Origin of the sequence: Serratia marcescens subsp. marcescens ATCC 13880 (assembly GCF_017299535.1) — a bacterium.
GTDB classification, from domain to species: Bacteria; Pseudomonadota; Gammaproteobacteria; order Enterobacterales; family Enterobacteriaceae; genus Serratia; species Serratia marcescens.
In genome coordinates, this window is sequence record NZ_CP071238.1 from 172404 (window position 1) to 228541 (window position 56138).

Annotated in this window: 52 protein-coding genes and 4 tRNA genes (1 of these 56 only partly in view); 35 read left to right on the plus strand and 21 right to left on the minus strand. The window is 61.2% G+C overall.

Going from position 1 to position 56138, the window contains the following annotated elements; all coding sequences use genetic code 11:
• Positions 1 to 4 precede the first annotated feature (4 nt).
• The 4 genes from J0F90_RS00765 (at position 5) to J0F90_RS00780 (ending at position 499) form a co-directional block, all read left to right on the plus strand.
• A tRNA-Arg gene (locus tag J0F90_RS00765) sits at positions 5 to 81 on the plus strand.
• A gap of 63 nt (positions 82 to 144) precedes the next feature.
• Positions 145 to 220, plus strand: a tRNA-His gene (locus J0F90_RS00770).
• Between the two features lie 41 nt (positions 221 to 261).
• Positions 262 to 348: transfer RNA gene (locus J0F90_RS00775), tRNA-Leu, on the plus strand.
• A 74-nt stretch (positions 349 to 422) separates the two neighbouring features.
• A tRNA-Pro gene (locus J0F90_RS00780) sits at positions 423 to 499 on the plus strand.
• Between the two features lie 720 nt (positions 500 to 1219).
• On the opposite strand, the gene hemY is transcribed toward J0F90_RS00780, so the two are convergent.
• From hemY to hemC, 4 genes are read right to left on the minus strand one after another with little or no spacing between them, the layout of a single operon-like run.
• Positions 1220 to 2416, minus strand: a complete 1197-nt coding sequence (hemY, locus tag J0F90_RS00785) for a protoheme IX biogenesis protein HemY (RefSeq protein ID WP_033639014.1) — start codon at positions 2414 to 2416, stop codon at positions 1220 to 1222.
• 3 nt (positions 2417 to 2419) lie between these two features.
• A complete protein-coding gene (hemX, locus tag J0F90_RS00790) occupies positions 2420 to 3544 on the minus strand; it encodes a uroporphyrinogen-III C-methyltransferase (protein ID WP_015376260.1) in 1125 nt (374 codons plus the stop codon).
• A 22-nt stretch (positions 3545 to 3566) separates the two neighbouring features.
• Positions 3567 to 4307, minus strand: coding sequence for a uroporphyrinogen-III synthase (gene hemD, locus J0F90_RS00795; protein WP_033639013.1), 741 nt, complete (start codon positions 4305 to 4307; stop codon positions 3567 to 3569).
• Positions 4304 to 5245 (minus strand): hydroxymethylbilane synthase, encoded by a 942-nt coding sequence (gene hemC, locus J0F90_RS00800; protein ID WP_004934233.1) that lies wholly within the window; start codon positions 5243 to 5245, stop codon positions 4304 to 4306. The genes hemD and hemC overlap by 4 nt, the downstream gene beginning before the upstream one ends.
• A 316-nt stretch (positions 5246 to 5561) precedes the next feature.
• Here hemC and J0F90_RS00805 point away from each other — a divergent pair, with 316 nt between their 5' ends.
• Positions 5562 to 8114: a class I adenylate cyclase gene (locus J0F90_RS00805; RefSeq protein ID WP_004934235.1), complete on the plus strand. Its 2553-nt coding sequence runs from the start codon at positions 5562 to 5564 to the stop codon at positions 8112 to 8114.
• 36 nt (positions 8115 to 8150) lie between these two features.
• On the opposite strand, the gene cyaY is transcribed toward J0F90_RS00805, so the two are convergent.
• Complete coding sequence (gene cyaY, locus J0F90_RS00810) at positions 8151 to 8471, minus strand: iron donor protein CyaY (RefSeq protein WP_004934237.1); 321 nt, start codon at positions 8469 to 8471, stop codon at positions 8151 to 8153.
• A gap of 78 nt (positions 8472 to 8549) precedes the next feature.
• On the opposite strand from cyaY, the gene lptM reads away from it, so the two are divergent.
• The 6 genes from lptM to uvrD all read left to right on the plus strand — a co-directional run bounded on the left by lptM (position 8550) and on the right by uvrD (position 14227).
• On the plus strand, positions 8550 to 8756 hold the full coding sequence (gene lptM / locus J0F90_RS00815; RefSeq protein WP_004934241.1) for an LPS translocon maturation chaperone LptM: 207 nt from the start codon (positions 8550 to 8552) through the stop codon (positions 8754 to 8756).
• 71 nt (positions 8757 to 8827) lie between these two features.
• Positions 8828 to 9652 (plus strand): diaminopimelate epimerase, encoded by an 825-nt coding sequence (gene dapF / locus J0F90_RS00820; protein ID WP_004934244.1) that lies wholly within the window; start codon positions 8828 to 8830, stop codon positions 9650 to 9652.
• On the plus strand, positions 9649 to 10362 hold the full coding sequence (locus tag J0F90_RS00825) for a DUF484 domain-containing protein (RefSeq protein ID WP_004934247.1): 714 nt from the start codon (positions 9649 to 9651) through the stop codon (positions 10360 to 10362). Before dapF ends, J0F90_RS00825 begins: the two co-directional genes overlap by 4 nt.
• Positions 10359 to 11270: a tyrosine recombinase XerC gene (xerC, locus tag J0F90_RS00830; RefSeq protein WP_016929495.1), complete on the plus strand. Its 912-nt coding sequence runs from the start codon at positions 10359 to 10361 to the stop codon at positions 11268 to 11270. Before J0F90_RS00825 ends, xerC begins: the two co-directional genes overlap by 4 nt.
• On the plus strand, positions 11270 to 11986 hold the full coding sequence (yigB, locus tag J0F90_RS00835; RefSeq protein ID WP_016929494.1) for a 5-amino-6-(5-phospho-D-ribitylamino)uracil phosphatase YigB: 717 nt from the start codon (positions 11270 to 11272) through the stop codon (positions 11984 to 11986). The genes xerC and yigB overlap by 1 nt, the downstream gene beginning before the upstream one ends.
• 78 nt (positions 11987 to 12064) lie before the next feature.
• Positions 12065 to 14227, plus strand: coding sequence for a DNA helicase II (gene uvrD, locus J0F90_RS00840; protein ID WP_025304874.1), 2163 nt, complete (start codon positions 12065 to 12067; stop codon positions 14225 to 14227).
• Positions 14228 to 14274: 47 nt separating this feature from the next.
• On the opposite strand, the gene J0F90_RS00845 is transcribed toward uvrD, so the two are convergent.
• Entirely contained in the window at positions 14275 to 14748 is a 474-nt protein-coding gene (locus tag J0F90_RS00845) for a WbuC family cupin fold metalloprotein (protein ID WP_016929492.1), read from the minus strand.
• A gap of 444 nt (positions 14749 to 15192) precedes the next feature.
• Between J0F90_RS00845 and corA the strand changes: the two genes are divergently transcribed.
• Positions 15193 to 16143 (plus strand): magnesium/cobalt transporter CorA, encoded by a 951-nt coding sequence (corA, locus tag J0F90_RS00850; RefSeq protein ID WP_004934262.1) that lies wholly within the window; start codon positions 15193 to 15195, stop codon positions 16141 to 16143.
• A 16-nt stretch (positions 16144 to 16159) separates the two neighbouring features.
• On the opposite strand, the gene rarD is transcribed toward corA, so the two are convergent.
• Positions 16160 to 17047 (minus strand): EamA family transporter RarD, encoded by an 888-nt coding sequence (gene rarD / locus J0F90_RS00855; RefSeq protein WP_033639012.1) that lies wholly within the window; start codon positions 17045 to 17047, stop codon positions 16160 to 16162.
• A 66-nt stretch (positions 17048 to 17113) separates the two neighbouring features.
• Complete coding sequence (locus J0F90_RS00860) at positions 17114 to 17584, minus strand: thioesterase family protein (RefSeq protein WP_016929489.1); 471 nt, start codon at positions 17582 to 17584, stop codon at positions 17114 to 17116.
• A 203-nt stretch (positions 17585 to 17787) separates the two neighbouring features.
• On the opposite strand from J0F90_RS00860, the gene pldA reads away from it, so the two are divergent.
• The 3 genes from pldA to rhtC are packed head-to-tail and all read left to right on the plus strand — an operon-like array spanning position 17788 to position 21175.
• Positions 17788 to 18666, plus strand: a complete 879-nt coding sequence (gene pldA / locus J0F90_RS00865) for a phospholipase A (RefSeq protein ID WP_016929488.1) — start codon at positions 17788 to 17790, stop codon at positions 18664 to 18666.
• Positions 18667 to 18709: 43 nt separating this feature from the next.
• Positions 18710 to 20542, plus strand: coding sequence for an ATP-dependent DNA helicase RecQ (recQ, locus tag J0F90_RS00870; protein WP_028127631.1), 1833 nt, complete (start codon positions 18710 to 18712; stop codon positions 20540 to 20542).
• 12 nt (positions 20543 to 20554) lie between these two features.
• Complete coding sequence (gene rhtC / locus J0F90_RS00875; RefSeq protein ID WP_016929486.1) at positions 20555 to 21175, plus strand: threonine export protein RhtC; 621 nt, start codon at positions 20555 to 20557, stop codon at positions 21173 to 21175.
• Positions 21176 to 21222: 47 nt separating this feature from the next.
• On the opposite strand, the gene rhtB is transcribed toward rhtC, so the two are convergent.
• On the minus strand, positions 21223 to 21843 hold the full coding sequence (rhtB, locus tag J0F90_RS00880; RefSeq protein WP_004934282.1) for a homoserine/homoserine lactone efflux protein: 621 nt from the start codon (positions 21841 to 21843) through the stop codon (positions 21223 to 21225).
• Between the two features lie 148 nt (positions 21844 to 21991).
• Here rhtB and pldB point away from each other — a divergent pair, with 148 nt between their 5' ends.
• Both pldB and yigL read left to right on the plus strand, forming a co-directional pair.
• Positions 21992 to 23035, plus strand: a complete 1044-nt coding sequence (gene pldB / locus J0F90_RS00885) for a lysophospholipase L2 (RefSeq protein ID WP_033639011.1) — start codon at positions 21992 to 21994, stop codon at positions 23033 to 23035.
• A 4-nt stretch (positions 23036 to 23039) separates the two neighbouring features.
• Positions 23040 to 23837, plus strand: coding sequence for a sugar/pyridoxal phosphate phosphatase YigL (yigL, locus tag J0F90_RS00890; RefSeq protein WP_004934290.1), 798 nt, complete (start codon positions 23040 to 23042; stop codon positions 23835 to 23837).
• Positions 23838 to 23880: 43 nt separating this feature from the next.
• Here the strand turns inward: yigL and glpQ are convergent, their stop codons facing one another.
• Both glpQ and glpT read right to left on the minus strand, forming a co-directional pair.
• Positions 23881 to 24960, minus strand: coding sequence for a glycerophosphodiester phosphodiesterase (glpQ, locus tag J0F90_RS00895; protein ID WP_015376272.1), 1080 nt, complete (start codon positions 24958 to 24960; stop codon positions 23881 to 23883).
• Positions 24961 to 25042: 82 nt separating this feature from the next.
• On the minus strand, positions 25043 to 26398 hold the full coding sequence (glpT, locus tag J0F90_RS00900; protein WP_004934295.1) for a glycerol-3-phosphate transporter: 1356 nt from the start codon (positions 26396 to 26398) through the stop codon (positions 25043 to 25045).
• Positions 26399 to 26762: 364 nt separating this feature from the next.
• Here glpT and glpA point away from each other — a divergent pair, with 364 nt between their 5' ends.
• Genes glpA through glpC form a run of 3 tightly spaced genes read left to right on the plus strand, consistent with a single transcriptional unit; the run spans position 26763 to position 30866 of the window.
• Positions 26763 to 28412, plus strand: coding sequence for an anaerobic glycerol-3-phosphate dehydrogenase subunit A (gene glpA / locus J0F90_RS00905; protein ID WP_033639010.1), 1650 nt, complete (start codon positions 26763 to 26765; stop codon positions 28410 to 28412).
• Positions 28402 to 29670, plus strand: a complete 1269-nt coding sequence (glpB, locus tag J0F90_RS00910) for a glycerol-3-phosphate dehydrogenase subunit GlpB (protein WP_033639009.1) — start codon at positions 28402 to 28404, stop codon at positions 29668 to 29670. Before glpA ends, glpB begins: the two co-directional genes overlap by 11 nt.
• Positions 29667 to 30866 carry an anaerobic glycerol-3-phosphate dehydrogenase subunit GlpC gene (gene glpC / locus J0F90_RS00915; RefSeq protein ID WP_016929482.1) on the plus strand — a complete coding sequence of 400 codons (1200 nt, stop codon included), beginning with the start codon at positions 29667 to 29669 and terminating at the stop codon, positions 30864 to 30866. Before glpB ends, glpC begins: the two co-directional genes overlap by 4 nt.
• 33 nt (positions 30867 to 30899) lie before the next feature.
• Here the strand turns inward: glpC and J0F90_RS00920 are convergent, their stop codons facing one another.
• From J0F90_RS00920 to J0F90_RS00930, 3 genes are all read right to left on the minus strand, one after another.
• Complete coding sequence (locus tag J0F90_RS00920) at positions 30900 to 31463, minus strand: DcrB family lipoprotein (protein ID WP_016929481.1); 564 nt, start codon at positions 31461 to 31463, stop codon at positions 30900 to 30902.
• A gap of 80 nt (positions 31464 to 31543) precedes the next feature.
• Complete coding sequence (locus tag J0F90_RS00925) at positions 31544 to 31978, minus strand: GNAT family N-acetyltransferase (protein WP_004934307.1); 435 nt, start codon at positions 31976 to 31978, stop codon at positions 31544 to 31546.
• A gap of 41 nt (positions 31979 to 32019) precedes the next feature.
• Positions 32020 to 32679, minus strand: coding sequence for a 7-cyano-7-deazaguanine/7-aminomethyl-7-deazaguanine transporter (locus J0F90_RS00930; protein ID WP_033639008.1), 660 nt, complete (start codon positions 32677 to 32679; stop codon positions 32020 to 32022).
• Between the two features lie 220 nt (positions 32680 to 32899).
• Between J0F90_RS00930 and tusA the strand changes: the two genes are divergently transcribed.
• The gene (gene tusA / locus J0F90_RS00935; protein ID WP_025304890.1) at positions 32900 to 33145 is read left to right on the plus strand and encodes a sulfurtransferase TusA; all 246 of its coding nucleotides are present in this window, start codon (positions 32900 to 32902) and stop codon (positions 33143 to 33145) included.
• 80 nt (positions 33146 to 33225) lie between these two features.
• On the opposite strand, the gene J0F90_RS00940 is transcribed toward tusA, so the two are convergent.
• The gene (locus J0F90_RS00940; protein ID WP_033639006.1) at positions 33226 to 35544 is read right to left on the minus strand and encodes a zinc/cadmium/mercury/lead-transporting ATPase; all 2319 of its coding nucleotides are present in this window, start codon (positions 35542 to 35544) and stop codon (positions 33226 to 33228) included.
• A gap of 682 nt (positions 35545 to 36226) precedes the next feature.
• Here J0F90_RS00940 and J0F90_RS00945 point away from each other — a divergent pair.
• Both J0F90_RS00945 and J0F90_RS00950 read left to right on the plus strand, forming a co-directional pair.
• Positions 36227 to 37690: a serralysin family metalloprotease gene (locus tag J0F90_RS00945; protein WP_016929476.1), complete on the plus strand. Its 1464-nt coding sequence runs from the start codon at positions 36227 to 36229 to the stop codon at positions 37688 to 37690.
• Between the two features lie 55 nt (positions 37691 to 37745).
• Entirely contained in the window at positions 37746 to 38123 is a 378-nt protein-coding gene (locus tag J0F90_RS00950) for an AprI/Inh family metalloprotease inhibitor (protein ID WP_033639004.1), read from the plus strand.
• 40 nt (positions 38124 to 38163) lie between these two features.
• Here J0F90_RS00950 and J0F90_RS00955 read toward each other — a convergent pair whose 3' ends face one another.
• Positions 38164 to 38790, minus strand: coding sequence for a lysoplasmalogenase (locus J0F90_RS00955; RefSeq protein WP_016929474.1), 627 nt, complete (start codon positions 38788 to 38790; stop codon positions 38164 to 38166).
• A 160-nt stretch (positions 38791 to 38950) separates the two neighbouring features.
• On the opposite strand from J0F90_RS00955, the gene J0F90_RS00960 reads away from it, so the two are divergent.
• Positions 38951 to 39307: a DUF2500 domain-containing protein gene (locus J0F90_RS00960; RefSeq protein WP_028127633.1), complete on the plus strand. Its 357-nt coding sequence runs from the start codon at positions 38951 to 38953 to the stop codon at positions 39305 to 39307.
• Positions 39308 to 39310: 3 nt separating this feature from the next.
• Here the strand turns inward: J0F90_RS00960 and J0F90_RS00965 are convergent, their stop codons facing one another.
• On the minus strand, positions 39311 to 39583 hold the full coding sequence (locus J0F90_RS00965) for a DUF1145 family protein (RefSeq protein ID WP_004934327.1): 273 nt from the start codon (positions 39581 to 39583) through the stop codon (positions 39311 to 39313).
• On the minus strand, positions 39573 to 40193 hold the full coding sequence (gene rsmD, locus J0F90_RS00970; RefSeq protein ID WP_016929471.1) for a 16S rRNA (guanine(966)-N(2))-methyltransferase: 621 nt from the start codon (positions 40191 to 40193) through the stop codon (positions 39573 to 39575). The genes J0F90_RS00965 and rsmD overlap by 11 nt, the downstream gene beginning before the upstream one ends.
• 242 nt (positions 40194 to 40435) lie before the next feature.
• On the opposite strand from rsmD, the gene ftsY reads away from it, so the two are divergent.
• From ftsY to rpoH, 4 genes are all read left to right on the plus strand, one after another.
• Positions 40436 to 42046: a signal recognition particle-docking protein FtsY gene (ftsY, locus tag J0F90_RS00975; RefSeq protein ID WP_033639003.1), complete on the plus strand. Its 1611-nt coding sequence runs from the start codon at positions 40436 to 40438 to the stop codon at positions 42044 to 42046.
• 5 nt (positions 42047 to 42051) lie between these two features.
• The gene (gene ftsE, locus J0F90_RS00980) at positions 42052 to 42723 is read left to right on the plus strand and encodes a cell division ATP-binding protein FtsE (RefSeq protein ID WP_004934337.1); all 672 of its coding nucleotides are present in this window, start codon (positions 42052 to 42054) and stop codon (positions 42721 to 42723) included.
• Positions 42713 to 43666: a permease-like cell division protein FtsX gene (ftsX, locus tag J0F90_RS00985; protein ID WP_033636680.1), complete on the plus strand. Its 954-nt coding sequence runs from the start codon at positions 42713 to 42715 to the stop codon at positions 43664 to 43666. Before ftsE ends, ftsX begins: the two co-directional genes overlap by 11 nt.
• Before the next feature lie 316 nt (positions 43667 to 43982).
• Positions 43983 to 44840 (plus strand): RNA polymerase sigma factor RpoH, encoded by an 858-nt coding sequence (gene rpoH / locus J0F90_RS00990; RefSeq protein ID WP_004934345.1) that lies wholly within the window; start codon positions 43983 to 43985, stop codon positions 44838 to 44840.
• A gap of 64 nt (positions 44841 to 44904) precedes the next feature.
• Here rpoH and J0F90_RS00995 read toward each other — a convergent pair whose 3' ends face one another.
• Genes J0F90_RS00995 through panM form a run of 3 tightly spaced genes read right to left on the minus strand, consistent with a single transcriptional unit; the run spans position 44905 to position 48573 of the window.
• A complete protein-coding gene (locus J0F90_RS00995; RefSeq protein ID WP_103086424.1) occupies positions 44905 to 46923 on the minus strand; it encodes a hypothetical protein in 2019 nt (672 codons plus the stop codon).
• Positions 46924 to 46966: 43 nt separating this feature from the next.
• Positions 46967 to 48184, minus strand: a complete 1218-nt coding sequence (locus tag J0F90_RS01000) for a DUF3142 domain-containing protein (protein ID WP_033639001.1) — start codon at positions 48182 to 48184, stop codon at positions 46967 to 46969.
• Positions 48181 to 48573: an aspartate 1-decarboxylase autocleavage activator PanM gene (gene panM, locus J0F90_RS01005; protein WP_016929466.1), complete on the minus strand. Its 393-nt coding sequence runs from the start codon at positions 48571 to 48573 to the stop codon at positions 48181 to 48183. Before panM ends, J0F90_RS01000 begins: the two co-directional genes overlap by 4 nt.
• 405 nt (positions 48574 to 48978) lie before the next feature.
• Between panM and J0F90_RS01010 the strand changes: the two genes are divergently transcribed.
• The 7 genes from J0F90_RS01010 to ugpB form a co-directional block, all read left to right on the plus strand.
• Positions 48979 to 50094, plus strand: a complete 1116-nt coding sequence (locus tag J0F90_RS01010; protein ID WP_033639000.1) for a branched-chain amino acid ABC transporter substrate-binding protein — start codon at positions 48979 to 48981, stop codon at positions 50092 to 50094.
• 117 nt (positions 50095 to 50211) lie between these two features.
• A complete protein-coding gene (gene livH, locus J0F90_RS01015; RefSeq protein ID WP_015376290.1) occupies positions 50212 to 51138 on the plus strand; it encodes a high-affinity branched-chain amino acid ABC transporter permease LivH in 927 nt (308 codons plus the stop codon).
• On the plus strand, positions 51135 to 52418 hold the full coding sequence (locus J0F90_RS01020) for a high-affinity branched-chain amino acid ABC transporter permease LivM (RefSeq protein ID WP_016929464.1): 1284 nt from the start codon (positions 51135 to 51137) through the stop codon (positions 52416 to 52418). The genes livH and J0F90_RS01020 overlap by 4 nt, the downstream gene beginning before the upstream one ends.
• Positions 52415 to 53185, plus strand: coding sequence for a high-affinity branched-chain amino acid ABC transporter ATP-binding protein LivG (gene livG / locus J0F90_RS01025; RefSeq protein ID WP_025304904.1), 771 nt, complete (start codon positions 52415 to 52417; stop codon positions 53183 to 53185). The genes J0F90_RS01020 and livG overlap by 4 nt, the downstream gene beginning before the upstream one ends.
• Before the next feature lies 1 nt (position 53186).
• Complete coding sequence (gene livF / locus J0F90_RS01030; protein ID WP_004934391.1) at positions 53187 to 53888, plus strand: high-affinity branched-chain amino acid ABC transporter ATP-binding protein LivF; 702 nt, start codon at positions 53187 to 53189, stop codon at positions 53886 to 53888.
• Positions 53889 to 53932: 44 nt separating this feature from the next.
• Positions 53933 to 55120 (plus strand): aminotransferase-like domain-containing protein, encoded by a 1188-nt coding sequence (locus J0F90_RS01035; protein ID WP_033638994.1) that lies wholly within the window; start codon positions 53933 to 53935, stop codon positions 55118 to 55120.
• Between the two features lie 187 nt (positions 55121 to 55307).
• On the plus strand, positions 55308 to 56138 hold the 5' portion of the coding sequence (ugpB, locus tag J0F90_RS01040) for a sn-glycerol-3-phosphate ABC transporter substrate-binding protein UgpB (protein ID WP_004934396.1). Its footprint extends 489 nt past the window's final position; only the first 831 of its 1320 coding nucleotides appear in the window; the start codon lies at positions 55308 to 55310; its stop codon lies off the right edge, out of view.

Consider the following 56138-nt stretch of genomic DNA (forward strand, 5'->3'; position numbering starts at 1 on the left):
CTACGCGCCCGTAGCTCAGCTGGATAGAGCGCTGCCCTCCGGAGGCAGAGGTCTCAGGTTCGAATCCTGTCGGGCGCGCCATTAAGTTTGTGCGCAGGAGCTGCGGTGGTAATATTACCGCGTGAGTAAGAAGAAGTAGTAATGGTGGCTATAGCTCAGTTGGTAGAGCCCTGGATTGTGATTCCAGTTGTCGTGGGTTCGAGTCCCATTAGCCACCCCACTTCCTGATGAAGTGAAGATTTAGCAGTATTTTGTGACAGTGCGAAGGTGGCGGAATTGGTAGACGCGCTAGCTTCAGGTGTTAGTGTTCTTACGGACGTGAGGGTTCAAGTCCCTCTCTTCGCACCACGCAAAATATCTGATAAATATAAGATTTATATGGACAGCGGTCTGATAAATCGGGTAGTATGAGCAACATAAATCGGCGAGTAGCGCAGCTTGGTAGCGCAACTGGTTTGGGACCAGTGGGTCGGAGGTTCGAATCCTCTCTCGCCGACCACATTCGAAAAACCTGCTTTTAAAGCAGGTTTTTTTTCGTCTGTCGTTTATGAGGATGAGCACCTCCGCAGGAGGAGCCTCGCGAAGCGAGACGAGAAGGCAGGCCCGCGCAGCAATGTGCGGGCTTTTTGCATCCATGAGGGCTGGCATCTTGTGCCTGCCTGTGAGCGTGTTGGTTTTCAGCGACATGACCATCCAGCGCTGTCGTCAGGTTGAGACAAATAATTTATTGATTTTAAAAGATAAAACCGGATTTGGCTTAAGCCGTCGTTTTGAAGCGACATTCTTATAACGGCCGCTGGCATGGAATGCCAGGGAGAGGTATCAGGCAGGAAGGGTGGGGAGGAAGTATAAATTATTTATATTTCAATGCATTGAATTAAATCTCCTATTGGAGATGGGCTCAATCTAAAAGTTGGCACGTCAAATGCAATATCTATAGCGTAGATGCTCATTCCACCTCTTATGTTCGCCTTAGGCTTCATAAACCCTGGGAATGACGCAGAGCCGATTTAGGGTGCCTATCGCCCACGAGAACGATGACTAACCCGTCATCACGCTCAGGGCAAAACGTTGAGTGAGGCACCGCCCCTGTTGTCCTAGACCTGATTGCTTCTTTATACACTTGCCATACGGCAAGTGTTTTTTTTTGCGCTACAGAAAACCCTGGGCAAAAAAAAGCGCGGCATCGGAGCCGCGCTTTTCTCACTTGGGCAGGGCGTTATTCGCCGCCGTTCTGTTTCAGCGTCAACATCAGTCCCTCACGTCGCATCTGCGCCGCTTCATCCGAACGATGCAGTTTTTCCAGCGTATCGGCTAACCAGGCGTAGTCGTAAGCATCCGGGCGCTGTTTCAACGCTTCGCGGAAGGCGTCGGCCGCTTGCTGCCACTCGCCGTGCTTCATCAGCAGTTGCCCCAGCGTGCTGTTTAACAGCGGCGTCGCGCCGTGTTGTTTCATCTGCTGACGCAGCGCTTTCTCAAGCTGCTCGGGGTTGCCGGACTTCAGCCGCGGCAGCAATAGCACCAGGCGCTCGTCGTATTGGCGCTTCAGGCTGTCGAGCACAATCTCCTGCGCCAGTTCGTGGTCGTTGCATTCGATCAGGTGTTCCACCATCGCGATTTGCAGCGGCACCTCGTGACGCGTCTTGCGGCTCTGATCTTTCCACCAGCGCTTCAGGCCTTCACTGCCTTCGTCCGCCATCGCCTGATTCATCAGCCCGATATAAGCCTGTTGCTGCAATGCCTGCAACTGCTCTTCACTGTGGAGTTCGATTTTACGCATCGACGGCAGCACTTCCAGCAGCGACGCGTAGGCGCCGGTGCGCAGATAGGCTTGTTCCGCCAGGCGCAACACTTCCGGATGGCGCGGCGCCTGGTTCAGCAGGCGATCGACGCCGTGGCGCGCGGCGTGGTTCTCGCCCTGCGCCAGCTGGATGCGAACCCGGGTGATATCCACCGGCAGCTGATCGGTGTCGGCGGCTTCAGCGGCGCGCTCCAGATACTGATTGGTACGGAAGTCATCGCCGCGTTGCTGCGCAGCCTCAGCGGCCAGCAGATAGTTCACCACCGGCTGTTCGGCGTGATCGGCGTTGCGCGTCATCAGCTTTTCAACCTGCTTGTAGTCGCCTTCCGCCAGTTTGATCAGCGCGGCTTTGGTTTGCTGACGCGCGCGGGTGCGCTTGCGGCCGATAAACCAACCGCGCGTGCGGGCGCCGGTACGGAAGATGCGGCGCAGGATCCATTCGATCGCCAGCAGCACCACGAACAGCAGCACCAACATGATCACCAGGCCGGTGACGCTGGTTTCGACATTGTAGTTATCGGTCTGGATCAGCACATAGCCCTGATGCCCGGCCAACATCGGCCCGAGCACTACGCTGGCGATCACCACCAGGAACAGAAATAGCACGCGTAACATGGCTTAACCCTCCTGGTGAGCGGCAGGGGACTGGGTCATCAGGTTGCGCACCCGGGTCTGCATCACTTTTTCGAGCAGCGGTTGGCTTTTCAGCTGATCCGGCACGTCCATCGAGATCGACTGTTGGCTCAGGTTGTCCAGCTCTTCCAGGAAGGCCTTGGTCGCCGGATCGGTGGTGTCGAAATAGGCGCGCACCCAGGTGGAGACGGTTTCCAGCGATTGCTTGTAGGTCTCGTTCTGATGGCGCGGGATGGCCTGTGCGGCCACCAGCAGGCGCGAACGGATATTTTCGCGCAGGTAGATGTCCTGGTTCGGCGCCAGCAGCGGTTCGGCGCTGGTGTCGCGGCGGCGGATGGTGATGAAGTCGGCCATGAAATTGCGCCAGCTTTTGGCCAGGTTCTGCCGCCATTCGCCGATCGAGCCGGAGAGCTCGCTGCTGTTTTGATCCATCGGCGCTTCGTCGGTGTCGTTGTCCGCCAGGCGCAGGTTATCCACCTGATTGGACAGCTGATTGACCTTGAGGATGATGCCGTCGTAATCGACCTGGGTCAGCGTGGAAAGCGTGCTGATGTCTTCGGTAATGGCGCGGCGCACATCGAGCAGGCTCGGATCGTTCATATCCGCCAGGCTGGCGTCGGCGCTTTTCAGCAGCGCGGCGGCGCTGGTCACGTCCTGATCGCTCCACAGCTTGCGGCCGGCCATTTTCACCAGAAAATCGGCCTGCGCCAGCAGCCAGGTTTTGGCGTCGCTGCCGGAGATGGTCGCCACTTTTTCCTGCAACTCGCTCAGTTGGCGCGCCAGGTTCGCCTGCTCGCGATCGGCGGCGTCCAGGGTTTTACCCTGCTGCTGCAGCAGGCCTTCCAGCGCATTTCTTTCCTGCTGTTGGCTCTGCTTCACGCCTTCAAGCTGCTGCTGCAGCGCCTGATTGGCGGCGATCAGCTGTTGCGCCTGCTTGTGCGTGTGGTAATAACCGCCCGCGCCGAGGGCGATGACCAGCACGATAGCGATCGCGCCGAGCACCGGGCCGGTATTCTTGCCTTTGCGGCTGGCAGCGGCTGGCTGCTGGGAGCTCTCAACCGCGGTGGTTGGCTCTTCAACCGGGGCGGATGGGGTATTTTGTTCCGTCATAGTGGCACATCCCATAGTCAGATTATTGTAGCGCGCGGATCAGCGCGTCATTATCGGCGTTGTCAGCTACCCGAATCGTACGCCAGCCCAAATCCCGGGCGAGGGTAGCCAGGCGTTCGCTCACTACTACCAGGCGGCAACGCAGCAGCCATGAAGAACGATAGTAATCAGGAACTAAAGTATAGAGCTGTTGTAACATTTCACCGCTGGTCACCACCAGCGTATCCACACCGGCGCGCTGCCAGTGGGCGCTTTGCTCGCTGCCGTCATAGTGCACCGGGCTGCGTTGATAGCATTCATAATAGCTGACGTCGGCGCCGCGCTCGCTCAGCGTCGACCCTAACAGTTCGCGGCCGCCGTTGCCGCGCAAAATCAACGCGCGTTTACCCGCCAGCTTTTGCAGCGCCGGCAGCAGCAGCAGCGTTTCGCTGATCTCGCGTTCGCGCGGGTATTCCACCGGCAAACTGCTGATGCGGTGCAACGCCAGCCCGGTGGTGCGGCCGATGGCGTAATAAGTCAGGTGCGCGGGCCAGCTCAGCCCGGCGCGGCCAATGACCGAATCGGCATAGTTCACCGAATGCTGCGACAGCACGAACACCAGATCGCCGGCGTTCAACTGTTGCAACGCCTGCGGCAGCTGCGGCAGATCGCCGCCGGGGGCGAAGTCGATCAGCGGCGCATGATAGGCAACCCGGCCGAGTGCGCGCAGCCGGCTCACTAACTGCTCTCCCGAGGGCGATGGGCGGGTTACCAGGATCGTCATGCCGGCGGATTTCCCTGATAAACTTCGCGCAGGATCTCGCGCGCGCCGCGCGCCAGCAGCTCTTCCGCCAGCTCAACGCCCATCCGTTCGGCTTCGGCGGCCGGGCCGCGGCGTTCGCCGCGCACCATCTGGCTGCCGTCCGGCGCGCCGACCAGGGCGCGCAGCCACAGGCTGTCGCCATCCAGTTCGGCATAGCTGCCGATCGGCACCTGGCAGCCGCCTTCCAGGCGGGTGTTCATCGCCCGCTCGGCGCGCACGCGGGTTTCGGTGGCCGCATGGTTCAGCGGCGCCAGCAGCGCGCGGGTGACGCTGTCGTCGAGACGGCATTCAATGCCGACCGCACCCTGGCCGACCGCCGGCAGGCACTCTTCGGCGCTCAGCGGGCTGCGGATGCGTTGCTCCAGCCCCAGGCGCTTCAGGCCGGCCACCGCCAGAATAATTGCGTCGTAGTCGCCGTTGTCCAGCTTGGCCAGGCGAGTGCCGACGTTGCCGCGCAGGTCGCGCACGATCAGATCCGGGCGGCGTTCGCGCAGCTGGCACTGGCGGCGCAGGCTGGAGGTGCCGACCACGCTGCCCTGCGGCAGCTGATCGAGCGAGGCGAAACGATTGGAAACAAAAGCGTCGCGCGGATCTTCGCGTTCGCAAATGGTGGTCAAACCGAGCCCGGCAGGGAAATCGACCGGCACGTCTTTCATCGAGTGCACGGCGATGTCGGCGCGGCCTTCCAGCAGCGCCAGCTCGAGTTCTTTAACAAACAGGCCCTTACCGCCGACTTTCGCCAGCGGCGTATCCAGAATAACGTCGCCGCGCGTCACCATCGGCACCAACTCGACCTGCAGGCCGGGATGGCAGGCCATCAGACGTTGCTGCACATAATGTGCTTGCCAAAGTGCAAGCGGGCTTTGTCGGGTGGCAATTCGAATAATTTTGTCTAACATGCTTGTTACCGTTTTTATATTTCGCCATCCATCCTACCACTGAGAGCCAATACTGTCAGTGCAAGAAGCCGGAGGCGGAAAAAGGACAACGGAATCAAAGGGACGTGTGATGTGCTTTGGGGCAGTTAACACTGCGGGTAAATCGTTTAGGGAAGCGCTACAATAATTGTGAAGCGTTACCTCCTTTACGGTCAATCAGCAAGGTGTTAAATTGATCACGTTTCCAGCAATAAGTCGCCAAATATTCTTCTTACACTAACGGCGCTTATGGAATACGGGTTTTTTTCTAAACACCGGGATAATCAGGCGAGACGTCTTGTACCTCTACATCGAGACATTGAAGCAGAGACTGGATGCGATCAATCAGCTACGCGTCGATCGCGCCCTGGCGGCTATGAAGCCCGCGTTTCAACGGGTATACAGTCTGCTGCCCACCTTACTGCACCACCACCACCCGCTGATGCCGGGTTACCTGAACGGTAACGTTCCCCACGGCATTTGCCTCTACACGCCTGATGAAACTCAACAAGAATACCTGAACGATTTAGAAGACAAATGGGGCAGCCCGTTTGACAAACCGGCCAGCGGCGAGCTGCCGATCACCGGCGTCTACTCGATGGGCAGCACCTCGTCTATCGGCCAAAGCTGCAGCTCGGATCTCGACATCTGGGTCTGCCACCAGTCCTGGCTGGACAACGAAGAACGCACCCGCCTGCAGCAAAAATGCAGCCTGCTTGAGAAGTGGGCCGCCTCGATGGGGGTGGAAGTCAGCTTCTTCCTGATCGATGAAAACCGTTTCCGCCATAATGAAAGCGGCAGCCTGGGCGGCGAAGATTGCGGCTCGACGCAGCACATCCTGTTGCTCGACGAATTCTATCGCACCGCGGTGCGCCTGGCCGGCAAACGCATCCTGTGGAACATGGTGCCGGGCGAAGAAGAAGCGCACTACGATGAATACGTGCTGTCGCTGTACGCGCAGGGCGCGCTGACGCCGAACGAGTGGCTGGATCTCGGCGGCCTGAGTTCGCTGTCGGCGGAAGAGTACTTTGGCGCCAGCCTGTGGCAGCTGTACAAGAGCATCGATTCGCCTTACAAGGCGGTGCTGAAGACCCTGCTGCTGGAAGCCTATTCCTGGGAATACCCCAATACCCAACTGCTGGCGACGGACATCAAACACCGGCTGCATCAGGGCGAGATCGTCAGCTTCGGGCTCGACGCCTATTGCATGATGCTTGAGCGCGTGACCCGCTACCTGACCGACATCAACGACACCACCCGCCTCGATCTGGCCCGCCGCTGTTTTTACCTGAAAGTATGTGAAAAGCTGTCGCTGGCCAAGGCCTGCGTCGGTTGGCGGCGCGAGATCCTCAGCCAGCTGGTCAGCGAGTGGGGCTGGAGCGAAGAGCGTCTGGCGATGCTGGACAACCGCGCCAACTGGAAAATCGAGCGGGTGCGCGAAGCGCATAACGAACTGCTCGACGCGATGATGCAGAGCTACCGCAACCTGATCCGTTTCGCTCGCCGCAACAACCTCAGCGTCAGCGCCAGCCCGCAGGATATCGGCGTGCTGACCCGCAAACTGTATGCGGCGTTCGAAGCGCTGCCCGGCAAGGTGACGCTGGTGAACCCGCAGATTTCACCGGACCTGTCGGAAAACGATTTAACCTTTATTCACGTGCCGGTTGGCCGCGCCAACCGCACCGGCTGGTACCTGTACAATCAGGCACCGGCCATGGATTCGATCGTCAGCCATCAGCCGCTGGAATATAACCGCTACCTGAACAAGCTGGTGGCCTGGGCCTATTTCAACGGCCTGCTGACGCCGCAGACCCGCCTGCACATCAAGAGCGGCAACCTGTGCGATACCGCCAAGCTGCAGGAGCTGGTGGCCGACGTTTCCCATCACTTCCCGCTGCGCCTGCCGGCGCCGACGCCGAAAGCGCTGTACAGCCCGTGCGAGATTCGCCATCTGGCGATTATCGTCAATCTGGAAAACGATCCGACCGCCGCCTTCCGCAATCAGGTGGTGCACTTCGATTTCCGCAAGCTGGACGTGTTCAGCTTCGGCCAGCAGCAGCAGTGTCTGGTGGGCAGCATCGATCTGCTGTACCGCAACTCCTGGAACGAGGTGCGCACCCTGCATTTCAGCGGTGAGCAGTCGGTGCTGGAAGCGCTGAAAACCATTCTCGGCAAAATGCATCAGGACGCCGCGCCGCCGGAATCGGTGGAAGTGTTCTGCTACAGCCAGCACCTGCGCGGCCTGATCCGCACCCGTATCCAGCAGCTGGTGTCGGAGTGCATCGAGCTGCGCCTGTCCAGTACCCGTTTGGAACCCGGCCGCTTCAAGGCGGTGCGCGTCGCCGGGCAGACCTGGGGGCTGTTCTTCGAGCGCTTGAGCGTATCGGTGCAAAAGCTGGAGAATGCGGTGGAGTTTTACGGCGCCATCTCCAACAACAAGCTGCACGGCCTGTCTATCAAGGTGGAAACCGATCAGGTGCATCTGCCGCCGGTGGTGGATGGCTTCGCCAGCGAGGGGATCATCCAGTTCTTCTTCGAAGACACCTCAGACGACAAGGGCTTCAACATCTATATTCTGGATGAGTCGAATCGGGTCGAGGTGTATCACCACTGCGAGGGCAGTAAAGAGGAGCTGGTGCGCGACGTCAGCCGCTTCTACTCCTCGTCGCACGATCGCTTCACCTACGGCTCCAGCTTCATCAACTTCAACCTGCCGCAGTTCTATCAGATCGTGCAGCTCGACGGGCGCACGCAGGTGATCCCGTTCCGCAGCAACGTGCTGTCCAGCCTGTGCGTGACGGTGGCCGACGGCGCCGCTCAGCCGCTGAAGCAGCAGTTCCAGCTGCATTGACGCCGCAAGGGCTCGGTTGCCGAGCCCTGCTTAGCTTCAGGAAAAATGCAGTTCCTCGCCGGCCTGCGCGCTGGCCGCTTCGCTGAGCAGCTGATAAAACGGCTGCCCGCTGCGATCGCATAGCCAAACGCCGTCGCGGTAGTTGAAGTGGTAACCGCCGGCCTTGGTGGCGAGCCACACCTGGTGCAGCGGCTCTTGGCGGTTGATGACGATTTTGGTGCCGTTTTCGAAGCTCAGCGTCATCACGCCGCCATTGGTTTCGTAATCGATGTCCGCATCGCCGTCAAAATCGTCCAGTGTCTCTTCAATATTCAGCATCAGCTGGTCGGCCAACTGGTGAAACTCGCTGTCGTTCATATTCAATTCCTATTGCTTTTCATGATCCACCTGCGATTATAGAGACCTTGGACGCATGAATTACAGGCATTAATGCAAATGAAAAAACAACTACGCTATGCGCTGATGGCAGTTCTGGTTACCGGCCTCGCCGGCTGTGGTCTGAAAGGCCCGCTTTACTTCCCGCCTGCCGATCCCGCCAGCCAGAAACCGGCCAAGCCGCCGGTGCAAACGGGCGATCAGGTGCAAAAGAACCAGCAGGAGCAGTCTGGCTCTCAGCAAAAACCGTCGATGGTTGACCAGTAACACCCTGTTTGCGGTGGCGAGCGCCGCCGTAAAATCAAGACGGATAGCGCGTCCAGATAGCGGAGTATGATATGCAGTTCTCCAAAATGCACGGTCTGGGCAACGACTTTATGGTGGTCGATGCCGTTACACAGAATGTCTATTTTTCACCTGAGCTGATCCGCCGGCTGGCCGATCGGCACCTGGGCGTCGGCTTTGACCAGATGCTGGTGGTAGAACCGCCTTACGATCCCGAACTGGATTTTCACTACCGAATTTTTAACGCCGACGGCAGCGAAGTGGCGCAGTGCGGCAACGGCGCGCGTTGCTTCGCGCGTTTCGTGCGGCTGAAAGGGCTGACCAACAAACGTGACATCCGCGTCAGCACCCAAACCGGGCGCATGGTGCTCAGCGTCACCGACGACGATCTGGTGTGCGTCAACATGGGTGAGCCGAATTTCGACCCGCAGGCGGTGCCGTTCCGCGCCGCCAAGGCTGAAAAGACCTACATCATGCGCGCGGCGGAACATACCGTGTTGTGCGGCGTGGTGTCGATGGGCAACCCGCATTGTGTTTTGCAGGTGGACGACGTAAAAACCGCCAAGGTGGAGCTGCTCGGGCCGGTGCTGGAAGGGCATGAACGCTTCCCGGAACGGGCCAACATCGGCTTTATGCAGGTGGTCAGCCGCGATCACATCAAGCTGCGCGTTTATGAGCGCGGCGCCGGTGAAACGCAGGCCTGCGGCAGCGGCGCCTGTGCGGCGGTGGCGGTGGGGATCCAACAGGAATTGCTATCAGAAGAAGTGCATGTAGAACTGCCGGGCGGCAGCCTGCATATTCGCTGGAAAGGGCCGGGCAACCCGCTGTTTATGACCGGTCCGGCAACCCATGTCTATGACGGATTTATTCATCTATGAAAAGCGTAGAAGAACAGAGCGTCGCCGGCCTGGCGCTGGATGACGACACCGTGATGCAGTACCTGCTGCAGAACCCGGATTTCTTTATTCGCAACGCGCGCCAGGTTGAGCAGATGCGCGTGCCGCACCCGGTGCGCGGCACCGTTTCGCTGGTGGAATGGCATCTGGCCCGCCAGCGCAATCACATCGAACGGCTGGAAGAAGAGATCACGCTGCTGATGGAGCAGGCCAGCGCCAACGAAGGGCTGTTCGCCCGGTTGCTGCACCTGCAGGCCGATCTGGCCACCGCGGACAGCTTGCAGGACATGCTCAACCGGCTGCAGCGCTGGGCGCGCGGCTTCGGTTTGGCCGGCGCCACGGTGCGCCTGTTCGCTGAGCGCTGGAATATCGGTGCGCCTTCCGATTTCACCCATCTGGCGCTGACGCGTTCGGCGTTCGAGCCGTTCCGCATCCAGCGGCTGGGCAGCGAACAACACTACCTCGGCGGCCTGAACGGCCCCGAACTGCTGCTGCTGTTGCCGCAGGCCAAACAGATCGGCCAGATTGGTTCGGTGGCGCTGTCGATGCTGGGCGACGACGGCGAGCTGGGCATGGTGATCTTCAGCAGCCGCGATACGCAACACTATCAGCAGGGCATGGGCACGGTGATGCTCAATCAACTGGCGCGCATGCTGCCGGAACTGCTGGAACGCTGGATCGAACGCGCATGACGCCGATTGCGCCCAGCCTGCAGCAGCCGGTGGACGCTTTTCTGCGTTATCTCAAGGTAGAACGGCAACTTAGCCCGCTGACGCAGCTCAGCTATTCACGCCAGCTGGCGGCGCTGATGCGCCTGGCGCAGGAGATCGGCGTCACCGACTGGGCGGCGCTGGACGCCGCCCGGGTGCGCATGCTGGCGGCGCGCAGCAAACGCGCCGGCCTGCAGTCCGCCAGCCTGGCGCTGCGGCTCTCTTCGTTGCGCAGTTTCCTCGACTGGCTGGTCAGCCAGGGCGTGCTGCACGCCAACCCGGCTAAAGGCATCCGCACGCCGCGCAGCGGTCGCCATCTGCCGAAAAATATCGACGTCGATGAAATGAACCAGCTGCTGGAGATCGATCTCAACGATCCGCTGGCGGTGCGGGATCGCGCCATGCTGGAGGTGATGTACGGCGCCGGCCTGCGTCTCTCCGAGCTGGTGGGGCTGGATTGCCGCCATGTCGATATGGCGGCCGGCGAGGTGTGGGTGATGGGGAAAGGCAGCAAAGAGCGTAAACTGCCGATCGGGCGCACCGCCGTCACCTGGCTGGAACACTGGCTGGCGATGCGCGATCTGTTCGGGCCGGAAGATGACGCGATGTTCCTGTCCAATCAGGGGCGGCGCATCTCGACGCGCAACGTGCAAAAGCGCTTCGCCGAATGGGGCGTGAAGCAGGGCGTCAACAGCCATATTCACCCGCACAAACTGCGTCACTCCTTCGCCACCCACATGCTGGAGTCGAGCGGCGATCTGCGTGCGGTGCAGGAGCTGCTCGGCCATGCCAACCTGACCACCACGCAAATTTATACCCACCTCGACTTTCAACATCTGGCGAACGTGTACGATGCTGCGCATCCGCGCGCCAAACGGGGGAAATCCTGATGCATTTTTATCGCCCGCTGCGCCCGCTGGCGGCGCTGACTTTCGATCTGGACGACACGCTGTATGACAACCGTCCGGTGATCCGGCAAACCGAACAGCAGTCGGTGGCCTTCCTGCAGAGCTACCATCCCGGCCTGAACAGCTTCCAGTCGGCGGATTTCCACCGCCTGCGCCAGGAGCTGCGCGAGCAGGATCCGGAGATCTACCACGACGTCACCCAGTGGCGCTGGCGCGCCATTCATCTGGCGCTGAGCCGGCAGGGGCTGCGCGACGCCGAAGCGGCGATCGGGGCCGATGCGGCGATGCAAAACTTCGCGCTGTGGCGCAGCCGCATCGAGGTGCCGGAAGCGACCCACGCCACGTTGAAGGCGCTGGCCGCGCGCTACCCGCTGGTGGCGATCACCAACGGCAACGCCGATCCGGCGCAGTGCGGCCTGGACGGTTACTTCCAGTTCGTGTTGCGTTCCGGGCCGGACGGGCGCGCCAAGCCATACCAAGACATGTATCACCTGGCCGTCGAACGGCTGGGCGTGGCGCCCGAGCAGATCCTGCACGTGGGCGACGATCTGACTACCGACGTCGCCGGCGCGCTGCGCGCGGGGCTGCAGGCGTGTTGGATCAACGATCGGCAACGCTGCCTGATGCAGGCTGCCGACAGCCGCCTGCTGCCGCATATTGAGATTTCGCAGTTGGCATCGCTGACAGCATTGTTATAATCCCTGCCAGAACTCTGTATAAATTTCCAGTGAAAAACCCGTCACCGGCGGGTTTTCCCTTAACCATTAGTGGTGCCTATGGACGTCTCCGATCTGCTCGACAGCCTGAATGAAAAACAACGTGAAGCCGTGGCGGCGCCGCGCAGCAACCTGTTGGTTCTGGCCGGAGCGGGCAGCGGCAAGACGCGGGTGCTGGTGCATCGCATCGCCTGGCTGCTGTCGGTGGAGAACTGCTCGCCGTATTCGATCATGGCGGTGACCTTCACCAACAAGGCGGCGGCGGAAATGCGTCACCGTATCGAACATCTGATCGGCACCAGCCAGGGCGGCATGTGGATCGGCACCTTCCATGGCCTGGCGCATCGTCTGTTGCGCGCCCACCACCTGGAGGCCAACCTGCCGCAGGATTTCCAGATCCTCGACAGCGACGACCAACTGCGGCTGCTCAAGCGCATCATCAAGGCGCTGAACGTCGACGAGAAGCAGTGGCCGCCGCGTCAGGCGATGTGGTACATCAACGGCAAGAAAGATGAGGGCCTGCGCCCGCAGCACGTCGAAACCTACAACAACCCGGTGGAGGCCACCTGGCTGCGCATCTACCAGGCCTATCAGGAAGCCTGCGATCGCGCGGGGCTGGTGGATTTCGCCGAGCTGCTGCTGCGCGCGCACGAGCTGTGGCTGAACAAGCCGCATATCCTCAACCACTACCGCGAGCGTTTCACCAACGTGCTGGTGGACGAATTCCAGGATACCAACAGCATCCAGTACGCCTGGATCCGTCTGCTGGCGGGCGGCAACAGCAACGTGATGATCGTCGGCGACGATGACCAGTCGATCTACGGCTGGCGCGGCGCGCAGGTGGAAAACATCCAGCGCTTCCTGAAGGATTTCCCCGGCGCGGAAACCATCCGCCTGGAGCAGAACTACCGTTCCACCAGCAACATCCTGAAAGCGGCCAACACCCTGATCGCCAACAACGACGGGCGCATGGGCAAAAACCTGTGGACCGAAGGCGGCGAAGGCGAGCCGATTTCCCTCTACTGCGCCTTCAACGAACTCGACGAAGCGCGCTTCGTGGTCAACCGCATCAAGACCTGGCAAGACAACGGCGGCGCGCTGAACGACTGCGCCATCTTGTACCGCAGCAACGCCCAGTCGCGCGTGCTGGAAGAGGCGCTGCTGCAGACGGCGATGCCGTACCGCATCTACGGCGGCCAACGCTTCTTCGAACGTCAGGAAATCAAGGATGCGCTGGCTTACCTGCGCCTGATCTCCAACCGCAACGACGACGCGGCCTTCGAGCGCGTGGTCAACACCCCGACGCGCGGCATCGGCGATCGCACCCTCGACGTGGTGCGCCAGGCGGCGCGCGATCGCCAACTGACGTTGTGGCAGGCGACGCGCGAACTGATGCAGGACAAGGTTCTGGCCGGCCGCGCCGCGTCGGCGCTGCAGCGCTTCATCGAGCTGGTGGAGTCGCTGGCTCATGAAACCGCCGATATGCCGCTGCACGTGCAGACCGACCGGGTGATCCGCGATTCCGGGTTGTTCATCATGTATGAGCAGGAAAAGGGCGAAAAGGGGCAGGCGCGTATCGAAAACCTTGAGGAACTGGTGACGGCGACGCGTCAGTTCAGCTATCAGGAAGAAGATCAGGATCTGATGCCGCTGCAGGCGTTCCTGTCGCATGCGGCGCTGGAAGCGGGCGAAGGCCAGGCCGACGCCTATCAGGATGCGGTGCAGCTGATGACCCTGCACTCGGCCAAAGGGTTGGAGTTCCCGCTGGTGTTTATCGTCGGCATGGAAGAAGGCATGTTCCCGAGCCAGATGTCGCTGGATGAGGGCGGCCGTCTGGAGGAGGAGCGCCGTCTGGCCTATGTGGGCGTAACGCGCGCCATGCAGAAGCTGACGCTGACCTACGCCGAAACGCGCCGTCTGTACGGCAAAGAGGTTTACCATCGGCCGTCGCGCTTTATCGGTGAACTGCCGGAGGAGTGCGTGGAAGAAGTGCGCCTGCGCGCCAGCGTATCGCGCCCGGTCAATCACCGCCGCATGGGTACGCCGATCAGCGAGAACGACACCGGATACAAGCTGGGTCAGCGCGTGCGCCATCCCAAGTTTGGCGAAGGCACCATCGTCAATCTGGAAGGCAGCGGCGAGCACAGCCGGCTGCAGATCGCCTTCCCGGGCGAAGGCATCAAGTGGCTGGTGGCGGCCTACGCTCGGCTGGAAACGGTATAAAGAGAGGGGCGATTTGCAGGAGTTTCAGCCCCTGCAATCGTTCATCATCAGTGAGGGTAGCGATCGCCGACCTGCGCGGTGGCATACCAGCGCATCACCGCTTCGGTGCCTTCGCCGCCTTCCTGCGGCGCCCACGGCATGCAGTCTTCTTCGGTCAGCGCCTGATACGGACCCCGCTTCACTTCGAACACCACGCCGCCGGCATCGACCGACAGCACCGCATGCCAGGTAAATGCCGGCATCTCCAGCACTTTGGTTTCTTCGCCGAGCAGGGTGCGCTGCGTCACGACGCCGTCATCGTTGAACTGCAGCACGACAAAACGGCCGCGCAGCGGCGTCAGCAGCTCCCAGGTTTGCGGGTGGCGGTGCGGGCGGATATAGGTGCCGGGTTCCATGGCGATCGCCAGGCGTTGCACCGGGTCGCTCAGTTCTTCGTGTAAGGTGCGGTGCGCGCGCAGGCGGGGCACGCTGGCGGCCTGTTCGCTCATCGCGGTCAGTTCATGGGCGGTAATCTGTTTCATCGTTTAAATCCGCATGCTTGTCGTACCATTAGGGTGATGTCATCTTAGCAACATTCTTGGTGGCGGTAAGCGATCGCCGCGACTTTTTCAGTACGGTTTAAGCGCCATTTCTGCCATTGATCATCGTGATGATTTGTTGCGCAATTATCCCGCCTAACGTGTTGACAGGCTTTTTCTTCTCGGCGTAACATGCGCGCACTATTATCATTGAGGACAGACGCCTTGGACACACCCAGTAGATACTGGCTCACTGACCTGCGCCGCAGGTATAACTTCTAAGGCTCTCCGTTTTTGCTGATAGCCTTCGTGGTTGTCGGCGACCCCGCAAAGCGTCGCTATGAGTCAGATCTCTTCATGGTCTGAAACAATCGGTGATACGCATCCCCTCTGTTTCTGTGCTTCAACGCGTTGTCCGCACCCGTTACCTTCACGGAGTTTTGGCACATGCTGAGCGCTTTTAAATTAGATAACCGCCGCTTGTCCCGTCTGGAACTGGACGACTCGGATGATCTCACGTCATCGCTGTGGGTTGATCTGGTCGAGCCGGAAGAGGGCGAGCGTGAGCGCGTGCAGAATGAGCTGGGACAAAGCCTGGCGACGCGTCCCGAACTGGACGACATCGAAGCCTCCGCCCGTTTCTTCGAAGACGAAGACGGTCTGCATATCCACTCCTTCTTCTACTTCGAAGATGCGGAAGATCACGCCGGCAACTCCACGGTGGCCTTCACCATCCGCGACGGCCGCCTGTATACCCTGCGTGAGCGTGAACTGCCGGCGTTTCGCCTGTACCGCATGCGCGCCCGCAACCAGACCATGCTCGAAGGCAACGCCTACGAACTGCTGCTGGATTTGTTCGAAACCAAGATTGAACAGCTGGCGGACGAGATAGAGAACATCTACAGCGATCTGGAACAGCTCAGCCGGGTGATCATGGAAGGGCATCAGGGCGACGAATACGACGCCGCGCTGTCGACGCTGGCGGAGCTGGAAGATATCGGCTGGAAGGTGCGTTTGTGTCTGATGGATACCCAGCGCGCGCTCAACTTCTTGGTGCGCAAGGCGCGTTTGCCGACCGGCCAACTGGAGCAGGCGCGTGAAGTGCTGCGCGACATCGAATCCCTGCTGCCGCACAACGAATCGCTGTTCCAGAAGGTGAACTTCCTGATGCAGGCGGCGATGGGCTTCATCAATATCGAACAGAACCGCATCATCAAGATCTTCTCGGTGGTGTCGGTGGTGTTCCTGCCGCCTACGCTGGTGGCCTCCAGCTACGGCATGAACTTTGAATTCATGCCGGAACTGAAATGGTCGTTCGGCTACCCGGGCGCCATCACCTTGATGATCCTGGCGGGCCTGGCCCCTTACCTGTACTTCAAGCGCAAGAACTGGCTGTAACCCGGCGGCGCCGGGCTCAACGCAGCTTGCGCTGGGTATAGAGCGCGTCGAGGGTGAACAGGATCAGCGCCGCCCAGATAAAGCCGAAGGTCACCAGTTTGTCCTGGCCGATGGTCTCGCCGTAGAAGGTGACCGCCAGCAGGAACATCAGCGTCGGGCCGAGATACTGGAAGAAACCGAGCGTCGACAGGCGCAGCCGGGTAGCCGCCGCGGTGAAGCACAGCAGCGGCACGGTGGTGACGATGCCGGCGGCGACCAGTAGCAGATTCAGCGACCACGGGTTGGCGCTCAGGTGGCTGGTGGGGCTGTCGGCGAACAGGAACAGGTAGCCCGCCGCCACTGGCAGCAGCCACAGCGTTTCAATCAGCATGCCGGTCTGCGCGTCGATGGCGATTTTTTTGCGCAGCAGGCCGTAGAAGGCGAAGCTGAACGCCAATCCCAGACCGATGATCGGCAACGAACCGAACTGCCAGAGCTGCACCAGCACCCCGGTGAACGCCAGCGCCACCGCCACCCACTGCATGCGGCGGAAACGTTCGCCGAGAAACAGCATCCCCAGCAGCACGTTAACCAGCGGGTTGATGAAGTAGCCCAGGCTGGCTTCCAGCATATGGTGATTGTTCACCGCCCAGATGAACAGCAGCCAGTTGCCGCCGATCAACAGCGCGGTGACCGCCAGCAACAGCAGCCGTTTGCGGTTTTGGCAGGCGGCGCGCACTTTCGGCCAGTTGCGGCCCAGCGTGATCAGCGCCAGCATGAAGAAAAACGACCAGATGATCCGGTGGGTGAGGATCTCGTCCGCGGGCACTTGCTGGATCAGTTTGAAATAGGCCGGGGCGATGCCCCACATAAAATAGGCGGCCAGGGCGAAGAAAATGCCCTGACGCGTTTGCTTTGCGTCCATGACGTCACTCTGGTGGGGAACGTAAGATGCGGTGAGTGTACTGAAGTCGCTCACCGCACACAATCATCAGCCGACCAGATAGGTGGCGGTGGCGGTCGCGATATGCAGGCCGTCGTGGTTATGCAGTTCTACGCGCGCGACGGCGACCTTGTTGCCGCTGCGCAGCACGCTGGCGGAGGCGACGAAGTGTTCGCCGCGGCCGGGGCGCAGATAGTCGACGCGCAGATCGATGGTGCCCATGCGCGACAGTTTGGCGGCGATCTCTTCTTCGATCAGCGGTTCCAGGCGCGTCAGCACGCCGCCGGCGCAAGCCAGCCCGGCGGCGACGTCCAGCACCGCGGCGATCACGCCGCCGTGCAGAATTTCCTGTGCGGCGTTGCCCACCAGCTTGCGCTGGTTGGTGAAGCTCAGTTCGACGTAGTCATCGTCGAAGCGGCGCAGCTCCAGGCCAAGCTCGCGGTTGAACGGCATGTGGTAGACAAAAATTTCGCCGATCTTGCGGCGGGCGGCTTCCAGGGTCAGTGGTGTGGTCGACATAGCGGGTTTCCGTTTTTCTTTTGCGTTTTAAGGGAGCTAACTGGTCAGTCCAGGTTAATGGAATGTTGATTTTATGCTTAACCTTTGTTGCTTTCCAGACTATTCCAATAAAACCGGACTGCGCTGCGGTAAAGCCTCCTTTGTGTGTAAAATGGCCTGATTTTTTCCGGGCTTGCCCTTTTTCGTTGGAGTGAGGAGAGGTTATGCGCATTTTGTCAGGGATCGTTTCCGCCACGCTGCTGATGCCGGCGCTGGCATTGGCTGAGGAAGCCAAAGAGCAGCAGATTCACGATAGGCCGGCGGTGCGCGGCAGCATTATCGCCAACCTGCTGCAGGAGCACGATAATCCGTTCACGCTGTATCCTTACGATCCCAATTACCTGTTGTACACCGACACCAGCGATATCAACAAAGAAGCCATCAAGACGTACAACTGGGCCGACAAGGCGCGCAAGGACGAGGTGAAATACCAGCTTAGCCTGGCGTTTCCGCTGTGGCGGGGCATTGCCGGCGACAATTCGGTGCTCGGCGCGTCTTATACTCAGCGCTCCTGGTGGCAATTGTCCAACCGCGGCGAGTCTTCGCCGTTCCGCGAGACCAACTACGAGCCGCAACTGTTCGTGGGGTGGGCGACCGATTACCGCTTTGCCGGTTGGACGCTGCGCGATGTTGAAATCGGCGTTAACCATCAGTCTAACGGCCGCTCGGACCCGACGTCGCGCAGCTGGAATCGCGGTTATGCGCGGCTGATGGCGCAAAACGGCAATTGGCAGGTGGATCTCAAGCCCTGGTTCCGTTTCTCGGAGAGCTCGAGCAACGACGACAACCCGGACATCACCAAATACATGGGATACTACCGGTTGAAGGTCGGTTACGCCTGGGGCGACAGCGTGTTCAGCGTCGACAGCCACTACAACTGGAACAGCGGCTACGGCGGCGCGGAACTGGGCTGGAGCTACCCGATCACCCGCAACGTGCGATTCTATACCCAGGTGTTCAGCGGCTACGGCGAATCGCTGATCGACTACAACTTCCGGCAGACACGGGTGGGCGTTGGTGTCATGCTGAACGATATTATGTAATCATACCCGGTGGGTGTGTACCGATGAAAAAATGGGGAAGTGTGTGTCAACCGCAGCAGTGATTAACAGAGAGTTGCTGGCCGAGCAGGTATTGCGCGATACCTTTGGCTACCAGCAATTCCGTCCGGGCCAACAAACGATTATCAATGCCGCGATCGGCGGGCAGGATTGCCTGGTGGTGATGCCGACCGGCGGCGGCAAGTCGTTGTGCTATCAAATCCCGGCGCTGGTGATGGACGGCCTGACCCTGGTGGTTTCCCCGCTTATCTCGCTGATGAAGGACCAGGTCGACCAACTGTTGGCCTACGGCGTTTCCGCCGCCTGCTACAACTCGACGCAAACCCGCGAGGAGCAGTTGGACGTCATGGCCGGCTGCCGCAACGGCACCATCAAGATGCTGTACATCGCGCCGGAACGGCTGATGATGGAAAGCTTCCTCAACCTGCTCGATCACTGCCCGCCGGCGATGCTGGCGGTGGATGAGGCGCACTGCATCTCGCAGTGGGGCCATGACTTCCGGCCGGAATATCGCGCGCTGGGCCAGCTGAAACAGCGCTTCCCGGCGATGCCGGTGATCGCGTTGACCGCCACCGCCGACGAAGCCACGCGCGGCGATATCGTGCGCCTGCTGTCGCTGCAGGATCCGCTGGTGCAGGTCAGCAGCTTCGACCGGCCGAACATCCGCTACACGCTGGTGGAAAAATTCAAACCGCTCGATCAGCTGTGGCGCTTCGTGCAGGATCAGCGCGGCAAGAGCGGCATTATCTATTGCAACAGCCGCGCCAAGGTGGAAGACACCGCCGCGCGCCTGCAAAGCCGCGGGCTGAGCGTCGGCGCCTACCACGCCGGGCTGGACAACGAGCGCCGCGCCCAGGTGCAGGAAGCGTTCCAGCGTGACGATCTGCAGGTGGTGGTGGCCACCGTCGCCTTCGGCATGGGCATCAACAAACCCAACGTGCGCTTCGTGGTGCATTTCGACATCCCGCGCAATATCGAATCCTATTATCAGGAGACCGGCCGCGCCGGGCGCGACGGCCTGCCGGCCGAAGCCATCCTGCTGTACGATCCGGCCGACATGGCCTGGCTGCGCCGCTGTCTGGAGGAAAAACCCGCCGGGCAACAGCTGGACATCGAGCGCCACAAGCTGAACGCCATGGGGGCGTTCGCCGAGGCGCAAACCTGCCGCCGCCTGGTGTTGCTCAACTACTTCGGCGAAGGCAAGCACGAGAACTGCGGCAACTGCGATATCTGCCTCGATCCGCCCAAGCGCTACGACGGGCTGGAGGACGCGCGCAAGGCGCTGTCCTGCGTGTACCGCGTCGGCCAGCGCTTTGGCCTCGGGTACATCGTGGAAGTGCTGCGCGGCTCCAACAACCAGCGCATTCGCGAATACGGTCACGACAAGCTGCCGGTGTACGGCATCGGCCGCGATCAGACCACCGAACACTGGACCAGCGTGCTGCGTCAGCTGATCCACCTGGGCTTTATCACCCAGAACATCGCCATGCACTCAGCGCTGCAATTGACCGAGGCGGCGCGTCCGGTGTTGCGCGGCGAGGTGGCGCTGCAGCTGGCGGTGCCGCGTATTCAGAGCCTGAAGTCGCGCAGCAGCGCCAACCAGAAATCCTACGGCGGCAATTACGATCGCAAGCTGTTCGCCAAGCTGCGCAAACTGCGCAAATCGATCGCCGACGAAGAAAACATTCCGCCTTACGTGGTGTTCAACGACGCCACGCTGCTGGAAATGGCCGAACAGATGCCGATCAAGGCCGGCGATCTGCTGAGCGTCAACGGCGTCGGCCAGCGCAAACTGGAGCGTTTCGGCGCGCCCTTTATGGCGATGATCCGCGACCATCTCGACAATGACGAAGACTGAGGGCGATATATCATGCTGATGCTGTTTCTCACCGTGGCGCTGGTGCATCTGATTGCGCTGATGAGCCCGGGGCCGGACTTCTTTTTCGTGTCGCAAACCGCCGCCAGCCGCTCGCGCCGCGAGGCGATGATGGGCGTGGTCGGCATTTCGCTCGGCATCGTGGTATGGGCCGGCGTGGCGTTGATGGGGCTGCATCTGATCCTGCAGAAGATGGCCTGGTTGCATCAGATCATCATGGTTGGCGGCGGCATTTACCTGTGCTGGATGGGGTGGCAACTGCTGCGTTCCGCGCGGGCGCAGCAAGCGCAGCCGGCGGCGGAGGCCCAGGTGGCGTTGCCGAAGGCCGGGCGCAGCTTTATTCGCGGCTTCCTGACCAATTTGTCCAACCCGAAAGCGGTGATCTATTTCGGCAGCGTGTTCTCGCTGTTCGTCGGCGACAGCGTCGGCGCCGGAGCGCGCTGGGGGCTGTTCTTGCTGATCGTCGCCGAGACCTTCGTCTGGTTCAGCCTGGTGGCGGTGGTGTTTGCGCTGCCGGCGATGCGCCGCGGCTATCAGCGGTTGGCCAAGTGGATAGACGGGGTGGCGGGTGTGCTGTTTACCGGCTTCGGGTTACATCTGATATTTACCCGCTAACCGCAGTGAAATGCCCAAGGCCGAGCAGCGATGCCCGGCCTTTTCTGTCAGGCTTTGCGGGCGGTCGCCAGCAGCCCCGCCACCAGAATGAACAGCGAACCGAACAGTCGGTTGAGCAGCTGCATCTGGCGCGGCGTTCTCAGCCAGCCGGCGATGCGCGTCGCCAGGGTGGCGTAACCGATCATCACCAGAATATCCACCACCACGGTGGTGACGCCGAGCACCAGATACTGCTCAGCCTGGGGCTGATTGGGCAAGATGAACTGCGGGAACAGCGCGGCGAGGAACACGATGCTTTTCGGGTTGGTCAGGTTGACCAGCACCGCGCGGCGGAACAGACGGCGGCGCGGCATGCTGCCCGCCAGCGCATGCAGATCCAGCGCCCCGGCGGCGCGCCATTGCTGGATGCCGAGCCACACCAGGTAGGCGGCGCCCAGCCATTTCAGCAGCTCGAACGCCAGCAGCGATTGCGATATCAGCGCGCCGAGGCCGATGCCCACCAGCACGATGTGCGCGCTCAACCCGACCTGCAGCCCGGCGATCGACGCGGCGGCGCCGCGATAGCCGTGGCTGATGCCGGTGCTCATGGTATTGATGGCGCCTGAACCGGGGGAGAGGCTCAGGATAAGCGTGGTCAGCAGATAGGTTAACCACCAGTCCAAGGTCATGGTGCTTCGGCTCCCTGAAAGTGTCGTTTTGTGCCACAATGCGCCGAGGCGGCGCCGTTTTTGTAAGAATTGAATCACAATACGCTAGTATGATTTCTTGTGCCAGCGGTCACATTTTTCCGCCGGCCCCACAGGGAAAACGCTCTCGATGACCTCGTTCACTCTCAGCTCCGATGACTGGTTAACGCGTGAAACGCAGTTCGCTGCCTTCGCCACCGGGCCGCTGCTGGATTTCTGGCGGCAGCGCGAAGAAGGCGAATTCAGCGGCGTGGACGGCGTGCCGATCCGCTTTGTGCGCTTCAGTTCCGCGCGGCATCAGCGCGTGGTGGTGGTCAGCCCCGGCCGCATCGAAAGCTATGTGAAATACCCCGAGGTGGCCTACGATCTGTTCCACTGCGGCTACGACGTGGTGATCGTCGATCATCGCGGCCAGGGGCGTTCCGGGCGTTTACTGGCGGATACGCACCGCGGTCATGTGGTAAACTTCGCCGACTACGTGGACGATTTCGAGCAGCTGTGGCTGCGCGAGGTCGAATCGCGCGGTTATCGGCAGCGCTTCGCGCTGGCGCATTCGATGGGCGGCGCGATCCTGGCGCAGTTCCTGCAGCGCCGGCCGCAGGCGTTCGACGCGGCGGCGTTTTGCGCGCCGATGTTCGGCATCCGGTTGCCGATGCCGGGTTGGCTGGCCGATCGCATTCTCGACTGGGCGGAGACCCGCCCGGCGATCCGCGATTATTACGCGGTGGGCACCGGCCAGTGGCGTCCGTTGCCCTATGTGGTCAACGTGTTGACCCATAGCCGCGAGCGTTACCGTCGCAGCCTGCGCTATTATGCCGATTACCCCGAGCTGCAGGTGGGCGGGCCGACCTACCATTGGGTGCGGGAGAGCATCCGCGCCGGCCGGCAGATTATCGCGCAGGCCGGGGAGATCACCACGCCGCTGTTGCTTTTGCAGGCCGGTGAAGAACGGGTAGTCGACAACCGTTCGCACCAGGCTTTTTGTCAGGCTCTGTCAGACGCGGGGCGCCCTTGCGAAGGGGGGCTCCCGTGGGTTATCAACGGCGCACGCCATGAGATCCTGTTCGAGCGGGACGCGCTGCGCGCCGAAGCACTGAACGCAATTCTGCGCTTCTTTGCTCAACACTTAGGCGGCGCGCTGCCGCCGACAACTCCATCAGAGGTTAGAACATAACGCTATGTATCACGTCGTCGCTTCCGATTTAGATGGCACGCTGCTGTCTCCCGACCATACCCTGTCGCCGTACGCTAAAGAAACGCTGAAGTTGCTGACTCAGCGCGGCGTGCATTTCGTGTTCGCTACCGGCCGCCACCATATCGACGTGGCGCAGATCCGCGACAGCCTGGAGATCAGCGCCTTTATGATCACTTCCAACGGCGCACGGGTGCACAACACCGCCGGCGAACTGATTTTCAGCCACAACCTGGACGGAGATATCGCCCGCGATCTGTACGGCATGCTGCACGACGATCCGGATATCACCACCAACGTCTACCGTAACGACGATTGGTTTACCAACCGCGAAAGCCCGGAGCAGGAAGAGTTCTTCCAGGAATCGGTGTTCAAATATCAGCTGTTTGAGCCGGGCCTGCTGGAAACTGACGGCGTCTGCAAGGTTTACTTCACCTGTGAAGATCACGAGCGGTTGCTGCAGGTGGAAGACGCCATCAACGCGCGCTGGGGCGATCGGGTCAACGTCAGCTTCTCGTTCCCGACCTGCCTGGAAGTGATGGCGGGCGGCGTGTCGAAAGGGCATGCGCTGGAAGAAGTGGCCAAGATCATCGGCTATACGCTGCAAGAGTGCATCGCTTTTGGCGACGGCATGAACGATCTGGAGATGTTGTCGATGGCCGGCAAGGGCTGCATCATGCGCGACGCGCATCAGCGCCTGAAGGACATGCTGCCGGAGCTGGAAGTGATCGGCTCCAACGTCGATAACGCGGTGCCGCACTACCTGCGCAAGATGTTCCTCTGAAATAACCTTTAAATAATAAGGGCGCCTTGCGGCGCCCTTGGCATTACTTGTGCTGGCCCTGCTTCTGCAGGAACTGCACGCCCTTGTCCGGGAAGTCGGTGAACACGCCGTCGACGCCGGCCTGGTTGTAAATCACGTCATACAGCTGGTTTACGTCGGTCACGTACTTCGGCAGCGCATCGGCGCGGATGGTGAACGGATGCACCGCCAGCTTGCTGGCGTGCGCTTCTTTCACCATGTCGGTCAGCACGATGTGGCCCGGCTTGGATTGATCCGCCACCACCAGCATGTGGTAGTCCGGCCCGATGCCGTCGGCATACTGAGCGATTTTCTTCATCGCGCCCGGTTTGAACATCCAGTCGTAGTCGTATTCCACCCACTTGCCGTCGGCTTTCTGCTCGTAGGTTTCCTGCCAGTCGTTATAGGCGATCAGCTGCACCAGCTTCAGATCCATGCCCAGCTTCGGCTCCAGCTCGTTCTTGATGCGTTTGAGCTCGTTGGCGTCGAAGCACTGCAGGTAGACGTTGTCGTTCTTGCCGGTGTAGCCGTACTGCTTGAGCACCGCCAGCACTTTGCTGGAGATGTCTTTGCCTTCCTGTTTGTGGAACCACGGCGCCTTGATTTCAGGGTAGATGCCGATGTTCTTGCCGGTCGAATGGTTCAGACCCTGCACGAACTCGATCTCCTCCTGGAAGGTGTGCACGCGGAAGTCGGATTTGCCCATCGGGAAGCGGCCAGGGTAGCCCTGCACCTTCTTGCCGTTTTCGATTTCAAAGCCTTCGGTGAACTTCAGCGATTTGATCTCCGCCAGCGTAAAGTCGATGGCGTAATAACGGCCGTCTTTACGCGCGCGGTCCGGGAAGCGTTCGGCGACGTCGGTGACGCGATCGAGGTAATGGTCGTGCAGCACCACCAGCTCGTTGTCCTTGGTCATCACCAGATCTTGTTCGAGATAATCGGCGCCCTGCGCGTAGGCCATCGCCTTCGCCGGCAGGGTGTGTTCCGGCAGGTAGCCGCTGGCGCCGCGGTGGGCGATCACCACTTTGTCCGCCGCCTGCGCGGCGCTGACCATTGAGGTGGCGAGAATGATCCCTGTCAGCAGGGCTTTGACTTGAGTCCGCATTCCGTTTTCTCCATGTTGTTGGGGGCAGGGTAGTAAAAAGGCCGCAGGGCGGCCTTTAAATCATGCAAAAGTCGTGTGACGCTTAGCCGCGTTTGCCGGCTGCGATTTCCGCGTGGTGTTTCTTCTCGTTCAGCATGGTCAGCAGCAGCAGGATAACCGCCAGCACGCCGCCGCCGATCATCACCATGAAGCCGCCGTCCCAACCGAAGAAGTCTACGGTGTAGCCGACGATGGCGCTGGCCGCGACCGAGCCGCCCAGGTAGCCGAACAGGCCGGTGAAGCCCGCGGCGGTGCCGGCGGCTTTCTTCGGCGCCAGCTCCAGCGCGTGCAGGCCGATCAGCATCACCGGGCCGTAGATCAGGAAGCCGATGACCAGCATACAGATCATGTCTACGGTCGGGTTACCGGCCGGGTTCATCCAGAACACCACGGTGGCGATGGTCACCAGCGTCATGAAGAACACGCCGGTGGCGCCGCGGTTGCCTTTGAACACTTTGTCCGACATCCAGCCGCACAGCAGGGTGCCCGGGATACCGGCGTATTCGTACAGGAAGTAAGCCCAGGAAGACTTGTCCAGCGCGAAGTGCTTCACTTCTTTCAGGTAAGTCGGCGACCAGTCCAGAATGCCGTAACGCAGCAGGTAGACGAACACGTTGGCGACCGCGATGTACCACAACAGCTTGTTCGGCAGGATGTACTGCATGAAGATCTGCTTGGCGGTCAGCTCTTCTTCGTCTTTTTCGCTGTAGTCGTCCGGGTAGTCGTTTTTGTACTCTTCAATCGGCGGCAGGCCGCAGGATTGCGGGGTATCGCGCATCAGGGCGAAGGCGATCAGGGCCACCAGGATGGCGCCGAAGGCCGGCATGTACAGCGCCGCGTGCCAGTCGTTGAACCAGGCCATGCCCAGCAGGAACAGCAGCGGCGGCAGGCCGCCACCCACGTTGTGGGCGCAGTTCCAGATGGAGACGATGCCGCCGCGTTCTTTCTGCGACCACCAGTGCACCATGGTGCGGCCGCACGGCGGCCAACCCATGCCCTGGAACCAGCCGCACAGGAACAGCAGGACGAACATGATGGCGATGCTGGAGGTGGCCCACGGCACGAAGCCCATGAACAACATCACCGCCGCCGCCAGGATCAGGCCGGCAGGCAGGAACACTCGCGGGTTGGAACGGTCGGAAACCGAACCCATGATGAATTTGGAGAAGCCGTAGGCGATAGAGATGCCCGACAGCGCGAAGCCGAGGTCGCCGCGGCTGAAGCCTTGTTCGATCAGGTAAGGCATGGCCAGGGTGAAGTTCTTACGCACCAGATAGTAGGCGGCGTAACCGAAGAAGATCCCCAGGAAAATTTGCCAGCGCAGCTTACGGTAGAGCGGATCTACCTTATCGCTCGGCACACGGGCGATGTGTGCGGCCGGCTTAAAAATACTCAACATGAGCGCCTCCGATGGCTTTATCTGTTATCACATCAATATGACCTTTTACGTTCATTTGATGATTGAGCGGATATCGAATGTGGTGTTTTTGTGTTCCATAACGAGCGCCATTGTCATCAAATACGCCTGGTGTCGCTGTGACGAATGGCGCAATTGTTACACTTTCATGAAACCACGGCGGATTTTGAGCGATTCGTTAACGTTATGAAATAGAAAAACGTCCAAAAATCGTGATTATGATCACATTGATGGTTTTTTGTGGTCATTTTTATTTCGTTTTATGTTCGTTATTGTTCCTTATCAAACAAAGACCCCAATAACCGTGGCTCAATAGGCTCATAACTACCGATCCTGAGGGAGCGACATGAGCAGCTATTTTGACGGCGGCGAAACGGATGTGATCATCATCGGCGGCGGCGCCACCGGCGCAGGCATTGCCCGCGACTGTGCGCGGCGCGGCCTGCGATGCATTTTGCTGGAGCGCCACGACATCGCTACCGGCGCCACCGGCCGCAACCACGGTTTATTGCACAGCGGCGCGCGCTATGCGGTGACCGACGGCGAGTCGGCGCGCGAGTGCATCGAAGAAAACCGCATCCTGAAACGCATTGCGCATCACTGTATCGAACGCACCGATGGGCTGTTCATCACCCTGCCGCAAGACTCGCTGGACTATCAGCAACAGTTTATCGCCGCCTGTCGCCAGGCCGATATCGACGCCGAAGCGATCGACCCGCAGCTGGCGCTGCGGCTGGAGCCGGCGGCTAACCCGGTGCTGATCGGCGCGGTGCGGGTGCCGGACGGCACCGTCGATCCTTTCCGGCTGACCGCCGCCAACATGCTGGACGCGCGCGAACACGGCGCGCAGATCCTGACTTACCACCAGGTGGTGGGGCTGCTGCGCAGCGGCGACCGGGTGACGGGCGTGCGCGTTTACGACCATCAGAATCAGCGGCGCTATGAGCTGCACGCACCGGTGGTGGTCAACGCCGCCGGCATCTGGGGCCAGCAGATCGCCGAATACGCCGATTTGCGCATCCGCATGTTCCCAGCCAAGGGGGCGCTGCTGATCCTCGGTCACCGCATCAACAATATGGTGATCAACCGTTGCCGCAAACCGGCGGACGCCGACATCCTGGTGCCGGGCGACACCATCTCGCTGATCGGCACCACCTCGACCCATATCGACTACGACCAAATCGATAACATGCTGGTGACGCCGCAGGAGGTGGACATTCTGATCCGCGAAGGGGCGCTGCTGGCGCCCACCCTGGCGCAGACCCGCATTCTGCGCGCCTATGCCGGGGTGCGGCCGCTGGTGGCCAGCGACGACGATCCCAGCGGGCGCAACGTCAGCCGCGGCATCGTGCTGCTCGATCACGCCAGCCGCGACGGGCTGGAAGGGTTTATCACCATCACCGGCGGCAAGCTGATGACCTATCGTCTGATGGCGGAGTGGGCCACCGACAAGGTGTGCGAAAAGCTTGGCGTAAACCGCCCGTGCACCACCGCGCAGGACGCGTTGCCCGGATCCCGCCAGTCGGCGGAGGAAACGGCGCGCAGCGTGGTCTCACTGCCCGCCAGCATTCGCGGCTCGGCGATCTACCGGCACGGCGATCGCGCCAGCCAGGTGCCGGCGGCCGATCGGCTCGACACCAGCCTGGTGTGCGAATGCGAGGCGGTGACCGCCGGGGAAGTGCGCTATGCGGTCAATTCGCTGACCGTCAATAACCTGGTGGATCTGCGTCGCCGCACCCGCGTCGGCATGGGCACCTGCCAGGGGGAACTCTGCGCCTGCCGCGCCGCCGGACTGCTGACGCGCTTCAAGGTCAGCACGCCGCAGCAATCCATCGCGCAGCTGTCGCAGTTCCTCAACGAACGCTGGAAAGGCGTGCGGCCGATCGCCTGGGGCGACGCGCTGCGCGAGAGTGAATTTACCAGTTGGGTTTACCAGGGATTATGCGGGCTTGAGGCCCAGGCAGACAAAGAGCAGGAGGCGGATGATGCGATTTGACGTAGTGGTGATTGGCGGCGGCCTGGCGGGCCTGAGCTGCGCCATTGCCGTGGCCGAACTGGGCAAACGCTGTGCGGTGGTCAGTTCTGGCCAGAGCGCGCTCTACTTCTCCTCCGGCTCGCTCGATCTGCTGGCGAGATTGCCGGACGGCACGCCGGTCGAGATGCCGCTGGCGGCGTTGCCGCAGCTGGCGCAACAGGCGCCGCAGCATCCGTATTCTCTGATTGGGCCCGGCCGGGTGGCGGCGCTGTCCGCCGCCGCACAGCGGCTGCTGGAGCGCTGCGGGCTGCACCTGCAGGGCGAGGGAGCCAACAACCATCTGCGCATTACGCCGCTTGGCACGCGCCGCGCCACCTGGCTCAGCCCGCAGGCGATCCCGACGCTGCCGCTGACCGGCCAACTGCCGTGGCGGCGCATCGCGGTGATCGGCATCGAAGGGTTCCTCGACTTCCAGCCGCAGATGGCCGCCGACGCCTTGAGCCGCGAGCTCGGCGTAGAGACGGAGGTAGCCTATCTGCACATGCCGGCGCTGGACAGATTGCGCAATAACCCCAGCGAGTTCCGCGCGGTGAACATCGCCCGGGTTCTGGATTTGATGGAAAGTCTGCCGCCGATGGCCGAGGAGCTGCGGCGGCTGGCGGGCGAGGCCGAGGCGCTCTTCCTGCCGGCCTGTCTGGGCCTGGAGGACGACGCGTCGCTGGCGGTGCTGCAGGATGCGGTCGGCAAGCCGATCCGGCTGCTGCCGACGCTGCCGCCTTCGGTGCCCGGCATGCGCTTGCATCAGGCGCTGCGGCGGCGTTTCCAACAGCTGGGCGGCGTTTTCATGCCCGGCGACAGCGTGCTGCGCGCCGAGAGCGAGGACGGTCGCATCACCGGTTTGTACACCCGCAACCACGGCGATATTCCGCTGCGGGCGCAGCAGGTGGTGCTGGCCAGCGGCAGCTTCTTCAGCAATGGGCTGGTGGCCGATTTCGACCGGGTGCGTGAGCCGATCTTCGGGCTGGACGTGCACAGCCGCGCCGATCGCGCCGACTGGAGCCGGCGCGAGCTGTTCGCGCCGCAGCCTTATCTGCAGTTTGGCGTGCGCACCGACGGCAGGCTGCGGGCGATGAAGCAGGGAGTGCCGTTCGACAATCTGTATGCCATCGGCGCGGTCGCCGGCGGCTACGATCCGCTGCAGCAGGGCTGCGGCGCCGGCGTGTCATTGATCGGTGCGCTGCACGTCGCGCAGCAGATCGCCGCGGAGGAGTGCGTATGAGCCTGCATCAGGACCACAGCTTTGAAAGCTGCATCAAATGTACCGTCTGTACCACCTACTGCCCGGTCGCCAAAGTGAACCCGCTCTATCCGGGGCCGAAACAGGCGGGGCCGGACGGCGAGCGGCTGCGGCTGAAAGACCCGGCGCTGTACGACGAAGCGCTGAAATACTGCACCAACTGCAAGCGTTGTGAAGTGGCCTGCCCGTCCGACGTCAAAATCGGCGACATCATTCAGCGCGCCCGCGCCGACTTCGCCCAGAGCAAGCCGACGCTGCGTGACGCCATCCTCAGCCACACCGATATCATGGGCTCGCTGTCGACGCCATTTGCGCCGATCGTCAACGCCGCCACCGGGCTGAAACCGGTGCGCAAGCTGCTGGACAAGGCGCTGAAGATCGATCACCGCCGCGAACTGCCGAAATACTCGTTCGGCACCTTCCGCCGCTGGTACCGGCAGCAGGCGCAGGCGCAGCAGCGTTACGCCGAGCAGGTGGCGTTTTTCCACGGCTGCTTCGTCAACTATAACCACCCGCAGCTGGGCAAGGATTTGATCCGGGTGTTCAATGCGCTGGATATCGGCGTGCAGTTGCTGAAGCGCGAGAAATGCTGCGGCGTGCCGCTGATCGCCAACGGGTTTATTGAGCAGGCCAAAAAGCAGGCCAGGGTTAACGCCGAGTCGCTGCATGAAACGGTGCTGGAGCGCGGCATTCCGGTGGTGGCCACTTCATCGAGCTGCACCTTCACCCTGCGCGACGAATACCCCCACTTGCTGGACGTAGACACTACCCCGGTGCGCGATCGGGTGGAGCTGGCGACGCGCTATCTCTATCGCCTGATCAATCAGGGGCGCAGCCTGCCGCTGAAACGCACGCCGCTGCGGGTGGCGTATCACACGCCTTGCCATATGGAGAAGATGGGCTGGACCGCCTACACCCTGGAGCTGCTGCGGCAGATACCGGGGCTGGAGCTGGTGGTGCTGGATTCGCAGTGCTGCGGCATCGCCGGCACCTACGGGTTCAAATCGGAGAACTACGCCACGTCGCAAGGCATCGGCGCGCCGCTGTTCCGGCAGATAGAAGAGAGCGGGGTGGATCTGGTGGTGACCGACTGCGAGACCTGCAAATGGCAGATCGAAATGTCCACCAGCAAGCGCTGCGAACATCCGATCACCCTGCTGGCGCAGGCGCTGGCATAAAACGAAAGGGCCGGCAGGCCGGCCCCTGCGGGATTACTGCTTCAGCTTCAGGGTAGAGATGATGCCTTCGGCTTCAGTCTGCGCCTGCTGCTGATTGTCTGCCGGCAGCGTTACCTGGATGGTCAGCATGTTGTTGTTCAGCGAACCGATCAGGACGGAAGAATAAGCCTTTTCACCGCCGCTGGTGATGATGCTGTCCAGCTGACGCAGCGGCACGCCGTTGACGTCGAGCGCCTTGTTGGTGATCACCTGCAGGTTGGCGTCACGCGCGCGCTGGGTATTCTCCAGGCGTTTGGCCAGAGTCTCCAGGCTGTCGGCGGTCTTGTCGCCCAAGATGACGATCACCGCGCGCTGGCCGGTGCTGTCTGCGTAAACATGCATGTTGTTGGCCTGGTTGCCCAACTTGCCGCTCTGATCCGCCATGCCGACCGGCAGGGTGAACGCCAGTTTACCGTCCAGCAGGCTCACCTGCTGCCCGGCCGGCGCGCTGGCCGCCGCGCCGTCTGGCGCTGCCTTGGTGTCTTTGGTTTCGCCGTCGCAGGCCGCGAGGCCAAGCGCCAGCAGGCTGATACCCATCAATTTCGCTACTTTACGCATCGGGCTTCCTTCTTCCTTTCCGGTAGGGATTCACTGTCGTATCGCAACCTATTCCAGGTTGAAATGCAAGGCAGATGTTGTCACAAGTTTTTTTCCAGTAATAGCCGATAATCAGCCACTTCGCCTTTCTTTTCCAGCTGAACAATCTGATAGTGGTGGGCGATCAGCATCGTCAGCATGGCGCGGAACCGGTTACGGGTTTTGACCGTCAGTTGGCGATAGCCCTGCGCCCGCGCCCAACGTTCCTGTTCAGCCAACAAGGCCTGCGCCACGCCGTGGCGACGAAATGCCGGCAGCACGCCGCCCAGCCAGCTGTAAAACACCGTTTCCTGCCGTTGATAACCGAGTTTGAAACCGGCCGGCTGTCCGGCTATCTCGGCGATCAACAGGCTGGCGGGGGCGGCGCCGATGCGTCGCTGCAGATCGGCCAGGCTGTGCAGGCCGCCGAATTCGGGGATGCGTTGGTAAAGGCGGTGGATGTCTTCGAGCGTGGCGGTGCGGACGATTGGGGTCATGAGCGGCCTCCAAAGGATAGGGCCGCCCAGAATAGCACGACTCAGCCCGGCAGCAGGCCGCCGCTGCGCGCCGCGATGCGTTTGAGCAGCATGTTCAGCAACACGCCGTACATCGGCAGGAAGAACAGCAGGCAGATCATCACCTTGAAGCTGTAATCCACCAGCGCGATCTCCACCCAGTTGTTGGCCATGAAGGGATCGCTGCTCTTATAAAAGGCGATGAAGAAGAACGCCAGCGTATCGCTGATGTTGCCGAGGAACATCGCCGCCGCCGGCGCCACCCACCAGGCGCTGCGTTGGCGCAGGCGGTTGAAGACGTGTACGTCGAGGATCTGGCCGAGCACATAGGCCATAAAGCTGGCGACGGCGATGCGCGCCACGAACAGGTTAAAACTGCTCAGCGCCGCGAAGCCCTGCCATTCTCCCTGATAGGTGACGGTGGAGATCACATAAGAGATGAACAGCGCCGGCACCATCACCGCCAGGATAATGCGTCGCGCCAGCGGCGCGCCGAAAATGCGTACGGTCAGATCGGTCGCCAGGAAGATAAACGGGAAGGTAAAGGCGCCCCAGGTGGTATGGAAGCCGAAAACGGTGATCGGCAGCTGCACCAGGTAGTTGCTGGAGGTAATGATGGCGATATGAAACAGCGAAAGCCAGACCAACGCGGTGAAGCGCTGCTGTGCGGTAAACGAATACATGTTGTAGCCTTTTTAGCAGTGGGGTGAGGGAACCCAGTGTGTCTTGTCAAAACAGCAAAAAACGCTGCGCGGCGGCATGATACGCGTTTGCGCAACCAATGCAATGGTTAAATTTAACGCAAACGTTAACGCATCTTGCGCAGAAAAACTACCGGCGTAAACTAGGCGCTAATGAGATGCGGCGAGCGTTCGCCGATCGTTTTTGAACGAGAAAAATTGCATGACTGACTTATTTGCCCAGGCAGACCAGACGCTCGACGCGCTGGGGCTGCGTTGCCCGGAACCGGTGATGATGGTGCGCAAAACCGTGCGCCATATGGACAACGGCGAAACGCTGCTGATTATCGCCGACGATCCGGCCACCACCCGCGATATCCCGGGGTTCTGCCGCTTTATGGAGCACACGCTGGTGGCGCAGGAGACCGAGCAGGCGCCATACCGTTATCTGCTGCGTAAAGGCGTCTAACGGCGGCGCGGCCGAGTTAAAAGTTCTCTCCCCCAAATGACAACGGGCGCGGTATGCCGCGCCCGTGTTTGTTTCCGAACTTAGCTGCGTTTTCTCAATAGCCGCAGCGCGTTGGCGGTGACCAGCGCGGTGGCGCCGGAGTCGGCCAGCACCGCCAGCCACAGCCCGGTCAGCCCCAGCAGGCTGGTGATAAGGAAGACCCCTTTCAATCCCAACGCGATGGTGATGTTTTGCCGGATATTGGCGTGGGTGGCGCGCGAGATGCGGATCATCTCCGCGACGCCCACCAGCCGATTGTGGGTCAGGGCGGCGTCGGCGGTTTCCAATGCCACGTCGGTGCCGCTGCCCATGGCGATGCCGATGCTGGAGGCTTTCATCGCCGGGGCGTCGTTGATGCCGTCGCCGATCATCGCCGTCGGGCGCAGTTCGCTCAGTTCGGTGACCGCGCTGACCTTATCTTCCGGCAGCAGACCGGCGCGATAGTCGAGGCCCAGCTCGCCGGCGATCGCCGCGGCGGCGCGCGGGTTGTCGCCGGTCAGCATCACGCCGCGAATGCCCAGCGCGTTCAGTTCGGCTATCGCCTGCCTGGCGTCGCCGCGCAGCGTATCGCGCAGCGCCAGCAAACCGATGGGCGCGCCGTCTTCCAGCACCACCACCGCCGTTTTACCGGCGTTTTCCAGCTTGTCTACCTGGCTCTGCCATTGGGCGTCGAGCAGGCCCGGCGCCAGCTTGCCCGGCGCACTGATCAACACGGTCTTGCCGTCCACGATCCCTTCCACGCCGACGCCGGCCAGCGCGCGGCGCGCCTGCGCCAACGGCAACTCAGCCCCGCTTGCGGCGGCGCGGTTGATGATCGCCTGCGCCAGCGGGTGATGTGAACCGGCTTCCACCGCGGCGGCAAGCTGCAACAGCCGTTGTTCGGTCAGCGCGCCGATAGGCAGCACGTCGGTGACCGTCGGCTTGCCTTCGGTCAGGGTGCCGGTCTTATCGAAGGCGATGGTTTGAATCTGGCCCAGTTGCTCCAGCGCCGCGCCGCCTTTAATCAGCGCGCCGCGCCGCGTGGCGGCCGCCAGCCCGGATGTGATGGCCGCCGGCGTTGAGATCACCAGCGCGCATGGACAGCCGATCAGCAGCAGCGTCAGGCCGCGATAGATCCAGGTCTCCCACGGCTGTGAGAACAGCAGCGGCGGTACCAGGATCACCGCGACCGCCAGCAGCATAATGGCCGGGGTGTAGTAGCGGCTGAAGCGATCGAGGAAGCGTTCGATCGGCGCGCGGCGCTCTTCGGCCTCTTCAATCAGCTGCAAAATGCGGTCGATGGCGTTTTTGCCAGGCTCGGAAATCACCTTCATCTGCGCCGCCTGATCGACGGACAGGCTGCCGGCGGCCACTTTCTCACCCTGTTGGCGCTCGACCGGCACTGATTCGCCGGTCAGGGCGCTTTCATCGAAGCTGGCGAACGGATTGAGCAGCTCGGCGTCGGCCGGCAGGCGCCCGCCGGGCGCGATTTCAATCACGTCGCCGGGGCGCAGGCTGGCGACCGGCACGCGTTTGCGTTCCGTGCCTTGCAGCAGCAGCGCATCTTCAGGCACCAGCTCCATCAGCGCCGTCACCCCGCGCCGTGCGCGGTTGGCGGCGTAGGATTCCAGCAGTTCGCCGACCATAAACAGCAGCAGCACCATCGCCGCTTCGGCGGTGGCGCCGATGAACAGCGCGCCGATGGCCGCCACGCTCATCAGCGTTTCGATGGCGAACGGCGTGCCGGAACGAATCAAACGCAGCGCCTTGGCGGCGACCGGCGCCAACCCGACCAGCGTGGTGGCGATAAAGGCGATGCGGCCCAGCTCCGGGTTAACCCGATCCAGCGCCCAACTGACCAGCATCAGGGTGGTTAACAGCAGCAGCGGCGCGAATTCGCCGAAGCGTGAGGTTTTCGGCGCGGCGGCTTTGGCGGTTTGAGCGCCGAGCAGGGTAAAACCGGCCTGGGCGACCGCGTCCTGGATCCGCAGGCTGATATCGGACTGCGCGTCGACCACCAGTTTCTCGGTGGCGAACAACACGCGCGCGCTGTCGACGCCGGGAAGTGCCGTGACGGCATTTTCGATTTTTTTGGCGCAGCTGGGGCAGTCCATGCCGGTGACTTTCCAGCTGAAACGTTGGCTGCCGGAAGGGGGAGCGGCGGCCAGCCTGTCGCTTTCCTCGTCCGGATCGTCGGGGGCGGCGGTGCAGCAGCCGCTATCGCCATGATCGTGATGATGGTGGGCGTGTTCGGCCTGTGCGGCGGCGTTTTTCGGCTCGCTGCTGCAGCCATGCTGAGTTTTGCTGTGGCTGTGGTTGCAGCCGCAGCCGCCTTCGGCGTGGTGATGTTCCTGATGATTATGGTTTTGCTGATTGTGCATAACGTCCCCCTTCGGGCTGTTAAACGGGTTTGCTCAGCTGACTCTACACCCTGGAGTCCACTCCAGAGTCAAGCGCCGGATGAGAATTATTGCTAACGGCGTTCGGGCGTAGAAAAGGGGGATTCATTCAATAATGAATAATGCGAATTTAAATATATCGGCTTTTCTTATCCCCTATTTGGGCGAAAAGGCTCGCTGCCGTTAGTTTAAATAAGAAAATAATATTCCTATAGAAACTAAAAAATCGCCCGACCTAATAATAAAGAGTTATTAATCTATAACTCTTTAGCAAAATTTACCTTTGCCCCCGAGTAAAGCCAGCATGATTCGCTTGAGTCTGCAGGCCGCATTGCTATTGAAGTTTGGTGCCAACTTATCCTCATCAAGTTTCATTTGCTTTGTAAAGAAGCCTAAAAAGCAGCATAACAAACTTTCGTTGCGATAATAAATGGTTGATTATTTTATGTGCAGTTTTACGGTCCTGCCTATAATTGGAATCGATTACCATTTTTAATGGTGATCTTATTTGCTGATATATATGCATTAATTCTACCTAACACACTGCCGGTAACGGCGCATAAGCCCCTTCCAGCAAGCTTGAGGTTCATTAACCGTGGCTTACGGGGAGGTTATGTCTATCTGTCTGATTGATATCAATCAGGTAATGAGTGGAATCGAACCAATGCAATCTACTAAAAAGGCAATTGAAATTACTGAATCCAGCCTCGCTGCCGCGACAACCGGTTACGATGCTGTAGACGACCTGCTGCATTATCATGAGCGGGGTAACGGGATTCAGATTAATGGCAAGGATTCATTTTCTAACGAGCAAGCTGGGCTGTTTATTACCCGCGAGAACCAAACCTGGAACGGTTACAAGGTATTTGGCCAGCCGGTCAAATTAACCTTCTCGTTCCCGGACTATAAGTTCTCTTCCACCAACGTCGCCGGCGACACCGGGCTGAGCAAGTTCAGCGCGGAACAGCAGCAGCAGGCTAAGCTGTCGCTGCAGTCCTGGGCCGACGTCGCCAATATCACCTTCACCGAAGTGGCGGCCGGTCAAAAGGCCAATATCACCTTCGGCAACTACAGCCAGGATCGTCCCGGCCACTATGATTACGGCACCCAGGCCTACGCCTTCCTGCCGAACACCATTTGGCAGGGCCAGGATTTGGGCGGCCAGACCTGGTACAACGTAAACCAATCCAACGTGAAGCATCCGGCGACCGAAGACTACGGCCGCCAGACGTTCACCCATGAGATTGGCCATGCGCTGGGCCTGAGCCACCCGGGCGACTACAACGCCGGTGAGGGCAACCCGACCTATAGAGATGTCACCTATGCGGAAGATACCCGCCAGTTCAGCCTGATGAGCTACTGGAGTGAAACCAATACCGGTGGCGACAACGGCGGTCACTATGCCGCGGCTCCGCTGCTGGATGACATTGCCGCCATTCAGCATCTGTATGGCGCCAACCTGTCGACCCGCACCGGCGACACCGTGTACGGCTTTAACTCCAATACCGGTCGTGACTTCCTCAGCACCACCAGCAACTCGCAGAAAGTGATCTTTGCGGCCTGGGATGCGGGCGGCAACGATACCTTCGACTTCTCCGGTTACACCGCTAACCAGCGCATCAACCTGAACGAGAAATCGTTCTCCGACGTGGGCGGCCTGAAGGGCAACGTGTCGATCGCCGCCGGTGTGACCATTGAGAACGCCATTGGCGGTTCCGGCAACGACGTGATCGTCGGCAACGCGGCCAATAACGTGCTGAAAGGCGGCGCGGGTAACGACGTGCTGTTCGGCGGCGGCGGGGCGGATGAATTGTGGGGCGGTGCCGGCAAAGACATCTTCGTGTTCTCTGCCGCCAGCGATTCCGCACCGGGCGCTTCAGACTGGATCCGCGACTTCCAGAAAGGGATCGACAAGATCGACCTGTCGTTCTTCAATAAAGAAGCGCAGAGCAGCGATTTCATTCACTTCGTCGATCACTTCAGCGGCACGGCCGGTGAGGCGCTGCTGAGCTACAACGCGTCCAGCAACGTGACCGATTTGTCGGTGAATATCGGTGGGCATCAGGCGCCGGACTTCCTGGTGAAAATCGTCGGCCAGGTAGACGTCGCCACGGACTTTATCGTGTAACACAGCAACGGAACGCCCGGCGCAGTCTCGGCCGGGCGTGATGCGGGAGCCCGGTATGAAAGGCACTTTAGCGCGCACCGCCTTGGCGGCGGGCGGCATGATGGTGACGAGCGCGGTGATGGCCGGCAGTTTGGCATTGCCGACCGCGCAGTCGCTGGCGGGACAATGGCAGGTGGCCGACAGCGAACGGCAATGCCAAATCGAGTTTCTGGCGGATGAACAAAGCGAGACCAACGGCTATCAGCTGGTGGATCGGCAACAGTGTTTGCAGAGCGTGTTTGCGGCGGAAGTAGTGGGCTGGCGCCCGGCGCCGGACGGCATCGCCTTGCTGCGGGCGGATGGCAGCACGCTGGCGTTCTTCTCGCGCGACGGCGATCTGTACCGCAATCAGCTGGGTGCGGATGAGGCTTTGACGTTGAAAGCGCTGGCTTGATGAAGAAACGGGTTCGGCGCGCCGAACCCGCGGCAGGTCTCTACAGGTAGAGCGAACGCACGATCAGGAAGTGGCCGGAGAAGTAACAGAAAGCCACGATGGCGTCCGCCGCGCGGAAGGTGAAGCGGTAGCGGTTGAGCAGCCAAACCACGTTGGCCAGCAGCAGCAGCGAGGTGCCGATCAGCAGCGAGAAGCCGAAATCGGTGCTGCGCAGGAAATATTGTTCGCCCGCCAGCCAGACCATCAGCAGCGTCATCGCCACGTAGGTAACGATCGGCCAGCGCATCTCTTCCAGCCGGGTCCAGACGGTGGCCAGCAGCAGTGCGCCGATCGCCAGCAGCGCCAGCGGCAGCGGCCAGAACAGGCTGAACGTCATCTGGCTGGCGAAACTCAGGGTGTACAGCAGGTGGGACAGGAAAAAGGCGCCGATGGCGTACAGCACCCGTTCGCGCGGCAACAGGAGCAATGCGTCGCCGATCAGCGTCGCCAGCAGGCCGAGGACGATCAGATAACCCGCCGCGCCGAGCACCGGCGCCTGCCAGGCCAGCAGCAACAGCAACAGCAGCGTGACGGGTTTGAACACCCAGCGCTGCCAGCGTGGCCCACGGTAAGAGGCGTCGACGAACAGCCAACCGGAAAAGAATACGGCAAGGAACGGCCAACTCATTTATGTCTTCCTTATGTATGAGGGAGCCGCAACAACCGGCTCCAAACTGTCACCCATGTCACTTCTTCATTTCAGTGTAGGTAGCCTGCCGGCGATCGACAATGCTTTCTTGAGAATGCTATGTTTACGCTGATTTAGCCGCGAAGGAAATGGGAAACCGATGAGTAAGCCACCGTTGTTTTTTGTCGCCGTGATGGCGTTGATCGCCGTGTTGGCCACGCAACGCTACTTCAAACAGCGCCAGCAGGAGGCGGAAAACGATCGCGCGCCGATGCGCAGTCTGCAGGTGACGGTGAGCGACAAACGCGCGGTGCCGGTCGCCAAGACCCGCGCGCCGCAGCGCGAACCGCTGGTCAATGAGCCGATGTATTACGAGGTGGTGTTCAGCCCGAACCAGGGCGGTGAAGACATCCAGCTGCGGCTGAAGCAATGGCAGTACAACCCGATTGAAAAAGGCGCACAGGGCACGTTGAACATGCAGGGCACGCGCTTCGTCTCGTTCACCGCTCAGCCGTAGCGGTCACTTCTTCTTGATGGGCGGCTGTTTCTTTTGCCAGGCCAGCAGCTCGAACACGCCAAAGATAAAGATCTTGGCCTCTTGCCAGTAGCTGATCGGCTGATCCTTCGGCTGGGTGGATTTCAACAGCACCAGCTGCAGGCCGTGCATCACCACCATAAAGAACAGCGCCACGTCGATGAAATACTTCAGCGGCTTGGGAAATGGATGGAACAGGTTAGAGAGCAGGAAGCCCCACACGCACAGCATCAGCAGGCGGCCCAGATTAATCAGCATGATCGGTTTTCTCTTGCGAACGAATATAAAGGCGATAGGCCACCTGGCCGGCGACCTTCTCCCGGTGCAGCTGCCAGCTGGCAGGCACGTCCGCCGCGGCGCTTTCCGCCTCGGCTTCTACATAGATCCAGGCCTCGTCGGCCAGCCAGCCGCGCTGTTCCAGCAACAGGGCGGTCTCCGCCAGCAGACCTTTGCGAAACGGCGGATCGAGGAAGACCACGTCGAACGGTTGACCGTCACCCGCCAGCCAGCTCAACGCGTTGGTGTTGATAACCACCCCTTTGCCTTGCAGCAGCGCCAGATTTCTTTCCAGCTGCTGCGCCACCGGCCGTTCGAATTCCAGCAGCGTGGCGCTGCCGGCATAGCGCGACAGCGCTTCCAGCCCCAATGCGCCGCTGCCGGCGAAGCAGTCCAGACAGCGCGCGCCCTGAATCACCGGCGCCAGCCAGTTGAACAGGGTTTCGCGCACTCGATCGGTGGTGGGGCGCAGCCCCGGGCTGTTCGGCACCGGGAGTTTGCGGCCGCGCCATTGGCCGCCGATGATGCGGATCTGTCCGGCTGCGGCCTGGGGCGGTTTTTTGGCCGCCGCCCGTGGCGAGAGTCTTGTCATAAGCGTTGTTTGGTTTCTTTCGCGGCGCGGGGCCGCCGAGGTTAACGAAAAGTTGTCCCTATTCTACCGGTGACGGGCGTCGGGGGGAACGGTAAAACGTTGTTGTCTGATTTCACGCCGGAAAGCATGCCGGATGCGTGTTGCTGCGCGAGGGAAAGTGATAGACTCGGCGGATTATTGTCAGCATATATCCTTCAGGTATGGAGGGTAAGCGAGCCTTCGGTACGGAGTAGAGTCATAACATGGCAAAAGATAAGAAACGTGGGTTTTTCTCCTGGCTGGGCTTTGGCCAGAAGGAAAAGGAAGAAGAGCAACAGCAACCTGAGCCGTCGGTAGAGCAGGCGGAACCTCAGGCCGCGGAGACGCCGGCTGAACCGGCCGCCGCCAAGCTGGATGACAAGCTCCCCGCCCAGGAATCTGAACCTGCCGCCTCCGTCGACACCCCGGGAGAGTGGGATAACGGTCAGGCCGGTGAACAAATCGCGGAAAACCTACCGGCGGCGGCTGAACATCCGGCGGCGCCGCAAGCGTTGGCTGAAGAGATCGTCAGCGTCACCGAGCAAGTGGCGGCGCAGCAGCAACCGGTGGTCGAACCCGAGCCGGTGGTTGAACCCGAGCCGGTCGTCGAGCCAGAGCCGGTGGTTGAACCCGAGCCGGTCGTCGAGCCTGAGCCAGTGGTTGAACCCGAGCCGGTCGTCGAGCCTGAGCCAGTGGTTGAACCCGAGCCGGTCGTCGAGCCTGAGCCAGTGGTTGAACCTGAGCCGGTCGTCGAGCCCGAGCCAGTGGTTGAACCCGAGCCGGTGGTCGAACCTGAGCCGGTCATCGAACCCGAGCCGGTCGTCGAACCTGAGCCGGTCATCGAGCCCGAGCCGGAAGAAGAGCCGCTGGAACCTGTCGTGCCGGCCGTTGCGCAAGAGCAGGAGCGCCCGACCAAAGAGGGCTTCTTCGCGCGCCTGAAGCGCAGCCTGCTGAAGACCAAGCAAAACCTCGGTTCCGGCTTTATGGGGCTGTTCCGCGGTAAAAAGATCGACGACGACCTGTTCGACGAGCTGGAAGAACAGTTGCTGATCGCCGACGTCGGCGTGGACACCACGCGCAAGATCATCACCTCCCTGACCCAGCACGCCAGCCGCAAGCAGTTGAAAGACGCCGAAGCGCTGTACGGCAAGCTGAAGGAGGAAATGTCCGAAATTCTGGCCAAGGTCGATCGGCCGCTGGATGTCAGCGGGAAAACCCCGTATGTCATCCTGATGGTCGGCGTGAACGGTGTGGGTAAAACCACCACCATCGGCAAGCTGGCGCGTCAGTTCCAGGCGGAGGGCAAGTCGGTGATGCTGGCGGCGGGGGACACCTTCCGCGCCGCGGCGGTGGAACAGCTGCAGGTGTGGGGCGAACGCAACCGCATTCCGGTGGTGGCGCAGCATACCGGCGCGGATTCCGCTTCGGTGATCTTCGATGCGGTGCAGGCCGCCAAGGCGCGCGGCATCGATGTGTTGATCGCCGATACCGCCGGCCGTCTGCAGAACAAATCGCACCTGATGGAAGAGCTGAAGAAGATCGTCCGCGTCATGAAAAAACTGGACGACCAGGCCCCCCATGAGGTTATGCTGACGCTCGATGCCAGCACCGGCCAGAATGCCGTCAGTCAGGCGAAATTATTTAATGAGGCCGTGGGCTTAACCGGCATCACGCTGACTAAACTGGACGGTACCGCCAAGGGCGGGGTGATCTTTGCCATCGCCGATCAGTTCGGTATCCCGATCCGCTATATCGGCGTCGGGGAAGGCATCGAAGATTTGCGGCCGTTTAAGGCTGACGATTTTATTGAGGCACTTTTTGCCCGAGAGGATTAATACGGATGATTCGCTTTGAACAGGTCAGTAAAGCTTATCTGGGCGGACGGCAAGCGCTGCAGGGGGTCGATTTCCATCTGCGCCCGGCGGAAATGGCGTTTCTGACCGGCCATTCCGGCGCGGGGAAAAGTACCCTGCTGAAACTGATTTGCGGTATCGAACGGCCCAGCGCCGGCCACATCTGGTTTGGCGGCCACGACATCAGCCGCTTGAAAAACCGCGAGGTGCCGTTCCTGCGTCGGCAGATCGGCATGATCTTCCAGGATCACCACTTGCTGCTGGATCGCACGGTGTATGACAACGTGGCGATGCCGCTGATCATCGCCGGCGCCAGCACCGAAGATATCCGCCGCCGCGTTTCCGCCGCGCTGGACAAGGTCGGTTTGCTGGATAAAGCGAAGAACTTCCCGATTCAGCTGTCCGGCGGTGAGCAGCAGCGCGTGGGCATCGCCCGCGCGGTGGTGAACAAGCCGGCGGTGCTGCTGGCGGATGAACCGACCGGTAACCTGGATGATGCGCTGTCGGAAGGCATTCTGCGCCTGTTTGAAGAATTCAACCGCGTCGGCGTGACCGTTCTGATGGCGACGCACGACACCGGGCTTATCGCCCGCCGCAATTACCGCATCCTGACGCTGAGCCAGGGCCGCATGCAAGGAGGCGCTCACCATGGCCAATAACGCAAAAACCGCCAAGAGCAAGGCGCTGCGCGGCGGCTGGCGCGAACAGTGGCGTTACGCCTGGATGAACGCCATCAAAGACATGCTGCGTCAGCCGTTGGCGACGCTGCTGACGGTGATGGTGATCGCCATTTCCCTGACGCTGCCGAGCGTGTGCTATATCGTGTGGAAAAACGTCAGCACCGCGGCCAGCCAGTGGTATCCGACGCCGCAGCTGACCGTCTATCTGGATAAATCGCTCGATGACGACGCGGCGCTGAAAGTGCTCGACGCCATTAAGGCGGAAGCCGGCGTGGAGAAGGTGAACTACCTGTCGCGTGAAGAAGCGCGCGGCGAGTTCCGCAACTGGTCGGGCTTTGGCGGCGCGCTGGACATGCTGGAAGAGAACCCGCTGCCGGCGGTGGCGATCGTCACGCCGAAGATGAGCTTCCAGAGTTCGGATACCCTCAACACCCTGCGCGATCGCGTAGCGGCGGTGCAGGGCGTGGAAGAAGTGCGTATGGATGACAGCTGGTTTGCCCGCCTGGCGGCGCTGACCGGGCTGGCGGGCCAGATCGCGGCGATCATCGGTGTGCTGATGATCGTGGCGGTGTTCCTGGTGATCGGCAACAGCGTGCGTCTGAGCATCTTCAGCCGCCGCGACACCATCAACGTGATGAAGCTGATCGGCGCCACCGACGGCTTTATCCTGCGGCCGTTCCTCAACGGCGGGGCGATGCTGGGCTTTGCCGGCGCGCTGCTGTCGCTGGTGCTGTCCGGCGCGCTGGTGTGGCAGCTGGAGTCGGTGGTCGCCGGGGTGGCCAAGGTGTTCGGCACCACCTTCACCTTGCACGGGCTGGGCTGGGATGAGGCGCTGCTGCTGCTGATCATCTCCGCGATGATCGGCTGGATCGCCGCCTGGCTGGCGACGGTGCAACATTTACGCCGATTTACACCACAGTAAGATTTTTTTGGTATACTCTTCTCCTGCTGCTTTTGATCGCGTTGCGGGAGAAGAGTGACCTCAAGCGAAGTCAGCACCATCCCTCTCTTCTTAGCGCACAAATTCCCTATCGGCCTGCACCCTCGTCACGTATTGTCAGCGACAATGCTTGCAAAAAGGGTGAACTTTTAGGGCGGAGTACGGTCAAAAATTGCAGCAAATGTTAAGGTGTCCGGCGTGTGGAACCGCTTTTGCTTCAGCAACTGCCGTAGAACCAATCATTTCCCCGCTGTAATAATCACCTGCATGATTTTGTATTCTCATAGAGAGGGTTTGAATGACCAAAGAAATGCAAACTTTAGCCTTAGTACCCCAAGGTAGCTTGGAAGCCTATATCCGGGCAGCCAACGCCTATCCGATGCTGACGGCAGAGGAAGAGCGGGAGCTGGCTGAACGGCTGCATTATCAGGGCGATCTGGATGCCGCTAAGCAGCTCATCCTGTCTCACCTGCGCTTTGTCGCTCATATTGCCCGCAACTATTCAGGCTATGGTCTGCCGCAGGCGGATCTGATTCAGGAAGGCAACATCGGCCTGATGAAAGCCGTTCGCCGCTTCAACCCCGAAGTCGGCGTGCGTCTGGTTTCCTTTGCGGTGCATTGGATTAAGGCGGAAATCCACGAGTACGTATTGCGCAACTGGCGCATCGTGAAAGTGGCGACCACCAAAGCGCAGCGCAAGCTGTTCTTTAACCTGCGCAAAACCAAACAGCGTTTGGGCTGGTTCAACCAGGACGAAGTGGAACTGGTGGCCCGCGAGCTGGGCGTAACCAGCAAAGACGTGCGCGAGATGGAATCGCGCATGGCGGCGCAGGATATGACGTTCGATCCGACTCCGGACGACGAGGCCCGCGATGGCCAGTCGATGGCGCCGGTGCTGTACCTGCAGGACAAGAGCTCGGACTTCGCCGAAGGCATCGAGGAAGATAACTGGGAAAGCAACGCCGCAGACAAACTGGCCTATGCGCTGGAAGGTCTGGACGAGCGCAGCCAGCATATCATTCGCGCCCGTTGGCTGGACGACGACAACAAGTCGACGCTGCAGGAGCTGGCCGATCAGTACGGCGTTTCCGCCGAACGCGTGCGCCAGCTGGAAAAGAACGCCATGAAGAAACTCAAAATGGCGATCGAAGCCTGAGTTGATGCGAGATTCGATAAAAAAAGCCCGGCAAGCCGGGCTTTTTAGTGCCTGAAATTCGGCGTTATGGCGCCACGGCCGCGAAGTCCGGCGCCGGGCAGTCGTAGCCGAATTTCGCCGTCCACGGATAACGGGTGCCGGTGTTGATATAGCGCTGATAAAGCGCGCGGCCGGTTTTGGCGTCGCGCTTGATAACCCAGCTGGCGGCGTTACACAGCACGGCGGCATAGGCCTGGCTCTTCGGCGGCAGCAGATCGGCCGCCTGTTGCGCCAGCCCCACCGCCTGCCAGCGATAGTGCAGGAAACGGTTGTCTTCCTCCGGTAGCGCCGCCTTGGCGCGCGCCTCTTCTGCGCTGTCGATCCAGCTTTTATGCTTCAGCTCGCGAGTATCGAACGCATCCCCCAGATAGGAATAGCCGGCGCCATAGATGGCGTAATCCGGCGTCATCTCATACCCGGTAAACTCCAGCCCCTGAGCGCGCAGCAGGTTGGCGGCGCGATAGTAAGCCTGCGCGCGCGTCAGCGGCGCGGTGGATTTGTCCTTGGCGGCCTTCAGCTCATCGGCATACTGCTGCGCCGCTTGCCGGTAGTTGGGGATATCGAAATAGGCCAGCGCTTCCGGCGCGCGTCCGACGCGCATCAGCCGCCGCGCCAGCAGTTCGCGCAGCTGCACTTCCGGCGTGATCTGCTGGCCGCCGTAGTCGTCCGGGTTTACCGGCTTGAGCGGCGTCGTCGGCGCCGGGGCGTGCTTATCGACAAAGCCTTTCAACTCATCGACGGTCAGCACCCGCTCCGCCACGTCGGCCACGTCGGCCCAGTAGAGCGCTTTGCCGCGATACAGCAGATCCATCGCCTGCAGATAGTCGCCGCGGTTCAGCGCCAGGATGGCCTGTTCGCCGGCCACCCGGCACTCGGGCACGATGGTTTCCGCGACGAAGTCGGCGTTGCGCTGTTCACCCCAGCTTTCGTCGGCGGGGAACGCGCTTGCCGCCTTGGCGTAGGCGGCGGTGGCGGCTTTCACGTCGCCGTCGCGCAGCGCCATTTTGGCGCGCAGCCACCACGCCAGGCCGCTGTCGCCGGCGTTTTTCAGCAGGCTCGCCGCCATCGGGTATTGCCCCGAACGGTAAGCCAGCGCCGCCAGCCGATCGCTGCCGGCGAAGCCGCTTTTCACTGAGCCGTCCAGCAGCGTCAGGATCTGGCTGATGATTTGCGCGGAGCGGCCGTTGCCGTCGGTATCCGCCATTTGCAGGTTGCCGCTGCGGGCGAACAGCTCAATGGTCACCAACTGCTGGATCAACGGATCGCCGATAATCTGTTTCAGCGTGTCCAAATGGTCGGGATTGACCAGGAGGCTGGAGACGTACTGCAGCGACTGCCCGCCGCTCGGATCGCCCTGCGCCGCCTGTTGCGCGTACAGGTGGGCGGCGGGGGCGACGTCACCCAGCCACAGGTGAATGCGCGCCTGTTGCCCAAGGCTGCTCAGCGCCAGCTGATCGGGATCGGCGACGCCGTTTTTCACCCGATCGATCACCTGCTGGAATGCCGCCAGCGCCTGTTCAAGCGCGGCTTTTGGCGGATGCTCGGCGGCGGGGGCGGTTTCACCAGATTCATTCACCGGCGTCCCGTGGTCCGCCATCAGTACCCGCCCCAGCGAATACTGCGCCCGCAGTCCCCAGTCGCCCTGCTCGGCGGCCGGTAGCTTCAGCACCTGCTGGAAATAGTCTGCGGCGCGCGGATCGTGGCTGGCGAAAGCCACGGCGCCCAGTTGATAGAGACGCGCGGCGTTGGACAGCCCCTGCGTATTGACGGCGTCAGCCTCTTCCACCGTTTTGGCGGCGCGCATTTTGCCGATCGCGATCGTTTCCGGCGATTGCGGCATCGGTTTCGGCGGCATCGGCGGCGGCGGGGCCTGCCAGTGCGGCAACTGACTATCCGTCGGCACCAGCCGGCCGGCTTCGAAGGCGAAATTGCCCTCCGGCATATACAGCAGGGTGCCGTTGCGGTCGATCAGCAGCCGGTTAGGAAAATCCGGGCCGCAGGCATAGCCGTTCAGCGGCAGCGCCAGCACGGCGCCGATCAGCATGGCCAGCGGAAGAAGGCGGCGGGTGTTCCGTGCCGCGCGCGTATCAAGGTGTGACAAGGGTGCCTCCTGGCGTCAGTTGTTGGCAGCGCAGCCAGCCCAGCGGCCGGGATTGTCCGGCGCGCAGCTGATCGCCGCTGATTCGAATAAAGCGTTGCCGTTGCGGTGCGGACTCCAGCCGGTAGTTGCCGACCGCGTCCGCCGCCAGGCAGTCGTCGGCGCGGATGATGACTTCTTGCGGCAGCGGGGCGTCCACCGGCCCGTTGTTATGAATTATCAGATCATACAGCCCGTTTTGCTGTGGCTGAGGCCTAAATTTTACCTGCCAGTCGACATTCAGCGGCCGCCGTTCGATCACCGCTCGCAGCGTGGCGAGCGACCAGGCGCGCCGATCGTCCGCCAGCGGCAAGCGGAACCAGATAATGCCGCGCAGCCGGGGCGGCGTTTGCTGCGCCAGCGTTTGCAGAAAATCGGCGATCTGCTGCGGCGCGACCGTCAGCTCACGGCCGTTGCCCGCCACGCGCAGCGAGGATTCGCTCTCCACCTGCGCGCCCTGCGCATCAAACCCCAGCAGCGCCATGCCATAAGCCGGCAGCGCGACGCGAAACGGCTTCGGTGTGACGGCGGCGTACTGCCGCACCCAGCGTAGCGCCAAGGGGCCGTCAAACAGCCCCTGCTGCGGCGAGAGCACCGCATGCACCTGCAGGACGGAGCTGTTGGCCTGTTGCAGTACGCCGGGCAGGTCGGGCGAGCCGATCCAGGCCGGCAGGGCGGTGATGCCGAGCTGCACAGCGGCGGGCAGCCGTTGGCGTAACCGCTGCAGAAAGCGTTGGTAGTCCGGCAGGCGGGCGGTGGCGGCGTCATGATCGATCTCGACGCCGGTGACGGGCAGCCCGGCCGCCTGCCAGCGCTGGGTGAGCGCCAGCAGGCGCTGGATAATGGCCGCCTGGTCCAGCTGCGGCAGCTGGCCGTCGAGGCGCGCCACCAGCCAGAGCGGGCGGCCGTCCTGCTTCAGCAGGTTGAGATCGGCCGGGATTTCCCGCCAGCCTTCACGCGGATGCACCTGCAGCGCCAGCACTCGCACCCCGCTGAACAGATCGCGGCTGTGCGCCAGCGCATCGGCGTGCTGCGGCGTCCACACCCGCTGCCAGACATAAACCTGCTGATCCCAGCCTGAGGCCAGGCGCAGCGCCTGCTGATGCCCGGCGAACCAGGCCGCCAACCCCAGCGCAATCAAAACCAGCGCCGCCAACCGGCGTTTCATTTTTGCCAGAGATCGCCCTGCGGTGCAAAGCCGCAGGCGCGCATGAAGTTATCGACTTCCCCACGTTCGCGCGGCGCCAGACCGGCGGTCGACAGCTGCCAGTGGGCGACCTGCGGCAGCTGACGCTGCGCATCCTGCACCAGGTAAAGACCGACGCCGCGGCGGCGCGTCACTTCGCGCACCAGCAGATCCTGCAGTTCGGCGCGGTCGTCCTGCAGCGCAATTTTCACCGCGCCCAGCAGGCGCTCGTTGAATCGGGCGGCGAACAGCGCCCTGCCGTCGCTCAGCCAGCGCTGCCACTGTTCCGGCTGCTGGTGCGGCCAAATTTTACCGAGGTCGATAAGGTCTTGCGGGGATAGCGCGGTCAGGCGCTCGATGGTCAGTTTCATGCAGAATTTCCGCGCAGCTAAATGATGCCGACAGTGTAATAGATCTTGTGCAGAGCGTTGTGTAAGTTTTTCTGTACGATTACTGTGCAATATGTTTTTTGCACGGGGCATTTTCCGAGTAAATAGTTAGTAAAGGGATTGTTAACCAGCACAACGCGCTACGCCTCAAGGTAAACGGCGCAGATTTAATTCGAATTTTATCCTGTTTACACCGCTTGTTTCTGCCTGATGAAGTTGATTTGCAGCAGAAAATTCCTGTTTAATGGCATGAAAAATAAAGTCTTATTAGAAAATAATGCCGACAAAGCGCCTAAATCATTATTACTTATAACAAAAGCGGTCAATAACGATCGGGCGCAGGCAAACACAACAGGTACGTTCACAACGACAGATGGGGATTTGCGGATGAAATTAACAACAGGTAAGGCACTGCTGGCGGGTTGCATTGCGATGGCCATGAGCCAGGCGGCTATGGCGAAAGACATCAAGGTGGCGATCGTCGGGGCGATGTCCGGCCCGGTCGCGCAGTATGGCGACATGGAGTTTACCGGCGCGCGCCAGGCGATTGCCGACATCAACGCCAAGGGCGGCATCAAGGGCGACAAGCTGGTCGGCGTGGAATATGACGACGCCTGCGATCCGAAACAGGCGGTTGCGGTCGCCAACAAGGTGATCAACGACGGCATTCGCTACGTGATTGGCCACCTGTGTTCCTCTTCCACCCAGCCGGCGTCCGATATCTATGAAGACGAAGGCGTGATCATGATTACCCCGGCGGCCACCAATGCCGATCTGACCACCCGCGGCTACAAGATGATCCTGCGCACCACCGGCCTGGATTCGGATCAGGGCCCGACCGCCGCCAAATACATCCTCAGCGACATCAAACCGAAGCGCATCGCCGTGGTGCACGATAAGCAGCAATACGGCGAAGGCCTGGCGCGCTCGGTGCGCGACAGCCTGAAAAAACAGGGCACCGAAGTGGCGATGTTCGAAGGCATCACCGCCGGCGACAAAGACTTCTCCACCCTGGTGGCGCGCCTGAAGAAAGAAAATATCGACTTCGTGTACTTCGGCGGTTACTACCCGGAAATGGGCCAGATCCTGCGTCAGGCCAAGCAGGCCGGGTTGACCACTCGCTTCATGGGGCCGGAAGGCGTGGGCAACTCCTCGCTGTCCAACATCGCCGGCGCCGCCTCGGAAGGCATGCTGGTGACGCTGCCGAAACGCTACGATCAGGTGCCTGCCAACCAGCCGATCGTCGATGCGCTGAAAGCCAAGAAGCTGGATCCGACCGGCCCGTTCGTCTGGACCACCTATGCCGCGCTGCAGTCGCTGACCACCGGCATGGAGCGCAGCGGCAGCCAGGAGCCGGCGGACATCGTCAAGGATCTGAAAACCGGCAAGCCGGTGGAGACCGTGATGGGGCCGCTGAGCTGGGATGACAAGGGCGATCTGAAAGGCTTCGAGTTCGGCGTGTTCGAATGGCATGCCAACGGCACGTCCACACCGATCAAATAAGCCATAATGATTAGGGTGGGGCGCAGTCCGCTGCGCCCGGCGGGTCGGCTTGCCGGCCCCGTCTCCCTTTACCCGCCGGTTCTCCGTCGGCGGGTTTCGCAGCCAAGGGTTCAGAGTATGTCAGAGCAGCTCCTCTATTTTCTGCAGCAGATGTTCAACGGCTTAACGTTGGGCAGCACCTATGCATTGATCGCCATCGGTTACACCATGGTTTACGGCATCATCGGCATGATCAACTTCGCTCACGGCGAGGTGTACATGATCGGCAGCTATGTCTCCTTTATCGTTATCGCCGCCCTGATGATGCTCGGCATCGACGTCGGCTGGTTGCTGATCGGCGCCGCGTTCCTGGTCTCGATCGTCATCGCCAGCGCCTATGGCTGGAGCATTGAGCGGGTGGCCTACAAGCCGGTGCGCAACTCCAAGCGCCTGATTGCGCTGATCTCGGCCATCGGCATGTCGATATTCCTGCAAAACTACGTCAGCCTGACGCAGGGCTCGCGCGATCTGGCGCTGCCCAGCCTGGTGACCGGCCAGTGGGTGCTGGGAGAAAGCAACGGCTTCGCCGCCACCATCAGCACCATGCAGCTGACCATCTGGCTCGTGACCTTCCTGGCGATGCTGGCGCTGACGCTGTTTATCCGCTATTCACGCATGGGCCGCGCCTGCCGCGCCTGTGCGGAAGATCTGAAGATGGCCAGCCTGCTGGGCATCAACACCGACCGGGTGATCTCGCTGACCTTCGTTATCGGTGCGGTGATGGCGGCGGTGGCCGGGGTGTTGCTCGGCCAGTTCTACGGCGTCATCAACCCTTACATCGGGTTTATGGCCGGTATGAAAGCCTTCACCGCCGCGGTTCTGGGCGGCATCGGCAGCATTCCCGGTGCGATGATTGGCGGCCTGGTGCTGGGCGTGGCGGAAGCGCTGACCTCTGCCTACCTGAGCACCGAATACAAAGACGTGGTGTCGTTCGCGCTGCTGATCGTGGTGCTGCTGATCATGCCGACCGGCATCCTCGGGCGTCCGGAGGTTGAGAAAGTATGAAACTCAATCTGCTCAATGCGCTGATCGCCACGGCGGTGCTGTTCGTGATGGCGTCGTTCCTGATGGGCATGCAGCTCAGCCTGGACGGCACCAAGCTGGTGGTGCACGGCGCGGCGGAAGTGCGCTGGATGTGGATCGGCATCGGCTGCGTCATCGTCTTTTTATTCCAACTGTTGCGCCCGCTGCTGCAACAGGGATTGAAAAAAGTCTCCGGCCCGGCGTTCGTGCTGCCGAGCTTCGACGGCACCACGCCGCGGCAAAAGCTGCTGGCGGCTCTGCTGCTTGTGGCGGCGGTCGCCTGGCCGTTCCTGGTGTCGCGCGGCACGGTGGATATCGCCACCCTGACGCTGATCTACGTGATGCTGGGCCTCGGCCTCAACGTGGTGGTGGGCCTGTCTGGTCTGCTGGTGCTCGGCTACGGCGGTTTCTACGCCATCGGCGCCTACACCTACGCGCTGCTGAATCACTATTACGGTTTCGGCTTTTGGGAGAGCCTGCCGCTGGCGGGCATCGTCACCGCCGCCTTCGGTTTCCTGCTCGGTTTCCCGGTGCTGCGGCTGCGCGGCGACTATCTGGCGATCGTGACGCTTGGCTTCGGCGAAATCGTGCGCATTCTGCTGCTGAACAATACCGAGATCACCGGCGGGCCGAACGGCATCAGCCAGATCCCGAAACCGACCTTCTTCGGCCTGGAGTTCAACCGCAGCGTGCGCGACGGCGGCTGGGATACTTTCCATAACGTCTTCGGCCTGAAATACGATCCGAGCGATCGCATCGTATTCCTGTACCTGGTGGCGTTGCTGCTGGTGGTGCTGACGCTGTTCGTCATCAACCGCCTGCTGCGCATGCCGCTCGGGCGCGCCTGGGAAGCGCTGCGCGAAGACGAGATCGCCTGCCGCTCGCTGGGCCTCAGCCCGACGCGCATCAAGCTGACCGCCTTTACCATCAGCGCCGCCTTCGCCGGGTTTGCCGGCACGCTGTTCGCCGCGCGCCAGGGGTTCGTCAGCCCGGAATCCTTCACCTTCGTCGAGTCGGCCTTCGTGTTGGCGATCGTCGTACTGGGGGGCATGGGCTCGCAGTTCGCGGTCATTCTGGCGGCAATCCTGCTGGTGGTGTCGCGCGAGCTGATGCGCGATCTGAATGAATACAGCATGTTGCTGCTGGGTGCGCTGATGGTGCTGATGATGATTTGGCGGCCGCAGGGGCTGTTGCCGATGAAACGGCCGCAGTTGAAGCTGCAGGCGGCGGACATTCACGCGGGCAAGGGGGAACAGGCATGAGCGTTCAACCTTTACTGCAGGTGGAAGGCCTGTCGATGCGTTTCGGCGGGCTGCTGGCGGTCAACAATGTGGCGCTGACGCTGAACGAAGGCGAAATCGTGTCGCTGATCGGCCCCAACGGCGCCGGTAAAACCACGGTATTCAACTGCTTGACCGGTTTTTACCGCCCGACCGGCGGCACCATCAAATTGCGCGATCGCCATCTGGAAGGGCTGGCGGGGCAGGCCATCGCCCGTATGGGCGTAGTGCGTACCTTCCAGCATGTGCGGCTGTTCCGTGAAATGACGGTGATTGAGAACCTGCTGGTGGCGCAGCATCAGCACCTGAAAAGCGGCGTGTTCGCCGGGCTGCTGAAAACCCCGGCCTTCCGCCGCGCCGAAGCCGAGGCGCTGGCGCGCGCGGCGGAGTGGCTGGAGCGCGTCGGCCTGCTGGAGATGGCCAACCGTTCGGCGGGCAACCTGGCCTACGGGCAGCAGCGGCGGCTGGAGATCGCCCGCTGCATGGTGACCCGGCCGGAGCTGCTGATGCTGGACGAACCGGCCGCCGGCCTCAACCCGAAAGAGACCGACGAGCTGGATCACCTGATCGTCGAGCTGCGCGATCGGCATAAGGTCTCGGTGTTGCTGATCGAGCACGACATGAAGCTGGTGATGGGCATTTCCGACCGCATTTACGTGGTGAATCAGGGCACGCCGCTGGCGCAGGGCACACCGGCGGAGATCCGCAACAACCCGGACGTGATCCGGGCTTATTTGGGCGAAGAATAATATGTTGTCATTCAATCAGGTATCCGCCCATTACGGCAAAATTCAGGCGCTGCATCAGGTCAGTCTCACGATAAGTCAGGGCGAAATCGTGACGTTAATCGGCGCCAACGGCGCCGGTAAAACCACGCTGCTCGGCACCCTGTGCGGCGAACCGCGCGCCAGCGAAGGCAGCATCGTTTTCCAGGGCCAGGACATCACCCAGTGGCAAACCTCGCGCATCATGCGCGAAGCGGTGGCGATCGTGCCGGAAGGGCGGCGCGTCTTCTCGCGCATGACGGTGGAAGAAAACCTGGCGATGGGCGGTTTCTTCGCCGATCGCCAGCAGTATCAACAGCGTATCGAACGGGTGTTCACGCTGTTCCCGCGCCTGCTGGAGCGCCGAAGCCAGCGCGCCGGCACCATGTCCGGCGGCGAACAGCAGATGCTGGCCATCGGCCGCGCGCTGATGAGCCAGCCGAAGCTGCTGCTGCTCGACGAACCTTCGCTTGGGCTGGCGCCCATCATCATCCAGCAGATCTTCGACATCATTCAGCAGCTGCGGGAAGAGGGCATGACCATCTTCCTGGTGGAGCAAAACGCCAATCAGGCGCTGAAATTGGCGGACCGCGGTTATGTGCTGGAAAACGGCCGCGTGGTGTTGGAAGATACGGGGGCTGCATTGTTAGCCAACGAAGCAGTGAGGTCGGCGTATCTGGGCGGTTAATCCGCCCCCCTACGAATTAAAATAATCAGGTACGAGAAGAAGAAATGAAGACAGAAGGGTTACTCGCGCAGCGCATCGTTAACGTAAAAAGTTCGGCCATCCGTGAATTGCTTAAGCACAGCAAGATGGAACACGTCATTTCGCTGGCGGGCGGCATCCCCTCTGATGCGCTGTTCGATTTCGAAGGATTGAGCATCGCCACCCAGCAGGCGATCACCGAACAGCCGAAAAGCGCGTTTCAGTATGGTTTGACCGAGGGCAGCCCGCTGCTGCGTGAGCGCATTTGCGCGCTGTGCGCCGAGCGCGGCGTCACCGCTGGCGCGGAAGAGGTGATGGTCACCGCCGGCTCGCAGCAGGCACTGGATTTGGTGATGCGCGCCATCGTCAATCCCGGCGACGTGTTTGTGGTGGAGCGCCCGACCTACCTGGCGGCGCTGCAAACGCTGGAACTGGCGGAGGCCAACATCATGTCGGTCTCGTCTGACAGCGACGGCATGGTGGTGGAAGAGCTGGCCGAACTGCTGAAAACCCAGCGCATCAAGGGCGTGTACGTGGTGCCGAACTTCGGCAACCCCAGCGGCATTACCCTCAGCGCCGCGCGCCGCGAACTGCTGGTGAAGCTGGCCGCCGAACATAACTTCCTGATCATCGAAGACGATCCGTACGGCGAACTGCGTTTCACCGAAGAGCGCCACCCGACGCTGCATCAGGTGTCGCAGCGGGTGCTGGGCAACACCGACCACATCATCTATACCTCGACCTTCTCCAAGATCCTGGCGCCGGGCCTGCGCTTGGGCTGGGCGATCCTGCCGCCGTTCCTGCTGCATAAAGTGGCGATCATCAAACAGGCGGCGGATCTGCACGCCAGCGCCCTGTCGCAGAGCATCGTCGAATGCTACCTCGGCCTGGATCGCCTGCCGGCGCAGATCGACAAGATCCGTGCCGCCTACAAGCAAAAGGGCGAGATCCTGGCCGGTTTGGTGGAGCAGGAGCTGGGCGACTACATCACCTTCGATAAGCCGAAGGGCGGCATGTTCCTGTGGGCGCGTTTCCGCCAGCCGTTCAACGCCACCGAATGGCTGAACACCACGCTGCAGCAGGGCGTGGTGTTCGTGCCGGGGGAATACTTCTTCTCCGACAACCCGGATCGTTCGACCTTCCGCCTGTCGTTCGCCACCGCCACCGAGCAGCAGATGCAAGAAGCGGTGGCGCGCCTGCGCCGTTCGCTGTAATCCTCGCGGCGGCGGAGCCGATGCCCGCCGCCGACATCAAACCGCCATCTTCACTTCACCTTGCCGTCATGTGGCTGTCATATAACGGTTATTTTTCTGTCATCCGCGCATGGCATGTTAGCTTCCGAACAAAAAACTGATTCTTTTCGCTCACGCGCTTTTACACCAGCTTTTTCAGGAGTTAGGCATGCTCACCTACGCTATTCGCAAAACCACGCTGTGCGTCGCATTGACCCTGGCGGTCAGCGCCCAGGCGCTGGCGGCGACGGAAATCCCGTTCTGGCATTCAATGGAAGGCGAACTGGGTAAGGAAGTGGATTCCCTGGCGGATCGCTTCAACCAGTCGCACAGCGACGTCAAGATTGTGCCGGTTTATAAAGGCAACTACGAACAGAGCCTGGCGGCGGGCATCGCCGCTTACCGCTCCGGCAAGGCGCCGGCGATCCTGCAGGTTTACGAGGTGGGCACCGCCACCATGATGGCCAGCAAAGCCATCAAGCCGGTCTACGAAGTGTTTAAAGAGGCCGGCATCAACTTCGACGAGTCGGTGTTCGTGCCGACGGTGGCCGGCTATTACACCGACAACAAGAGCGGCCATCTGCTGTCGCAGCCGTTCAACAGCTCCACGCCGGTGCTGTACTACAACAAAGACGCTTTCAAAAAGGCCGGCCTGAATCCGGATCAGCCGCCGAAAACCTGGCAGGAACTGGCGGCGGATACCGCCAAACTGCGCGAAGCAGGCATGAAGTGCGGTTACGCCAGCGGCTGGCAGGGTTGGATCCAACTCGAGAACTTCAGCGCCTGGCACGGCGTGCCGTTCGCCAGTGAAAACAACGGATTTGGCGGCACCAGCGCCAAGCTGGAGTTCAACCAACCGCTGCAGGTCAAGCATATCGCGTTGCTCGAAGCGATGAACAAGAAGGGCGACTTTACCTACTTCGGCCGCAAAGACGAATCCACCGAGAAGTTCTACAACGGCGATTGCGCTATCACCACCGCCTCTTCCGGTTCGCTGGCG

Coding starts and splice junctions, on each gene's coding strand:
- J0F90_RS00965 (WP_004934327.1), bottom strand. CDS start 39,583: ATGCTGATTAATCTGGGCCGCCTGCTGATGCTGTGCGTGTGGGGCTTC.
- J0F90_RS00960 (WP_028127633.1), top strand. CDS start 38,951: ATGAGTAAGCCACCGTTGTTTTTTGTCGCCGTGATGGCGTTGATCGCC.
- hemC (WP_004934233.1), bottom strand. CDS start 5,245: ATGTTAGACAAAATTATTCGAATTGCCACCCGACAAAGCCCGCTTGCA.
- pldB (WP_033639011.1), top strand. CDS start 21,992: ATGACCTCGTTCACTCTCAGCTCCGATGACTGGTTAACGCGTGAAACG.
- glpT (WP_004934295.1), bottom strand. CDS start 26,398: ATGTTGAGTATTTTTAAGCCGGCCGCACACATCGCCCGTGTGCCGAGC.
- J0F90_RS00845 (WP_016929492.1), bottom strand. CDS start 14,748: ATGAAACAGATTACCGCCCATGAACTGACCGCGATGAGCGAACAGGCC.
- rarD (WP_033639012.1), bottom strand. CDS start 17,047: ATGGACGCAAAGCAAACGCGTCAGGGCATTTTCTTCGCCCTGGCCGCC.
- xerC (WP_016929495.1), top strand. CDS start 10,359: ATGACGCCGATTGCGCCCAGCCTGCAGCAGCCGGTGGACGCTTTTCTG.
- livF (WP_004934391.1), top strand. CDS start 53,187: ATGTTGTCATTCAATCAGGTATCCGCCCATTACGGCAAAATTCAGGCG.
- glpB (WP_033639009.1), top strand. CDS start 28,402: ATGCGATTTGACGTAGTGGTGATTGGCGGCGGCCTGGCGGGCCTGAGC.
- J0F90_RS01035 (WP_033638994.1), top strand. CDS start 53,933: ATGAAGACAGAAGGGTTACTCGCGCAGCGCATCGTTAACGTAAAAAGT.
- J0F90_RS01000 (WP_033639001.1), bottom strand. CDS start 48,184: ATGAAACGCCGGTTGGCGGCGCTGGTTTTGATTGCGCTGGGGTTGGCG.
- corA (WP_004934262.1), top strand. CDS start 15,193: ATGCTGAGCGCTTTTAAATTAGATAACCGCCGCTTGTCCCGTCTGGAA.
- J0F90_RS01020 (WP_016929464.1), top strand. CDS start 51,135: ATGAAACTCAATCTGCTCAATGCGCTGATCGCCACGGCGGTGCTGTTC.
- hemX (WP_015376260.1), bottom strand. CDS start 3,544: ATGACGGAACAAAATACCCCATCCGCCCCGGTTGAAGAGCCAACCACC.
- J0F90_RS01010 (WP_033639000.1), top strand. CDS start 48,979: ATGAAATTAACAACAGGTAAGGCACTGCTGGCGGGTTGCATTGCGATG.
- glpC (WP_016929482.1), top strand. CDS start 29,667: ATGAGCCTGCATCAGGACCACAGCTTTGAAAGCTGCATCAAATGTACC.
- glpQ (WP_015376272.1), bottom strand. CDS start 24,960: ATGCGGACTCAAGTCAAAGCCCTGCTGACAGGGATCATTCTCGCCACC.
- lptM (WP_004934241.1), top strand. CDS start 8,550: ATGAAAAAACAACTACGCTATGCGCTGATGGCAGTTCTGGTTACCGGC.
- pldA (WP_016929488.1), top strand. CDS start 17,788: ATGCGCATTTTGTCAGGGATCGTTTCCGCCACGCTGCTGATGCCGGCG.
- yigL (WP_004934290.1), top strand. CDS start 23,040: ATGTATCACGTCGTCGCTTCCGATTTAGATGGCACGCTGCTGTCTCCC.
- tusA (WP_025304890.1), top strand. CDS start 32,900: ATGACTGACTTATTTGCCCAGGCAGACCAGACGCTCGACGCGCTGGGG.
- ftsX (WP_033636680.1), top strand. CDS start 42,713: ATGGCCAATAACGCAAAAACCGCCAAGAGCAAGGCGCTGCGCGGCGGC.
- yigB (WP_016929494.1), top strand. CDS start 11,270: ATGCATTTTTATCGCCCGCTGCGCCCGCTGGCGGCGCTGACTTTCGAT.
- livG (WP_025304904.1), top strand. CDS start 52,415: ATGAGCGTTCAACCTTTACTGCAGGTGGAAGGCCTGTCGATGCGTTTC.
- J0F90_RS00995 (WP_103086424.1), bottom strand. CDS start 46,923: ATGCTGATCGGCGCCGTGCTGGCGCTGCCGCTGAACGGCTATGCCTGC.
- J0F90_RS00945 (WP_016929476.1), top strand. CDS start 36,227: ATGCAATCTACTAAAAAGGCAATTGAAATTACTGAATCCAGCCTCGCT.
- livH (WP_015376290.1), top strand. CDS start 50,212: ATGTCAGAGCAGCTCCTCTATTTTCTGCAGCAGATGTTCAACGGCTTA.
- ftsE (WP_004934337.1), top strand. CDS start 42,052: ATGATTCGCTTTGAACAGGTCAGTAAAGCTTATCTGGGCGGACGGCAA.
- J0F90_RS00950 (WP_033639004.1), top strand. CDS start 37,746: ATGAAAGGCACTTTAGCGCGCACCGCCTTGGCGGCGGGCGGCATGATG.
- rsmD (WP_016929471.1), bottom strand. CDS start 40,193: ATGACAAGACTCTCGCCACGGGCGGCGGCCAAAAAACCGCCCCAGGCC.
- panM (WP_016929466.1), bottom strand. CDS start 48,573: ATGAAACTGACCATCGAGCGCCTGACCGCGCTATCCCCGCAAGACCTT.
- rpoH (WP_004934345.1), top strand. CDS start 43,983: ATGACCAAAGAAATGCAAACTTTAGCCTTAGTACCCCAAGGTAGCTTG.
- dapF (WP_004934244.1), top strand. CDS start 8,828: ATGCAGTTCTCCAAAATGCACGGTCTGGGCAACGACTTTATGGTGGTC.
- J0F90_RS00955 (WP_016929474.1), bottom strand. CDS start 38,790: ATGAGTTGGCCGTTCCTTGCCGTATTCTTTTCCGGTTGGCTGTTCGTC.
- J0F90_RS00920 (WP_016929481.1), bottom strand. CDS start 31,463: ATGCGTAAAGTAGCGAAATTGATGGGTATCAGCCTGCTGGCGCTTGGC.
- glpA (WP_033639010.1), top strand. CDS start 26,763: ATGAGCAGCTATTTTGACGGCGGCGAAACGGATGTGATCATCATCGGC.
- cyaY (WP_004934237.1), bottom strand. CDS start 8,471: ATGAACGACAGCGAGTTTCACCAGTTGGCCGACCAGCTGATGCTGAAT.
- hemY (WP_033639014.1), bottom strand. CDS start 2,416: ATGTTACGCGTGCTATTTCTGTTCCTGGTGGTGATCGCCAGCGTAGTG.
- hemD (WP_033639013.1), bottom strand. CDS start 4,307: ATGACGATCCTGGTAACCCGCCCATCGCCCTCGGGAGAGCAGTTAGTG.
- J0F90_RS00940 (WP_033639006.1), bottom strand. CDS start 35,544: ATGCACAATCAGCAAAACCATAATCATCAGGAACATCACCACGCCGAA.
- J0F90_RS00860 (WP_016929489.1), bottom strand. CDS start 17,584: ATGTCGACCACACCACTGACCCTGGAAGCCGCCCGCCGCAAGATCGGC.
- uvrD (WP_025304874.1), top strand. CDS start 12,065: ATGGACGTCTCCGATCTGCTCGACAGCCTGAATGAAAAACAACGTGAA.
- rhtC (WP_016929486.1), top strand. CDS start 20,555: ATGCTGATGCTGTTTCTCACCGTGGCGCTGGTGCATCTGATTGCGCTG.
- ftsY (WP_033639003.1), top strand. CDS start 40,436: ATGGCAAAAGATAAGAAACGTGGGTTTTTCTCCTGGCTGGGCTTTGGC.
- J0F90_RS00925 (WP_004934307.1), bottom strand. CDS start 31,978: ATGACCCCAATCGTCCGCACCGCCACGCTCGAAGACATCCACCGCCTT.
- rhtB (WP_004934282.1), bottom strand. CDS start 21,843: ATGACCTTGGACTGGTGGTTAACCTATCTGCTGACCACGCTTATCCTG.
- J0F90_RS00825 (WP_004934247.1), top strand. CDS start 9,649: ATGAAAAGCGTAGAAGAACAGAGCGTCGCCGGCCTGGCGCTGGATGAC.
- J0F90_RS00930 (WP_033639008.1), bottom strand. CDS start 32,679: ATGTATTCGTTTACCGCACAGCAGCGCTTCACCGCGTTGGTCTGGCTT.